Source organism: Marinobacter xiaoshiensis (assembly GCF_031631795.1).
Taxonomy (GTDB): Bacteria; Pseudomonadota; Gammaproteobacteria; order Pseudomonadales; family Oleiphilaceae; genus Marinobacter; species Marinobacter xiaoshiensis.
The window spans coordinates 731,248-788,918 of sequence record NZ_JAVMBO010000007.1 but is presented as its reverse complement, the minus strand read 5'-3'; the positions used below and the strand labels follow the sequence as shown (position 1 = coordinate 788,918).

General features: G+C 52.6%; 51 protein-coding genes, 1 tRNA gene and 1 pseudogene (2 of these 53 only partly in view). 11 read left to right on the top strand and 42 right to left on the bottom strand.

The features are described 5' to 3' along the window. The 15 genes from RKA07_RS07370 to RKA07_RS07300 all read right to left on the bottom strand — a co-directional run. Positions 1-641: the beginning of an oligosaccharide flippase family protein gene (locus tag RKA07_RS07370; RefSeq protein ID WP_310965991.1), read on the bottom strand. The gene continues 790 nt to the left of window position 1, outside the view; 641 of the gene's 1,431 nt are visible here — the first part of the coding sequence; the start codon lies at positions 639-641; its stop codon lies off the left edge, out of view. Positions 642-731: 90 nt separating this feature from the next. Continuing rightward, on the bottom strand, positions 732-2,036 hold the full coding sequence (locus tag RKA07_RS07365; protein WP_310965990.1) for an O-antigen ligase family protein: 1,305 nt from the start codon (positions 2,034-2,036) through the stop codon (positions 732-734). A 59-nt stretch (positions 2,037-2,095) separates the two neighbouring features. Continuing rightward, on the bottom strand, positions 2,096-3,241 hold the full coding sequence (locus RKA07_RS07360; RefSeq protein WP_310965989.1) for a glycosyltransferase: 1,146 nt from the start codon (positions 3,239-3,241) through the stop codon (positions 2,096-2,098). Continuing rightward, the gene (gene asnB / locus RKA07_RS07355; protein WP_310965988.1) at positions 3,238-5,133 is read right to left on the bottom strand and encodes an asparagine synthase (glutamine-hydrolyzing); all 1,896 of its coding nucleotides are present in this window, start codon (positions 5,131-5,133) and stop codon (positions 3,238-3,240) included. The genes RKA07_RS07360 and asnB overlap by 4 nt, the downstream gene beginning before the upstream one ends. Further along, positions 5,133-6,317: a glycosyltransferase family 4 protein gene (locus RKA07_RS07350; RefSeq protein WP_310965987.1), complete on the bottom strand. Its 1,185-nt coding sequence runs from the start codon at positions 6,315-6,317 to the stop codon at positions 5,133-5,135. Before RKA07_RS07350 ends, asnB begins: the two co-directional genes overlap by 1 nt. Then, on the bottom strand, positions 6,314-7,501 hold the full coding sequence (locus RKA07_RS07345; protein WP_310965986.1) for a glycosyltransferase family 2 protein: 1,188 nt from the start codon (positions 7,499-7,501) through the stop codon (positions 6,314-6,316). Before RKA07_RS07345 ends, RKA07_RS07350 begins: the two co-directional genes overlap by 4 nt. Continuing rightward, complete coding sequence (locus RKA07_RS07340) at positions 7,498-8,613, bottom strand: FemAB family XrtA/PEP-CTERM system-associated protein (protein WP_310965985.1); 1,116 nt, start codon at positions 8,611-8,613, stop codon at positions 7,498-7,500. The genes RKA07_RS07345 and RKA07_RS07340 overlap by 4 nt, the downstream gene beginning before the upstream one ends. Next, positions 8,603-9,730 carry a GNAT family N-acetyltransferase gene (locus RKA07_RS07335; RefSeq protein ID WP_310965984.1) on the bottom strand — a complete coding sequence of 376 codons (1,128 nt, stop codon included), beginning with the start codon at positions 9,728-9,730 and terminating at the stop codon, positions 8,603-8,605. The genes RKA07_RS07340 and RKA07_RS07335 overlap by 11 nt, the downstream gene beginning before the upstream one ends. 21 nt (positions 9,731-9,751) lie before the next feature. After that, a complete protein-coding gene (locus RKA07_RS07330; RefSeq protein ID WP_310965983.1) occupies positions 9,752-11,578 on the bottom strand; it encodes a carbamoyltransferase family protein in 1,827 nt (608 codons plus the stop codon). Next, positions 11,575-12,570: a polysaccharide deacetylase family protein gene (locus RKA07_RS07325; protein ID WP_200200845.1), complete on the bottom strand. Its 996-nt coding sequence runs from the start codon at positions 12,568-12,570 to the stop codon at positions 11,575-11,577. The genes RKA07_RS07330 and RKA07_RS07325 overlap by 4 nt, the downstream gene beginning before the upstream one ends. 55 nt (positions 12,571-12,625) lie before the next feature. Beyond that, positions 12,626-13,774: a hypothetical protein gene (locus RKA07_RS07320; RefSeq protein WP_417538534.1), complete on the bottom strand. Its 1,149-nt coding sequence runs from the start codon at positions 13,772-13,774 to the stop codon at positions 12,626-12,628. Between the two features lie 211 nt (positions 13,775-13,985). Further along, positions 13,986-14,864 (bottom strand): P-loop NTPase family protein, encoded by an 879-nt coding sequence (locus tag RKA07_RS07315; protein ID WP_200369455.1) that lies wholly within the window; start codon positions 14,862-14,864, stop codon positions 13,986-13,988. Continuing rightward, positions 14,864-16,441: an XrtA system polysaccharide chain length determinant gene (locus RKA07_RS07310; protein WP_310965981.1), complete on the bottom strand. Its 1,578-nt coding sequence runs from the start codon at positions 16,439-16,441 to the stop codon at positions 14,864-14,866. Before RKA07_RS07310 ends, RKA07_RS07315 begins: the two co-directional genes overlap by 1 nt. Then, on the bottom strand, positions 16,441-17,079 hold the full coding sequence (locus tag RKA07_RS07305) for an XrtA/PEP-CTERM system exopolysaccharide export protein (protein WP_200200849.1): 639 nt from the start codon (positions 17,077-17,079) through the stop codon (positions 16,441-16,443). Before RKA07_RS07305 ends, RKA07_RS07310 begins: the two co-directional genes overlap by 1 nt. Before the next feature lie 49 nt (positions 17,080-17,128). Further along, positions 17,129-18,535 carry a TIGR03013 family XrtA/PEP-CTERM system glycosyltransferase gene (locus RKA07_RS07300; RefSeq protein WP_310965980.1) on the bottom strand — a complete coding sequence of 469 codons (1,407 nt, stop codon included), beginning with the start codon at positions 18,533-18,535 and terminating at the stop codon, positions 17,129-17,131. Positions 18,536-18,837: 302 nt separating this feature from the next. On the opposite strand from RKA07_RS07300, the gene RKA07_RS07295 reads away from it, so the two are divergent. Continuing rightward, on the top strand, positions 18,838-19,746 hold the full coding sequence (locus tag RKA07_RS07295; protein ID WP_310965979.1) for an XrtA system polysaccharide deacetylase: 909 nt from the start codon (positions 18,838-18,840) through the stop codon (positions 19,744-19,746). Between the two features lie 31 nt (positions 19,747-19,777). Continuing rightward, positions 19,778-20,815, top strand: a complete 1,038-nt coding sequence (locus RKA07_RS07290; RefSeq protein ID WP_310965978.1) for an ExeA family protein — start codon at positions 19,778-19,780, stop codon at positions 20,813-20,815. A 16-nt stretch (positions 20,816-20,831) separates the two neighbouring features. Here the strand turns inward: RKA07_RS07290 and prpD are convergent, their stop codons facing one another. The 11 genes from prpD to RKA07_RS07235 form a co-directional block, all read right to left on the bottom strand. Continuing rightward, complete coding sequence (prpD, locus tag RKA07_RS07285; protein ID WP_310965977.1) at positions 20,832-22,316, bottom strand: 2-methylcitrate dehydratase; 1,485 nt, start codon at positions 22,314-22,316, stop codon at positions 20,832-20,834. A 98-nt stretch (positions 22,317-22,414) separates the two neighbouring features. Continuing rightward, positions 22,415-23,593 carry a 2-methylaconitate cis-trans isomerase PrpF gene (prpF, locus tag RKA07_RS07280; RefSeq protein WP_200369452.1) on the bottom strand — a complete coding sequence of 393 codons (1,179 nt, stop codon included), beginning with the start codon at positions 23,591-23,593 and terminating at the stop codon, positions 22,415-22,417. Positions 23,594-23,610: 17 nt separating this feature from the next. After that, positions 23,611-26,223, bottom strand: a complete 2,613-nt coding sequence (acnD, locus tag RKA07_RS07275) for a Fe/S-dependent 2-methylisocitrate dehydratase AcnD (RefSeq protein WP_200369451.1) — start codon at positions 26,221-26,223, stop codon at positions 23,611-23,613. Between the two features lie 24 nt (positions 26,224-26,247). Continuing rightward, positions 26,248-27,378: a bifunctional 2-methylcitrate synthase/citrate synthase gene (gene prpC, locus RKA07_RS07270; protein ID WP_200369450.1), complete on the bottom strand. Its 1,131-nt coding sequence runs from the start codon at positions 27,376-27,378 to the stop codon at positions 26,248-26,250. 17 nt (positions 27,379-27,395) lie between these two features. Further along, a complete protein-coding gene (gene prpB / locus RKA07_RS07265) occupies positions 27,396-28,283 on the bottom strand; it encodes a methylisocitrate lyase (protein WP_309043323.1) in 888 nt (295 codons plus the stop codon). 16 nt (positions 28,284-28,299) lie between these two features. Then, entirely contained in the window at positions 28,300-28,980 is a 681-nt protein-coding gene (locus RKA07_RS07260; protein ID WP_200200857.1) for a GntR family transcriptional regulator, read from the bottom strand. A 122-nt stretch (positions 28,981-29,102) separates the two neighbouring features. After that, positions 29,103-30,689: an OpgD/OpgG family glucan biosynthesis protein gene (locus RKA07_RS07255; protein ID WP_310965976.1), complete on the bottom strand. Its 1,587-nt coding sequence runs from the start codon at positions 30,687-30,689 to the stop codon at positions 29,103-29,105. A 46-nt stretch (positions 30,690-30,735) separates the two neighbouring features. Continuing rightward, positions 30,736-32,841 (bottom strand): glucans biosynthesis glucosyltransferase MdoH, encoded by a 2,106-nt coding sequence (gene mdoH, locus RKA07_RS07250; RefSeq protein WP_310965975.1) that lies wholly within the window; start codon positions 32,839-32,841, stop codon positions 30,736-30,738. Further along, complete coding sequence (locus RKA07_RS07245) at positions 32,834-33,148, bottom strand: hypothetical protein (protein ID WP_310965974.1); 315 nt, start codon at positions 33,146-33,148, stop codon at positions 32,834-32,836. Before RKA07_RS07245 ends, mdoH begins: the two co-directional genes overlap by 8 nt. Before the next feature lie 48 nt (positions 33,149-33,196). Then, a complete protein-coding gene (locus tag RKA07_RS07240) occupies positions 33,197-34,750 on the bottom strand; it encodes a glucan biosynthesis protein G (protein WP_310965973.1) in 1,554 nt (517 codons plus the stop codon). A gap of 82 nt (positions 34,751-34,832) precedes the next feature. Further along, on the bottom strand, positions 34,833-35,987 hold the full coding sequence (locus RKA07_RS07235) for a ShlB/FhaC/HecB family hemolysin secretion/activation protein (protein WP_310965972.1): 1,155 nt from the start codon (positions 35,985-35,987) through the stop codon (positions 34,833-34,835). A gap of 318 nt (positions 35,988-36,305) precedes the next feature. Here RKA07_RS07235 and galU point away from each other — a divergent pair, with 318 nt between their 5' ends. Further along, positions 36,306-37,142, top strand: a complete 837-nt coding sequence (gene galU, locus RKA07_RS07230; protein WP_200200862.1) for a UTP--glucose-1-phosphate uridylyltransferase GalU — start codon at positions 36,306-36,308, stop codon at positions 37,140-37,142. A 33-nt stretch (positions 37,143-37,175) separates the two neighbouring features. On the opposite strand, the gene RKA07_RS07225 is transcribed toward galU, so the two are convergent. Next, entirely contained in the window at positions 37,176-37,592 is a 417-nt protein-coding gene (locus tag RKA07_RS07225) for a helix-turn-helix domain-containing protein (RefSeq protein ID WP_200200863.1), read from the bottom strand. 222 nt (positions 37,593-37,814) lie between these two features. Here RKA07_RS07225 and RKA07_RS07220 point away from each other — a divergent pair, with 222 nt between their 5' ends. The 5 genes and pseudogenes from RKA07_RS07220 (at position 37,815) to RKA07_RS07200 (ending at position 41,718) form a co-directional block, all read left to right on the top strand. Beyond that, positions 37,815-38,891 (top strand): hypothetical protein, encoded by a 1,077-nt coding sequence (locus tag RKA07_RS07220; protein WP_200369445.1) that lies wholly within the window; start codon positions 37,815-37,817, stop codon positions 38,889-38,891. A gap of 106 nt (positions 38,892-38,997) precedes the next feature. Beyond that, positions 38,998-39,774: pseudogene (locus tag RKA07_RS07215) on the top strand (hypothetical protein); the annotation flags it as partial. 117 nt (positions 39,775-39,891) lie between these two features. Continuing rightward, positions 39,892-40,842, top strand: a complete 951-nt coding sequence (locus tag RKA07_RS07210; protein ID WP_310965970.1) for a DMT family transporter — start codon at positions 39,892-39,894, stop codon at positions 40,840-40,842. Positions 40,843-40,896: 54 nt separating this feature from the next. Then, a tRNA-Val gene (locus tag RKA07_RS07205) sits at positions 40,897-40,973 on the top strand. A 277-nt stretch (positions 40,974-41,250) separates the two neighbouring features. Then, positions 41,251-41,718: a c-type cytochrome gene (locus tag RKA07_RS07200; RefSeq protein WP_227714595.1), complete on the top strand. Its 468-nt coding sequence runs from the start codon at positions 41,251-41,253 to the stop codon at positions 41,716-41,718. A gap of 31 nt (positions 41,719-41,749) precedes the next feature. On the opposite strand, the gene RKA07_RS07195 is transcribed toward RKA07_RS07200, so the two are convergent. After that, a complete protein-coding gene (locus RKA07_RS07195) occupies positions 41,750-42,433 on the bottom strand; it encodes a cytochrome b/b6 domain-containing protein (protein ID WP_200200867.1) in 684 nt (227 codons plus the stop codon). A 108-nt stretch (positions 42,434-42,541) separates the two neighbouring features. Between RKA07_RS07195 and RKA07_RS07190 the strand changes: the two genes are divergently transcribed. Continuing rightward, positions 42,542-42,937 carry a glutaredoxin family protein gene (locus tag RKA07_RS07190; RefSeq protein WP_310965969.1) on the top strand — a complete coding sequence of 132 codons (396 nt, stop codon included), beginning with the start codon at positions 42,542-42,544 and terminating at the stop codon, positions 42,935-42,937. 96 nt (positions 42,938-43,033) lie between these two features. Here the strand turns inward: RKA07_RS07190 and RKA07_RS07185 are convergent, their stop codons facing one another. Beyond that, positions 43,034-43,819, bottom strand: coding sequence for a DUF1194 domain-containing protein (locus RKA07_RS07185; protein WP_310965968.1), 786 nt, complete (start codon positions 43,817-43,819; stop codon positions 43,034-43,036). Positions 43,820-44,095: 276 nt separating this feature from the next. Here RKA07_RS07185 and RKA07_RS07180 point away from each other — a divergent pair, with 276 nt between their 5' ends. Continuing rightward, on the top strand, positions 44,096-44,776 hold the full coding sequence (locus tag RKA07_RS07180; protein ID WP_310965967.1) for a Tic22 family protein: 681 nt from the start codon (positions 44,096-44,098) through the stop codon (positions 44,774-44,776). Between the two features lie 17 nt (positions 44,777-44,793). On the opposite strand, the gene RKA07_RS07175 is transcribed toward RKA07_RS07180, so the two are convergent. From RKA07_RS07175 to RKA07_RS07145, 7 genes are all read right to left on the bottom strand, one after another. After that, complete coding sequence (locus tag RKA07_RS07175) at positions 44,794-45,801, bottom strand: NAD-dependent epimerase (RefSeq protein ID WP_310965966.1); 1,008 nt, start codon at positions 45,799-45,801, stop codon at positions 44,794-44,796. A gap of 43 nt (positions 45,802-45,844) precedes the next feature. Beyond that, positions 45,845-46,570: a TIGR04219 family outer membrane beta-barrel protein gene (locus RKA07_RS07170; protein WP_310965965.1), complete on the bottom strand. Its 726-nt coding sequence runs from the start codon at positions 46,568-46,570 to the stop codon at positions 45,845-45,847. A gap of 45 nt (positions 46,571-46,615) precedes the next feature. Continuing rightward, a complete protein-coding gene (gene purC, locus RKA07_RS07165; RefSeq protein ID WP_310965964.1) occupies positions 46,616-47,329 on the bottom strand; it encodes a phosphoribosylaminoimidazolesuccinocarboxamide synthase in 714 nt (237 codons plus the stop codon). Positions 47,330-47,378: 49 nt separating this feature from the next. Further along, positions 47,379-48,506 carry an NlpB/DapX family lipoprotein gene (bamC, locus tag RKA07_RS07160; protein ID WP_310965963.1) on the bottom strand — a complete coding sequence of 376 codons (1,128 nt, stop codon included), beginning with the start codon at positions 48,504-48,506 and terminating at the stop codon, positions 47,379-47,381. Between the two features lie 47 nt (positions 48,507-48,553). After that, entirely contained in the window at positions 48,554-49,432 is an 879-nt protein-coding gene (dapA, locus tag RKA07_RS07155) for a 4-hydroxy-tetrahydrodipicolinate synthase (protein WP_310965962.1), read from the bottom strand. Positions 49,433-49,497: 65 nt separating this feature from the next. Then, entirely contained in the window at positions 49,498-50,577 is a 1,080-nt protein-coding gene (locus RKA07_RS07150) for an AI-2E family transporter (RefSeq protein WP_310965961.1), read from the bottom strand. Positions 50,578-50,593: 16 nt separating this feature from the next. Continuing rightward, positions 50,594-50,821 carry a sulfurtransferase TusA family protein gene (locus RKA07_RS07145; RefSeq protein ID WP_200200875.1) on the bottom strand — a complete coding sequence of 76 codons (228 nt, stop codon included), beginning with the start codon at positions 50,819-50,821 and terminating at the stop codon, positions 50,594-50,596. A 159-nt stretch (positions 50,822-50,980) separates the two neighbouring features. On the opposite strand from RKA07_RS07145, the gene RKA07_RS07140 reads away from it, so the two are divergent. Next, on the top strand, positions 50,981-52,456 hold the full coding sequence (locus tag RKA07_RS07140) for a M48 family metalloprotease (RefSeq protein ID WP_200200876.1): 1,476 nt from the start codon (positions 50,981-50,983) through the stop codon (positions 52,454-52,456). Between the two features lie 2 nt (positions 52,457-52,458). Here RKA07_RS07140 and nadA read toward each other — a convergent pair whose 3' ends face one another. The 6 genes from nadA to RKA07_RS07110 all read right to left on the bottom strand — a co-directional run. Next, positions 52,459-53,520, bottom strand: a complete 1,062-nt coding sequence (gene nadA / locus RKA07_RS07135; RefSeq protein ID WP_310965960.1) for a quinolinate synthase NadA — start codon at positions 53,518-53,520, stop codon at positions 52,459-52,461. A gap of 68 nt (positions 53,521-53,588) precedes the next feature. Then, positions 53,589-54,143 carry a BMC domain-containing protein gene (locus RKA07_RS07130; RefSeq protein WP_200200878.1) on the bottom strand — a complete coding sequence of 185 codons (555 nt, stop codon included), beginning with the start codon at positions 54,141-54,143 and terminating at the stop codon, positions 53,589-53,591. 34 nt (positions 54,144-54,177) lie between these two features. Continuing rightward, complete coding sequence (locus RKA07_RS07125; protein ID WP_310965959.1) at positions 54,178-55,527, bottom strand: 4Fe-4S dicluster domain-containing protein; 1,350 nt, start codon at positions 55,525-55,527, stop codon at positions 54,178-54,180. Further along, positions 55,524-56,180 (bottom strand): ethanolamine utilization microcompartment protein EutL, encoded by a 657-nt coding sequence (gene eutL, locus RKA07_RS07120; RefSeq protein WP_200200880.1) that lies wholly within the window; start codon positions 56,178-56,180, stop codon positions 55,524-55,526. The genes RKA07_RS07125 and eutL overlap by 4 nt, the downstream gene beginning before the upstream one ends. Positions 56,181-56,254: 74 nt before the next feature. Then, a complete protein-coding gene (eutC, locus tag RKA07_RS07115) occupies positions 56,255-57,199 on the bottom strand; it encodes an ethanolamine ammonia-lyase subunit EutC (protein WP_310965958.1) in 945 nt (314 codons plus the stop codon). 10 nt (positions 57,200-57,209) lie between these two features. Beyond that, positions 57,210-57,671: the 3' end of an ethanolamine ammonia-lyase subunit EutB gene (locus RKA07_RS07110; protein ID WP_200200882.1), read on the bottom strand. Its footprint extends 903 nt past the window's final position; the window shows 462 of its 1,365 coding nt (coding positions 904-1,365); its start codon lies off the right edge, out of view; its stop codon occupies positions 57,210-57,212.

Below are 57,671 nucleotides of genomic sequence, written 5' to 3'. Positions count from 1 at the left end.
GTAAGGGAGTTATAAATGCCAAATTTGGCTATTACTTCAACATTTTTAAGTACTGGACGCCAATAGATTGGAAAATCTTTAGTGAATGTAACAACAAGAAACTCAACTAAAATTTTAGCAACATGTCCCCAAGCCAGGGAGTAAAAGCTAAATCCTAAGTAAATTAACGTAACCGTTACGATTAGCGCAGCAAGAGAGCTAAAAATGTTAGCCGCCAGCAAAACCTTAAAATTGAATTGCCTTGCAACCAAGGCCATAGGAATACTTATAAATGGGCTAAGAAAAAAAGTAGTGGCGAGAATCAGAAAAATAACTTTTAGCGGAGCTAGGCCATAGTAGGCTGAAGCCCAAGATCCTAGAGCCATTATAACAAGACCTAAACTCCATGAAATTAATATAGTTAACCCTAAAGCACGCCGTATTTTCTCGTCCGTCAAGTGCTCCTCACGCACCAAATAATCTGCCGCACCAAGTAATTTAAACTCCGCAACAATCATTACAATTGCACTAGCGACGGAGAAGGTTCCGATTTCATCGGGAGTTAAAAGCCTGGCAACTATCATCGTGCTTGCCAAACCAATAAACCGAACAGCATATTGGGACATCGATGAAAATAAAATGGCTGTTCGAACTTTAGACATATATTAAATTTCATTGTTAATTTTAAAAATTAGATCATAAAAATAATGATCTAAAGTTATAATGACACTAAAATTCAGATACTATATTATTTAATATCTTACTGCTCGCCGATATCTAAGGAAATATATATTGGCCGCAACTAATATTAACAATATCAGCCAATAAAGAGTCACCGCCCTACCTCGATCTATAAAACTGGCTGCAACCAAATAGCTATAAAAAGCGCCCTCTAGGCTAAGTAACTTAAAATAGGCATCGAAATTTTGCCGTTCAAGTAAATATATTTTAGCTCTGCTTGACTGCTTCATAGTGGAAATCAACATTGCTATTAAAATGAAAAAACCCACCCAGCCAACCTCTGATAGCACCTGAAACCAAGTTGAATGGACTGCTTTCCCACTGGTTCTACCGTCAAAGTAATGATCAGGAAGGTAGCTTGGACTGAGCTGAACAAACCCATTTATACCCACCCCTAGTGGATTATCTGCCATCATATCAAAAGTTGCCAACCAAAAATCGATCCGATGAGAACCACTAGCATCGCCGTCCTCTACCTCTTTCAGAGTCCCCATACGTTCCCAGAAAGCATCATCAGCCACATAGAGTGCACCACCGATACCGAGCAGAATAATGAGGATTGCAGAACCTCTTTGCCCTTTGCGTTGATACTTCGAAAACAGCATGTAAAAAACGAAAAATAGGCCCCCGCATACTGCACCCAAAAAGGCGCCCCGACTGTTGATCAAAACGACGCCGTTTGCAATCAGTGCCCCGCAAATTACTGCAGCTACTTTTACTTTTTTATTCCCGAGCCAGGCCTTATGAATCAGAAGCACAAGTGCGGGAATCAAAGCTGCAGCGGTCCCATTACTGTCGCCGCCAGTGTCGATCATTCCAATTCCTTCTACGCGGCCTTGCCCATCACGACCAGTGGAGTGGGCAACGTAACCAATATAGGTCGCTCCCAATATGTAGGCCCATAAGCAAGCGTCTAACGCTTTTTCCGTATTGATGAGTTTGTAAGCGACAAAAATAATCACAATGAGCTTCACAAACTCAATAGTAAACTGTTTGTGCAAAGCCGGTACGATAGCGATGTTGATCATCAGAAGATAAGTGATCAACAGGGCCAATATCCACTTAAATACTGGCTGCTCTTTCCAGGGCGCCAGGGCCGATAATTCCTTATAACGAACGCCGAGCACAAACAACATAGTGAGTGAGGCAATCAAAGAATAGCGCAGCCCGGGAATACTGGCGGCCCACCAGCGGCTATCCGGGTTGACCATATACACCATTTTATACACCAGCACCGAGGCCACCGGAGTAACCAAAAAAGCGGCGAGCACGCCTCCTACAAATAAAGTGAAAAACAGCAGTGCAAGCTTACCCATGGAAGCTCCAACCCGCTGATTTCAGCGCATCTCGATATGCATCGTATATAAACCTTGTTTCAGTGCTTGGCATACAACTCCAGGTACTTATTTGTCATAACTTTTGCGCTGAACCGGTCAGCGAACCGGGCCTGTGCCTTGGCCCCCAGCGATTGCCTGAGTTTGGGGCTTTTGGCCAAAGAAATCATAGCTGATGCAAAAGCCTCAGGTTGGTCTGTTTGGGTAAGTAGACCTGTCTGATTCTGTTCGACGATCTCTGGATTGCCGCCAACGTTTGTTACGACCGAGGGTATGCCTAAACTCATCGACTCCAGCAGCGTCATGGATGTACCTTCGGTATGACTCGACAACAAAAAAATATCCATCGCGGCCAAATAATCCACCGGTGTGTTGATAAAACCCGTAAAAATAATGTTGTCGGCTAAGCCGAGGTCTTTTGCCATTTCCATGAGCATGTTTTTGTCCGGGCCATCACCTACCATCAGCAAATGCGCGCTGGGATGTTGATTAAGCAATAGCTTAAAGGCCTTCAGCATCATTGGCTGATTTTTTACTGGATCGATCCGGGAAACAGTTCCAATTACCAAGGCTTCAGCGGGTATCCTAAGCTTTTCACGAACTGCAGCCGCTGCTTTAATGTTTTTAGTCAGTGGTTTAATGCCATTGTAAATGACCTGTATTTTGCTTTCAGGTAGGTACTCGTATTCTACCAGGGCGTTTTTGGTCGCCTCGGAAATTGCGACGATGGCCGGGGTCAACCGCGCCAATATCGGGTTTATCAGCCGCGCCTTTCGCCGGTACTTGTCTGGATGGAAGCGCCCGTGTTCTGTAAATATGACTTTTGCTTTGGTACCTAGCGCGCCGAGCCACCCATAAACCCAAGGTGTGTATTGGTGGCAGTGAATCACATCAAACTGCCTTGCACTCAGGCGCTTGCGGATTATCTGGGCAAGTGCCCAGTCAAACCCCTGCTTGCGTGCAAGTTTATGAACCGGAACACCAGACTGCTGAAGTGCTTCGCCAATAGACCCTATATGTCCATCGATACATAGAATTTCAGACTCGACGTTTTCACTGGCCATTCCTTGAACAAGCTGGCGTATAACCTGCTCTGTACCGCCAATCCCCATGTTGAAGGTAATGTGCAGTACCCGCAGCGGTTTTTTGGCTAATTTTGTTGCTGTCTTGCTCTCTTCGACTGTCATGCACTCACCTGGTACTGCTGCCACCAAAGCTCAAAAGCCAATAAAGACCACAGCTCCTGAGTAAACTGGTCATCCCCCGCCAAGTGCCTTTGCCAGAGATTGCGGATACCCGCAGGCTCAAAGAAATTGGCGACTCCGCTATTCGAGGACAACAAAAGCTGTTCAACCGTAGGCCTCAGTTCATGGCGCAACCAATGGGCTAAGGGCACCGAAAAGCCCATCTTCTTTCTGTACAAAATGTCTTCTGGCAACATTCGCTCAAAGGCTTTCTTCAGAATGTATTTCTTCTCTTTACCGTTGAGTTTGAGCGCCGCGGGTATCTGGGCTGCATATTCCACAACCCGGTAGTCCAGCAGTGGGGCCCTGGTTTCCAGTGAATTTGCCATGCTCATGCGGTCTACTTTCACCAGAATGTCACCGGGTAGGTAGGTTTTTATGTCGGTGTACAGAATGCTGGATAGGTGGTCGTCCGTGTCGGCATTCTTGTAATGGGCCCGGGTGATATCCGCAGGGTCGTAACCCTGGGTTTCCCGCTTCAGTTCACCTGTAACGAGATCATTCCAAACATCTCTACGGAAGAAGCTGTTGGTGATGAAAAATGCTTCGTCCGGATCAAGCGCCAGGGTTCCCAGAAGGGATTTTGCTTTCCGCGTAGGGCCGGAGTTGATCAAGCCTGCCAGGCGGGCGAGCCCGGGGAATAGATTGTGGCGAATCCCGGCAGGAAACAGGCCTCTTAGTCGGTTTTCAACCTGATCTGTGTAATATTTGCTGTAGCCCGCAAAGTTCTCATCGCCGCCATCCCCAGCGAGCGCCACCGTTACTTTTTGTCTGGCCAACTGCGATACAAAATACGTGGGTACAAAAGATGGGTCTGCAAAGGGCTCATCGAAGAACCGCGCAATGCTGGCAAGGCTATCGGCAACATTGTCTTTCACAGTGAATTCGTGATGATCGGTTTTAAATTGATCGGCAACTTTCTTTGCCCAGCGCACTTCATCAAACCGTTTTGAATCAAAGCCGATGGCGCAGGTGGTCACGGGTGTGCTGGTGTGGCCTGCCATCAAGCCAACCACAGCACTTGAATCAATTCCGCCACTGAGGAATGCCCCAAGAGGCACGTCGCTCACCATGCGCAGGCGAACAGCATCGTCAATCAGGTTGTAGAGGCCATCCTGTAATTCATCCAGGCTGGCACTTGAAGGCGAACCGAAAGACACATCCCAATACTGTTGTTGGTGTGTGTGGGTGCCATCTGTTTCCAGCCAATGGCCGGGCGCCAGTTTGTGTACGTTTTTGTAGATGGTTTTGGGGTCTGCCACGTACTGGTAGGCGAAAAAGTCCTTGATTGCATCGTGCCGCAACTCGGTTTTAACGAAGGGGGCGGGTGTTAGAGCTTTTAACTCCGATGCGAATGCAAACTGCCCATTGGCTTCGTAAAAGTACAGTGGCTTCTTGCCAAGGCGATCCCGTGCCAGGAACAATTTTCTTGCTGTGCGATCCCAAATGGCCAGTGCGAACATGCCATTCAGTAGTTGCAGGCATTCCGGGCCGTGAATTTCGTAGAGCGCGAGGAGAACTTCGGTATCCGTGCGCGTTCGGAAGCTATGGCCCTGGCTAATCAGGTCGTCACGCAGTTCCTGAAAGTTATAAATCTCACCGTTATAGGCAATAACGTAGCGCCCGGAATTGGAAACCATTGGCTGGGTGCCGGCATCGCTGAGATCAAGAATGCTCAGCCGGCGATGTACCAGGCCAACTGCGTCGTCGAGCCACGTTGAACCCGCATCTGGGCCCCGGTGAAGGATTGCCTGCCCCATGTTGTCGAGCCAGCCCTGATGGGCTTCTCTACCAGGTGTTGAAGCAGTGCGAAGAAAACCGGCCAATCCACACATTAACCCACCTCTCCCTTTTCTGGGGACTGGGCTTGGGGCTGTGTCGCGGGTACGGGTTTGGCTTTGCCGGTCAGCTCTCGGAATAGGGCTTCATATTCATCGGCCATACGGGCAGCTGAATAGCGCGCGTGCACCATTTCCCTGGCGTTTTGACTAAGAGTGGCCGCCAGCTCGGGATCTTCCAGAACCTGCTTGCAACATGCCGCTAGCGCAGCCTTGTCACCAAAGGGTGCCAACAAGCCTGTTTTACCATGCTCTACCAGCTGATCAACGCCGGGAATATCATAAGCCACCACAGGAATGCCCACAGCCATGGCTTCCATCATGCACCGGGGAATACCCTCCAGTGAGGAGGTCATAACAAACAAGCTGAATTTGGAAAGCAGTTCCAGGCGATCACTGCGAAAGCCCAAAAACTCAATGGCATTAACACTGCTCAGTTGAGCAGCCTGTTGTTCCAGTTCTGACCGTTGATTGCCATCGCCCAGCAGTTGCAAACGAAGGTTTGGCTGCGCTTGGTAGATCTGATCAAAAACCTCTATCAGATCCGGTATTCCTTTGCGGGGAATCATCTGGCCGATAAAGCCAATGACGGGGGAATCTTTATCAGTGGTATTTCCCTGAGGCAGGCTTGCCAAAGCCGCATCGATTTCCTTTAGATCCACGCCGTTGCGGATAAACGATGTTCTGGCTTCGGGCACTTTGAATCGCTTCATGTCGTCCATCAATTCCTCCGACAGCGGGACAACCCGGTCGAAGTAGCGAAGCATGTAGGTGCCGATGCGAATGAATGTGGCTAATTTGAAGCCAACCTTACCGGAGAAACCGTGTGGCGTGCTGACACAAGCAATACCCGCCCGCTTGGCAGCCAGCAGCCCTAATATGTCGGATTTATAACCGTGGGTATGGATCACATCAATCTTGTTAGTGCGGATCACTTCCCTCAGTCTGCTCACTACCCGAAAATCGAAACGGCCGTTCATCTCCAGGTAGTAAACCTGCTGGCCATCCGTGCGCGGGTAGTATTCGGCAACGGAAAGATCCTGATCCGGAGATTCCCGGGTGACTGCAAGGTCGCAGATCACATCATCGTGGTTGATGTTGTTGGCCAGCGCTAGAACCCAACGTTCTGCCCCGTAAAAACCCGCTGGGGTAATGAACTGAAGCACTCGTAGCTTACTCACTGGTCTGACACTCCGGAATTCCTTGTTTCGTTGTTTCTGGCGCTACTCCAGGTTACTTGAGTCTGCCCCTGTAGCGCCTTAACAATGCCGCGAACTGCATAGCCGTTCACCATCACAAAGTAGTAAGGCGTTGCAATCCAGGTTGGCAATTCATTGCGATTTTGCGAAAGGTGCCCCGCAAGCGTGAGCACTAACATAAGCACCGTGCCTGCCGTAATGAGCTTGAACAGGCCAAGCCCTGAAAATGCCAGAACCACACTGCCTGCGACACCCACAAGCAAGAACAAAGGGATCAGCCAGCGCAGCAATTTGTGGGAAATAACCTCAAAGGCAAACACGCCTGATTTCGCGGGGTTCATTACCTGCCCTACCCGCATCAGGCCACGAATACTGCGGTTTACGATGCGCTCTTTGCGGGCCACTTCCCGGTCGAAATCGCCAGCGGTTTCCTCGAAGCACTTTGCATCTGCATCGAACACGCCCCGGTAGCCTTTGGCGATGATTTGCAGGGGGTTCACAAAATCGTTGATGTCCTGCTGCTGCAGCGGCTCCCACAGTTTGGTGCGAATGGCGTAGATGGCGCCATCTCCGCCCACTACGGAATGCAGGCGGGATTCCATGGCTTTGATGGCCAGTTCGTAGCGCCAGTAGAGGTTTTCATTACGCGCGCTGGCGCCCTCATGGCCGTCTGTGTATAGGGCTGCGCCCACCACATAACCCACATCCAGATCTGCAAAGTTGCGCACCAGTTTGTTGATGGCATCGCTGGCGTACATGGCGTTGGCATCGCTGAACACGGTGATGTCGGCTTTCACCTGTTCCATGGCAAGGTTGATGCCCATGGTTTTGCCCAGCCGGCCTTCCTGGCGGATCAACAGGAGTCGATCGTCTTCAAACTCTTTTACGGCCTCATCGGTGCCATCGTCTGAACCGTCTGATACCACTATGACCTGAAGCAGCTCTTGCGGGTAGTCCAGCGCCAGTGCGTTTTGAAGCTTCTCGCGAATGACGTCTTCTTCGTTGTAGCAGGAGATAATTAGCGCCACAGAAGGTTTGTGGTCGCCCCGGCGGTGGGTGATATCCGGCAGGCCCCGGGTGAGCAGCCACAATATGGCCGGGTACCCGAAGTAAACGTACACGGGTACGGCAAGGCAAAGCAGAGTTAACAGCAGTACTAACGTCATAAGGTAATGTATCGTCTCAATTTTGGGCCAAGCCAGTTGGCAAAGGACAGCGGTAGCCGACGCCAGATGTTTTCAATGAGGGGCCGGAGCCTGGAGGCTACGGATGCCCCACTGCTATTTGAATCCGCCTTCGGCAGGTTAAGTTTGCCGGCGGGGTATTCCGACCAGATCAGCTCATAGGGCTGAGCGCCCCACTGTTTCTTGAACCGGTAGGTGCCTTCATCCAGTGTTGATCGGCCGAAGTCGAACCGGGTGTACCCCAGATCGCACACATGGCTTAACAAGGTCCAGTACAGCAGCATGTTGGGCGCAAGCCGGTTGAACTCCTCCAGCGTGGAAGCCCAGGGAATGCAGGCTTCTTTACCCCCGAGCAATACGATGCCCGCGCCCACAGGCTTATCGGCCTGGAAAACAATACCAATCAGCATGTGCTCGCCGTAGGCGGCTTTCAATTCCTGAAACCACCGCAGGCTATGCACTGGTGAACCCAGCCTGCGCATGTTCTGGGCGAATACCTCATAAAACAGATCTACCGCATCTGCTTCTGTTCGCAGTTCGGCCCTCAGCCCATTTTTCTCAGCCTTGCGAATCTGGCTCCGCAGCTTGGGCTTGTAGCTTTTGAACAGGGCTTCGCTGTTTTCCGGTAAGTCGCACAGCATTCTTACTTTGGTGTTTCCAGGCAGCGCACTAGCGCTCTGCTTGTTTTGGTCGCCCGAGGCATCTTTGTCGATGCTAAGCGCCACACCACCCTCACGTATTTCGAGGATTTTGATGCGATTTGTTTTAGTCAGGGTTTTGGCTTCGGATATCAGTCTTTGCCGAATGTCTGTGCTGTCTGCCAGCGCACCGCCAAGGTCGCAGAATGGCAATGTCACCAGGCTGCTGGTGCCGATGGGCGGTTTTACTTCCACCAGGGGCAATAGGCCGCACAGTGTTCCATTATGGTGCGCGCTGATTACCCAGCCTGTGTGGCCATAGGCCTGCTCAGTCGCCTGCAACCAGGCACTGCGGTGATACGGCGTTGCTGCAGAATGCCCTGCAACGTACTGGTTGTATTCGTTTACCGGGAATGCATTAAATCTGGAGGCCCGGAGGTGAAGCTCAGCGTTCATTGTTGGCACTTGCCTCCCCAATCCAGCGGTTTCTTGCGCGCCTGGCGACATCCTCAAGCTTCAGTTTGAAGCGGGGGCGCTGCAAGGCAATCTGAACCAGGTTGCGATGAAAGTGGCCAAGGTTGGATTTGTAACGCTCGTCGCCACCCATAAAGTCGTAATAGTCGAACCCTTGGTTGCGGTAGTCTTCAATGCACAGAGCATGGCCCACCAAGCCAGGTTTGAGGCGGTTATCGGTTTCAACGGCCATGCCACCCAGGTAAAAATACACCACTTTGTTGTGGAGCAGGTTGTAGAGAAAAGCAATTTCTTCATCCCCTGCCATTATAGAGATCAGATCAACGCCGCCTTCTGCCCACTGTTCACGAATCAATTCCCGGTGGAACCGCACGAAATCCGGATTGGCAAACCCGCTCTGGTCCGGCCCATTGCCCCAGCGTTCGAGGTGCCTGGGACCAATAGCATCAAATACAGCCAAGGCCTCCTCTACGGAGCCAGGGCGGACCAGGCTTACCTCGCCCCGCTCGCTATAGAGCCGGTGCGCACGGTTTATCTGGTGGCGGGTGTTCCGAGAAAGAGTGTCGAGATAGGTTCCACCGCTTTGGCGCAAGCTATCAAGATCCACACCAAAGCAAGGCGCTTCCCAGCGCAGATGCTTGTAAAGGCCAGTTATTTTCGCGTAATGGTCTGCCTCGTCAGCATCAATTGCCCCCAGAATAAACTCGTCCCATTCAGGCATGGTGCGGCACAGGTGTTCCAGGGAGGCTTTCGCAACCGCGTCTTCTTTTCCGCGTTCAGCCAGAAACCCGTTGTACTCAATCCAGATTTGATCAAGCAGTTTGTGGCCAGTTTGATGCAGGCGCAGGCAGCGGGATTTCAACAGGCCGTGCCGGCGTTCTTCGCTCTCTACTACCAGCCCCAAGCCAACCAGACGCTCTCCTTCCATTACACGAAGCACCAAGGCATCTGGCTTGTATACTTGCAGCCAATGCCCTAGCCATTGCCAGGATAGAAACACCGTGGGTTGTGCACGGTGTTCCAGATCCAGCCAGTCGCTGCGCAAGGTTGCGCATTTACTGGCTGGTTCTGTTGTCACGGTCAGCAGTCCTGCTGTCATGGTGCTACGTCCGTTGCCTGTTCAGTGCCCGGGGTTCGGATGTTTTACCAGGAATGGACCTATGGCGAGATAGTCCAGAGCACCCTGAATAAAGGCTCTCACCCCATCTTCCGGGGAGTTGACGATGGGCTCTTCGTGCATATTGAAGCTGGTGTTGATCAGGCTTGGAATGCCACTCAGCTTTTCATATTCGCTCAGAATGTCGTAGTAGCCGGGATTGGCTTCACGCTGGATAAGCTGCGGCCTGGCTGTGCCATCCACGTGCACGGCAGCCGGGCAGTTTTCTTTCATGAAGTCGGTGCAGTCGAAGGTCACCGTCATGAATTCAGCTGCGTGCTCTGCGCCCTTGATGTTGTGGTAGCACTTCTCTCGGGCTTCGTAGAGCGTAACCGGGGCGAAGGGCATGAACTCGGTACGGCCAAGACGTTTGTTCAACCACTGGTTAACTTCCGGTTCGCGGGCGTGATAAAGAATAGAGCGGTTCCCCAAGGACCTTGGGCCGTATTCCATACGGCCATCAAACCTTGCGACTACTTGGCCACTGTGAATCAGCGCGGCAACTTCAGCAGCAAGATTTTCAGGCCGACGATACTGAAGGTTTTCCGCCTTCAATGCCTTTTCCATTTCGGCTTCGGAGTAGTCAGGGCCCATATAAGCGTTCGCTATGGAAGGTTTAACTCCGCCCGGCCAGCTGTGATAGAGCGCAGCGCCTGTTCCACAGCCTCCATCGCCCATATTCGGATAAACAAAAATGTGGTTAACACCTTCAATTTCAAAAATACGCTGGTTCAGTTTTACGTTTGCAGTTACACCGCCAGACAGCACGATGGTGTCGATGCCGGTTTTTTCTACCCAGTAGCGAATGTAGTTGGTGGCTACTTTTTCAAGCACATATTGATATGCCGCAGCTACGTCGATCTTAGGGAACTTGGATGCCAGGTAGCGGGAGAAAAATACGTTATTGGATTCGTAAATCCGGAAATCCCCGGGCTTCTGTTCTATGCGAGAGAGAAGGATTTCTCCCAGAATTTCAGGGTCGCCATAGGAGGCCAAACCAACAATCTTACCTTCATGTCGGCTAGGCTTGAAACCAAGGCTAGACGTAACATGCTCGTAAAGTGTTCCTAGTGAATTCGGATAAGGGAGCCCGTGCAGACGGTGTATTTTGCCATCTCGCCCTTCACTTACGGAACCGGCCAACCCAGACCCATAACCATCCAGAGTCACACACAGTGCCCGCTCATAGCCGCTGCACAGAAAACTGTTGGCAGCATGAGACAGGTGGTGGTCCATGCGTTTAACAGGCTTGGTCCAACCCATCTCGCTCAAGCCTTGAACGAGTTCTTTTTCCCACTGCTGGAACGACTCAGTAGCGCCCTCTCCCCACTGTTTGGAGGATTTCAAAGCCGCATTGTTAGACGCCAGCTTCTGCACGCCTGCCATGTTGTAGTAGGAGTTGTGCAAAAAGCCCTTTTCCATAATGGCGTTGGGGTGCTGCAGCCCGTGAATCGGCTGGTTGCGATCTGGCACCCGGCCCAACGCTTCTTTGATTTGTGGCCCTAGATCCTTCGGCTGAAAACCTTTGATAAAGGCTTTCTCATCTTCCAGGTTCTTTGTGAACAATTTCTGTTCATTTTCCCAGGTTAGAAACGGGTAACATACCTGATCGAAGTCACTCATGGAGAGGCCGGTATATGTAAGCGCTTTTTCCAGCGCCAAGCGGGGGAAGCCCGACTGCTGTTTCGTTCTGGTGAAACGTTCTTCACCAGCGGCAAAAAGAATCTTGCCATCTTCAACAATTGAAACCGTTGAGTCTTTGTCTAGCGGGGATATCCCTAGCACCTTCATGCCTTACTCTCCATATACTTGCGAATGCGGGTGGGCGATGACGCCTGGCCGCCTAATTCATTGAAAAAGAAATCGAAAAACTGCCGAAAACTGTCCAGAAACACCTTTAACTGCGCTTCGTTCTGCACATAAGTCGTGTTGCCCGGCACTACGCTGGGGCTGTGAAAACTCCAGGTAAATGTGCGCACGCCCTGATTGTAAAGCGCTCTTGTAAGCTTGATGTGCTCGGCAGATGTGAAGCCTTCCGGAGAAAGCATTAGCCGGTCTACTGCACCTACCCGAGCGAGAATGCCCGGCGCCTTGAACTTACGCAGCCGTTGCGCGGCCTCATACAAAGGAACAGCAACCGGTTGAGCCCAACCGATAAACCCACCAGTACAGGGAATCTCGAGGATAGGTTTGTCCGAACCGCCAAACCAGAACGGGTGCGCGTTGTATCTACGATAGTCCGGCCCGCCATCTGCCCGCGAATCCAGAGGTGGGCAAACAGACAGATCAATATTGAACCCCAATTCCTGAAGAATACCCGTGGTATTCGGCCCGAAACCATACCGCCCGGCTTTGTATGCAACCGGCGCCTTTCCGAAATTTTGCTCTATGGTGTCGCGCAACACACGGAGCTTTTCCCGCTCCAGGCCTTCAGGCAAGTTGCCGGGATACATGTTTGAGCGGGACAGAATTTCTTCCTGGGGCGGGTTCACCCAAGGGTGGAGGTGGGCACCAATTTCACACTGATCTTTCTCGGCAAACTGCTTGAGCAACCCATAGCCCTGAGGCTGGCTGGCTACCGGGTAATCAATTACGTAACAAGGGCGAATGCCGTACTCATTAAAGATCTTTTGGGCACGATCAATATGTGCCATGGCTGACACCCGATTTGCCTTGGCGTCTGGCTCGGCGCTCCAATCAAACTCTTCTTCAGTATCAATCACCACGATCAATTGTGGTGGTGTCTCCGAAGGGAGCCGTATTTCCTTTTTTTGCTCAAACATGATTCCATTCCTGACTGTTATGTCGCCGCGCTATTACCCTTAGCTTTACTAGCTATCAACGCTGCCTGCTCATTGCAAAACCGTGAGTCAGCACAAAACGCAGTTCAAATTGCTCCTCATCACTCCGGGCCAGGCGCGAGCGCAAATACGATTGGTCGAGCTGAACTCCAAAGGTGGTGTTTTCGGCCAACTGTCGGCTCCAGCTCGTGGTAAAGCGGTGAAGCTGCTCAACTATAATATTGGCATCTTCATCTGCATCTGCCTCCCAGCTGTATCCGAACGTGAGCCTTTGCAGTGCGGTAAGCTGAACCCCAAGGGTGGTGCCGGCACGGTATTCGTGGGTGGTGGCGCCGGAAACCTGCGATTCCAGGATTGAGCCTTCGGCATAGATCCCAAGATCACATACATCGCAAATCCGTTGGTTGTTGTGCGTAAAGAGTAGTGAGTCGGTAACAACCAGCTCTCGCAACCGAACAGTATCTGGCAGGAATGAAAACTCCGGGGGCAAACCTGTTGAAAGATCCGTGGCGCTATCAGACATACTTCGATCGTACGCTATGGCTGTTCGCCAATCGGAAGTCACCCAGGAGCGCTCCAAAAAGCCGGTTATCGCCTCGTTTTCACTGACTGTACCGTCCGGGTATTCTGAATTTGCCTTGCTACCACCGCCTCCGATGCTGAAGAAGCCGCCTTCTGCTTCATAGCTGTAAACGAGTTGTACTGTGTCTATGGTTATATCTGTGCGCCGCTCTTCAGACCAGCTGCGGCTGGCGTTAAGGCTGCCCGTGGAGCGTTCGGTCAGCCTTCGTGACAATTGGCTGCTGGCCGTGACCGACTTCTGATCGTTTAACGTGTCCTCGCCAAACGAGCGACCCGCCTGGCCTGAAAAACGCAGTGTTGTGAGCTCGCCAGGGTAAAACCTTAGCCCGGCTCCCCCGCTCAAATTGTTCTGCACGTCATAACTCGAAGGGTTAACCACAAATCCTGTGTCGTTGCGTACGGAGTTGACTGTGTGGCCCAGATTAAAATCTAACCGACTGCCGGGGTCCTGGTGGGTGTAAAGAGCGGCCCCGGTAATGGTGCTGTTATCTGACTGATCTGAGTCGGCAGACTCCCAACTGGTATCAACCGTGCCGCCATACTGCAGTGTCAACGCATTAGCGCCTCGCTCCAGAGTGCCACCTACAACCCCGGACAAACCCACTCCTGGCTCTGTGTTTGTATCTGTGTATGTGCCTTGGTCTGTGCGTGTGTGTGTAACAGCCGTGAATACTGAAGCAGAGCCAGAGAGAACCGAAATGTCGTCACTGAGGCTCTGCGCCGGAGCTGCGAAAGACCAGATGGCACAGCATGATCCCGCCAGCAGACTGGTGAGACGGTAATTGCTTGCTATCCCTGCTCGTTGCTCCACCGTGCTACTCCTGAAAAATCAGGCCGGAGAATTTATCAGATCCAAGCGCATCCACGGAATCTTCAATGACTTCAGCGGTGACTTCTCCGAATGGAACGCCAAATACTATCTGATCTGCAAAACGCTCAAGAATCCGTGCTTCGGTATTTTCCCGGAAAGGGGGTGCATTCAGGACAATGCAGCGATCCGGATAACGAGCTTTCAGTTCGGTCATCAATTCTCGCATACGCACGGCAGAGAACAGCTCAACTGCGGAAGATGCCTGGGTGCCTGCAGGGATCACTGTTAGCCGCTCGACACCACTGGAATAGAGGATGGATTTGATAGCCATCGACCGATCGGCAACAAAATCCGTAACGCCCGCTTCCATAGGGCTGGAAACCAATCCTGCCAATTCGTTACTGTAAGGGTCGCAGTCGACAAGCAAAGCGGAGGTCTGTGAATCCAACGCAAACGCGGTCGCCAGGTTGTATGCTGTCAGCAGGCCACCCGGGCCGCTACCTAAACTACTGAACATGACTGTGAAGCTTTTGCCTTCACCTGCCCGATTTCGCAGCTGTATACGCAGCTCCCGGTAGGCATCCATGACTTCTTTATCAGCCATGCCGGAATAAATTATTTTCCGCTCGCGTAACTGCTCACGACTCCAGGGCCTGGGGTTACCAATCAGTGCCAGAGACACAGATGAGTCATACACCGTAGGTGGATGTTCGTTGGCGTTAGTGTCAACTCGGGTCCAGTTGGGTTTGTCCCTGTCGGAACCTGCATAGGGGCGCTCTTTTCGAAAGTTGTCCTCCGACTTGGCCTCACCACGGTCATGCTTAAGTTGGCGCTGCTGCTCCTGGCTTTTAAGAAGCGCATTGTAGAGCTTGTTATCATCCATCAGTTGACGCCTCCCCCTGACCCGGTCAGCTCACTGAGTTTGTTAATCAGCTGTTCGGGGGTTATGCCCATCACACTGAAAACAAGAACGGCCAGATACGCTGTCATAAACACCGCCAGCATCAACAGAATCGATAACACATCTTTGCGTAGCAAGCGATCTTTCCAGGTGCTCCTATAATGGGGAATGCTGGTCAGCACGGGAATGGATTCCGGCAAGGCCAATTGCAGCGCACGGGGCGAGCGAACACGTTGATCAAACATCACGAGCATTACCAACAACCCCAACACCATGGCACTACCCAGGAACGGTCCCGCAAGGCCGACCTGATACAATTGCAGGCCATCCCAATGCGTAGGATATGTAGCGGGCTCCTGAATTTTGTAGCTTACACCCTCACCCTGAACGTCCAGCGTCATAGACAACCGAGCTTTTTCCCGGCGCTGCAGCATGTCTTCGTACACACCTCGGGTAACGTCGTAATCCCGGGTTAGCTCTGAAAGCTGTGCCTGGTTCTCTGCGACTCGTTGCGAGCGGACAAACGACTCATCAAGAAGTCTTTCCAGTGAGGCCAGGCGGTTTTTCTGAACGGCCAAACGGGTGGTGCTATCAGAAAGCTGAATTTTAAGGTTCTCGTAAACAGGGTTTTCCAATACCTCGGTAACACCGCCATCCCTGTCATCGTCTGTTTGCGTGGAAACGCGGCTTTCCAGATCTGCAATCTGATCCTGAATGCTCACTACATCGGGATGACGTTCGTGGTAGCGCAAGAGTAATGAGTCCAATTCCTGCCGCATAGCAACCAGCCGTCGCTCAGCAGACGACTTGCCGGGGTCTACTGTGATGCGGCGCACCGGCTGCTCGTTATCCAGTTGGCGACGGGTAAGCGTGACTTCGGATTCAGTTTGCTGGATTTCCAGCTTGAGGTTTTCAATATCCCGGCGGAGATTTTCGATTCTTGCGAGCACGCTACTCTCAGTGCCGTCCTGATTACCAGACTTGAATTCCTTCAGCCGCTGCTCAGCCTCTTCAAGCTGGCGCTGATAGGACTTAACCTGAGAATCTATAAACTCAAATGCACCCTGACTCTCGGAACGCTTTTTGCGCACAGTACGTTCGATAAAGCGGTTCAGCACCGCGCTGAGAACCTGAAACGATTCGTCCGGGCTACCGCTTGTGTAACTTAGCTCGAGGAAGTTCCGGTTGGATACCCGAATACCAACCTGCTTGCGCAAGTCGCTGATTTTTCCATTACGAATAGCATCGGTTTCGCCGCCCCGGATAAGCCCGGTATCCAGAGCGATCTGCTCAAGGAATGTTCGGCTCTGCATCATTTCCCGAGCTTCATTGATGCGATCAAGCTGGGTAACCTCAGCCTGGCCCCGCAGCAATGGCTGCAGGATATTGGATTGGTCTGCGTACAGAACAGCCTGGGAGGTATAGCTTTTCGGTGTTACATAGCCCAGCGTCAACACCCCTGCGGTCACGGTCATAAAGATGATTACCGCAGCCAGCCTGTGCCGGTAAAGCTCAAGCTTTACCGCGCGGAGGGTGTCGAGAATGAACTGTAGATCCATCAGAGCTCGCCTCGGAACAACTGCTTGCGTGGCACGCTTATAACGTCCCCTGGCTGCAAACTATGATTCGTGCGCATATCGCCATCGGTGAGGATGGCTTCGAGGTCCAAACCAAAGCTCTTATACTCGCCGTTGATCTCGCGATGCAAAATGGCGCGATTATCCGCTGCAAAATCCGTAACGCCACCCGCCATCAGTACAACATCGAGAACAGTCATGCCGGGCTGAAAAGCTACTGACTGGGGCGCTCCCACTTGGCCGGTTACGCGAATCCGGTTACGGAACTCTTTACTGAGTGGGTTGGTAACCATCACTGTGACTTCTGGTGTGCGGATAAACTCGCCAAGGTTGTCACTGATTTCCGCAGCCAACTGCTCAGGCTTTTTACCTTCGGCTTTCACATCACCCATCAGAGGCATGGAGATATAACCATCCGGGCGAACCACAATCGATTGCCCCAATTCCGGGTTGCGCCAAACGTGGATAGAGATGGTATCCCCAACGCCTATCTCATAAGGCTCTGCCTCCAGCTCGGATGCCGGAGGCATTTCGGCGGAAGACGGCAGCCCTGCGCAGGCAGTGACAAGCAGACCCAGAATTGCAACCAAGCCCATCCGCATAAACGTGAAACTAGTCATAAACGCCCTCCAATCCTTTGTTGTTCTATAGTTCAGTATGACAGAACCGTTACCGTACGCCTTTACCCAGGAGGATCACTTCCACTGTTTGGATCATGATCAGAAAATCCATCAAAAGGCTGTGATTTTTGGAGTAGTAAAGATCGTACTCCAGCTTGCCCCGGGCGTCTTCAACGGATGCACCATAGGGATATTTAAGTTGTGCCCAACCCATCAGGCCAGGTTTTACATAATGCCGGGTATCGTAAAACGGAATCTTCTCTTTCAGTTCAGAGACAAACTCTGGCCTTTCCGGGCGCGGCCCGACGATGCTCATTTCGCCTTTGATCACATTATAGATTTGCGGTAGTTCATCCAGACGGGTGTTGCGTATGAATGCACCTACCCGGGTAATCCGATTGTCATTCGCTGAGGCCCATTGAGCTTTGCCGTCCTTCTCTGCATCCTGGCGCATACTGCGAAACTTGTAGATGCGAAATTCTTTACCCAGCATGCCCACGCGAGTCTGGCTATAGAGTATGGGCCGCCCGGTTTCCAGAAACACCGCAATCGCTGTGAGAATAATAAAAGGTATCATCACAGCAAGGAGCGTGAGACTGATCAACAAATCCAGAGATCGCTTGGCGAAAGCCCGGGATTTTGATGCTTTAAAACCTTCCGAAAATACAATCCAGGAGGGATGCACCATATCGAGCTTCGCTTTTTTCAGCTCTCGCTCGTAGAAATCTACGCCGTTGGTGATGGCAATACCACGAAGTTTACACTCCATCAGATCCGGCACCGGCAGCCATCCTCCCTCATTTCGGCGCCGCTCCTGCTGGGCAATGACAATTTCAGAAACCTTGTTTTGCCGACAAAACTGGTAGAAATCGTAAGGCGTAGGCAATAGTTTATCGGCACCAACAGCCCCGTTAGGGTTGTCGGAGATGCAACCAATAATACGTACCCCAAGCGCGCGCATGTTGCGCTCGTACTCATCGAGAAGATTGGCTGCAAAATCTCCGGCACCAAAGATCACTACACGACGAACGAGTTTCTCCGAATCGACAACTCGCAGGAATATAAGCCTTAACAGGATAACAATCAGTGATGCGCAAATTACGGCCCAAAACAGATTGGTACTGCCCGGGTTTGCGGTTGGCACAACCAGGTAAAGAAGTTTCAAGCCGATTCCACCTACAAAGCAGTAGGCAACCAGTGTGCGAAAAAACAAGGCAGAAAGACTCTCGTGGACCATGGCGAGATAACCGCCCATAGCCAGAGTTCCACAACTCAAAACAAGCGCGAACAAGCTTGCAGAAAGGACATTTGTATCAACCGAAGGGTAACCAACACCTGCAATGGAAAGCAGCAACCCCAGAGAAGCGAAAATCGCATATAGAGCGACAAATTCCAGCGCAGCGAGCACCAGATAGGGGATATGAAGATAGTGTTTTCTGAACCGTATATACGTCACGCGGAACTTCCTTGTCGTCTGCACAACAACCTGCGCCAGACCAACATCAAATTCTCCGGCAGACCGCGCTCAGTTTAGCTTTGAGCGACACCCTTTCCACCGGTTCCTTTTTTTACGTGGCCCATTTTGCGCCGGCCAACATCGAATCTCAACTCATTGTATCTTTTGGTTACACAGTTTTACATTGTTTTTCGTCGCAAGCAGACTTTACTTGCATCAAGAATTGTATTTGCGCGGGCAGTAAGTGAAAATTAACGCCTAGGTACTGTTTTTTTTATTGGTACCACTGGAAAGGAGTACCCATGCCAAGTCAGGAAAGACCTCAACCATTGCACGCTATGAGCATAGACGTAGAAGATTACTTCCACGTTGCCGCTCTATCGGGTGTGATTCGCCCAGCGCAATGGGACTCACTACCCTCCCGTGTGGAGCAAAACACTGAGCGACTGCTGGCGCTGTTTGACAAGCATCAGGTGAAGGCAACGTTTTTTGTGCTCGGCTGGGTTGCTGAGAGATTTCCTGCCCTGATTCGGAAATTATCCGATCATGGCCATGAAATAGCGTCCCATGGATACAGCCACCAGCTCATTTACAACCAGACTCAGGAAGTTTTTCGAGAAGAAACCATTCGCTCGAAGGCGCTCCTCGAAGACATCACTGGCAAATCTGTCAATGGCTATCGTGCCGCCAGCTACTCTATTACCCGTGACTCTCTGTGGGCGCTGGATATATTGAGTGAAGCGGGGTTTACCTGGGATTCGAGCATTTTCCCGATTCGGCATGATAACTACGGCATTCCTGATTCCCCGTCCGCCCCCTACTCTATCCAGACCGCCAGCGGTGCAATTATCCGTGAGTTCCCATTAACCACAGCACACATCATGGGGCTTTCAATACCAGCGGCGGGTGGAGGCTATTTTCGCCAGTTCCCTTACCCGGTATTCCGATACTTGTTTCGCAATGCTTCTGGTTTTGGCGCGCGGCCGCAAATGTTTTATCTGCACCCTTGGGAAATCGATCCCGAGCAACCACGTTACGATAACGCAAGCTGGTTCTCCCGCTTCCGGCATTATACTAACCTGGACCAGTGTTACGGTCGTCTTGAGCGTTTGCTTGGAGACTTCCGGTTTGGAACCGTTAGTGAAAGCTATAATGCCTACGAACCAGACAAAACCCTGTTGCGCAGCGATCAAATGATTCGCCTCGCCTGATTCAGGGCAATGAGCTGAACAGGAATTATCTATGTATCTGGAATTTTTCGGTCTCCATAGACATCCCTTCCGCATTACACCGGAAGACGATTTCATTTACATGAGCCAACAACATTCGCGAGCTTATGTATACATGTCTTCGGCGATCTGGAGCTCAGAGGGCTTCGTGGTTATCAGCGGAGAGATTGGTTCGGGCAAGACAACATTGCTTAAAAAGACCATTCGCAATCTTGAGGGCAACCTGAAGCTACTCAACATTTCCTACACAAACCTTGAGTCCAAGGATCTGTTTGGTCTGATCCTTCGCAAGGCCGGTATGAAGGTAGAAGACGAGAGCAAGGTAGCCATGCTTTTCCAGATCTCTGACTACCTGGAGCAAATGGCAAAAGCTGGCACCCCTGTGGTGCTCACGATTGATGAAGCGCAAAACCTTACCCGGGAAAACCTTGAAGATATCCGCATGCTGGCCGGCATGGAAAGCATGGGTGGGCCCTCCATGAGGGTTATCCTGCTTGGGCAACCAGAACTTAAGCAGGCTGTTCTGGATATCCCTCAGCTGGCTCAGCGGGTAAAGCTGTTCTTCCATCTGGAAGGTCTCTCGCCAAAAGAAACGGCTGAATATATCGATTACCGGCTTCTGGTTTCCGGTCACGGTGGCAACAAACTATTTGATGTGGACACGGTTCGTGAGATTCACAAGCTGAGCAAGGGTATCCCACGGCTGATTAACAAACTGTGTGACGGCATGATGATGTGTGCCTACTCAGAGGACCGGCCATTTATTGACCCCCATGATCTCAAATCCATACGCAAGGATTTGCTGGGCGATGATCTGCCCGCGAACACCCCGAAGTTGACCGACGTGAAGAAACGGGAGCACCCGGCGCCAGAGCATGCCGGGACTTCTGGCGATTTGGCTGGTGTAGGCCAGACGCTGATTCGCATGGCGGAAGCACTGGAGCGTATTGACAGCAGGCTGGCCACGATTTTCCCCGACGAGCAAACTGCACACAGGGAAAACCTTGGTGTGCCGGATAATGTTAAGCCGCTATCTCCGGGCAGAAAATAAACACTCTTCGGCCAGATCAGATAACGAACATCCCCACAAACTCCTGAACCGGGGTATTCTCCAGGCTCTTCTGGTTCTTGCAGACTTCGAAGATCTGCTCGCACCGTTGCGCCGGGAAACGGGTCGCCAGATTAGCTCGGAACTTGTCTGATAGCAGTGGAATACTTTCCTCCCTTCGCCTGCGGTGACCTATCGGGTATTCCACAGCTACCTTCTCTGTACTGGAGCCGTCCTTGAAGACCACCTGGATAGCATTCGCGATTGAACGCTTGTCTGCTTCGAGATACTCGCGGGTGTAACGCTCATCCTCGACAATTTCCATCTTGTCTCGGAGCTCGTCAATGAGAGGGTTGGCCTCGTGAAAGCTGTCTTCGTAATGCTCGGCCACCAGATCACCAAAAATTAATGGCACAGCCACCATGTATTGAAGGCAGTGATCCCTATCTGCCGCGTTTGCCAATTTACCGACCTTGGAAATGATACGTATGGCTGACTCGTGGGTAGTTACTACAATTCGGTCGATTTGATCGAGCCGGTCTTTAACTTGTGGATGAAGCGTTACAGCCGCTTCGGCCGCTGTCTGGGCGTGGAATTCTGCCGGGAAAGATACTTTGAAGAGTATGTTTTCCATCACGTAGGAACCAAACTTCTGTGGCAGGGAAAACCGGCGTTTGTCTTCCGGTTTCAGGGCTTGGTCTTTATTGGTTTTGCTAAAAAGGACATCGTAGAAACCCCACTGGGGTGCTGTGAGCGCGCTGGGAACCCCCATCTCACCCCGCATGGCAATATCCGCAAGGCGAACGGCACGGGAGGTGGCATCACCCGCTGCCCAGGATTTCCGGGACCCGGCATTCGGGGCGTGGCGGTATGTTCGTAGCGCCTGGCCATCAATCCAGGCATGAGAAAGCGCCGCCAGCATTTGCTCACGAGTGGCACCCATGAGCTTCGCGGTGACGGCTGTTGAAGCCACTTTCACCAGGATAACGTGATCCAACCCCACGCGATTGAAGGAGTTTTCAAGGGCGAACACGCCCTGGATTTCGTGGGCCATAACCATGGCTTCGAGAACTTCACGCATGGTAAGCGGTGCTTTTCCCTCTGCAACACGCTTTTGCGACAGATGGTCCGCCACTGCCAGTATGCCGCCAAGGTTATCTGAGGGGTGCCCCCATTCCGCTGCCAACCAAGTGTCGTTATAGTCTAGCCAGCGCACGATACAGCCAATGTCCCAGGCTGCTTTCACAGGATCGAGCCTGAATGAGGTACCTGGAACGCGGGCACCATGGGGAACAATCGTGCCTTCCACGATCGGCCCCAGGTGTTTGGTGCAATCCGGAAAGCGTAAAGCCAGCAGGCCGCAGCCGAGCGTATCCATCAGGCAAAGGCGCGCCGTGTTCCAGGCTTCTTTGTTTTCTACTTTATAGGTAAGGACGTAATCGGCGATTTTCTGGAGGGCTTCATCGTAATCGGGGCGTTCGTTGAGATCGAATGTGGCTGACATAATACCGACTCCTTCGATTTGAGTGTCTGCTTACTACAGCCTAGCAAACTTAGCGCTCAATGATCGAAAGGAGCCGGTTACCCGTTTTTCACTTACTGCTAGAAGCTATCTCCAGGCACCCTAACCCAGCCTTCCATCAGTATGCGCGCACTGCGGCTCATGATGGCTTTGGTAGCCGTCCATTGGCCGTTTATTTCTTTGGCTTCTGCCCCGACTTGCAGGGTGCCTGACGGATGACCAAAGGTGACTGAGGTGCGATCACCGCCGCCTGCTGCCAGGTTCACCAGTGTTCCGGGAATGGCTGCTGCGGTTGCGATGGCGACTGCGGCTGTGCCCATCATAGCGTGGTGTAGCTTGCCCATGGAGAGCGCGCGCACCAGTACATCGATGTCACCTGCAGCAATCTTCTTTCCGCTCGATGAAGTGTACTCCGCCGGCGGTGCCACGAAAGCCACTTTTGGCGTGTGCTGTCGGGCGGCGGCTTCTTCGATGTTCTGGATCAGCCCCATCTTCACAGCGCCATGGGCGCGAATGCTTTCAAACATCGCCAGGGCTTTAGGATCGCTGTTGATGTCGTCCTGCAGTTCTGTGCCTTTGTAGCCGACGGCCTCCGCATTGATAAACACCGTAGGGATACCGGCATTGATCATGGTGGCTTGCAAGGTGCCAACGCCTGGAACCTCCAGTTCATCCACCAGATTGCCGGTGGGGAACATTGAGCCTTCGCCATCGGCTGGATCCATGAATTCCACTTGCACTTCAGCTGCGGGAAACGTGACTCCGTCCAGCTCAAAGTCACCGGTTTCCTGCACCTCACCATTGGTGATAGGCACATTGGCAATGATGGTCTTGCGGATGTTGGCCTGCCAGATGCGCACCACCGCCGTGCCGTTTTCCGGAATGCGGTCGTTTGCGACGAAGCCACTGTTAATCGCAAAGGCACCGACGGCTGCCGTGAGGTTGCCGCAGTTGCCGCTCCAGTCCACAAAGGGCTTATCGATGCTCACTTGCCCGAACAGATAGTCCACATCGTGATCTGGCTGAGTGCTTTTGCTCAGGATTACGGTTTTGCTGGTGCTGGATGTGGCACCTCCCATACCATCGGTTTGCTTCTGGTAGGGGTCTGGGCTGCCAATCACACGCAGCAACAGGTTATCCCTCGCCGGGCCCGGTGTACGGGCCCTCTCAGGGAGGTCATCCAAACGGAAAAATACACCTTTGCTGGTGCCGCCACGGATGTAAGTGGCGGGGACTTTGATTTGCGGTGCGTGACTCATTTCATTGCCCTCATTATTCAAACCGCACCTTCGGACTGAAGAAAGTCCTCAGCAAAGCGCTGCAATACGCCACCCGCTGAATAAATGTGCAACTCCTCTGCAGTATCCAGTCTGCAAATAACGGGCACCTTCTCAGAACTTCCGTCTTTGCGGGTGATGATGAGAGTCAGCTTGGCGCCGGGCGCAGGCTTTCCTTCAACATCGAAAATTTCCGTGCCATCAATACTCAGGGTTTTGCGCGTTGTGCCTTCTTCGAACTGCAGTGGCATAACACCCATACCTACCAGGTTGGTGCGGTGGATGCGCTCAAAGCCTTCGGCAACGATGGCCTCAACACCGGCCAATGCCACGCCTTTGGCTGCCCAATCCCGGGAGGAACCCTGACCATAATCAGCGCCGGCGATAATAATCAGCGGCTGCTTGCGCTCCATGTAGGTTTCGATGGCTTCCCACATGCGAGTAACCTTGCCTTCCGGCTCGATACGCGCCAGAGAGCCCTGCTTCACTTTACCGTTTTCATCCAACACCATTTCGTTGAACAGTTTCGGGTTGGCAAAGGTTGCGCGCTGGGCGGTCAGGTGGTCGCCGCGGTGGGTTGCGTAGGAGTTAAAGTCCACTTCCGGCACACCCATTTTGTGCAGGTATTCACCGGCTGCGCTGTCCATCATGATGGCGTTGGACGGCGACAGGTGGTCTGTGGTGATGTTGTCTGGCAGCACCGCCAGCGGGCGCATGCCTTTAAGCTGCTTCTCGCCAACCATGCCGCCTTCCCAGTACGGCGGGCGACGGATGTAGGTGCTCATTGGGCGCCAATCGTATAACGGGCTGATGTTGGCGTGGGCTTCCTGGGTTACGTCGAACATTGGAATGTAGGTGCTGCGGAACTGTTCCGGCTTCACCGACTTTTTCACAATGGCGTCGATTTCTGCATCATCCGGCCAGATATCTTTCAGGGTGACCGGATTACCTTCTTTATCGTACCCCAGCGTATCTTTTTCGATATCGAAGCGGATGGTTCCAGCAATGGCGTATGCCACCACCAAAGGCGGTGAAGCAAGGAATGCCTGCTTGGCGTAGGGGTGAATCCGGCCGTCGAAGTTACGGTTACCGGAGAGCACTGCCGTTGCGTACAAATCACGATCAACCACTTCTTTCTGGATAACCGGATCCAGTGCGCCGCTCATACCGTTACAGGTAGTGCAGGCGAACCCCACCACACCGAAGCCTAGATCTTCCAACTCGGGCAACAACCCGGCATCGTTGAGGTACATTTCAACGGTTTTAGAACCCGGTGCCAGAGAGGATTTCACCCAGGGCTTGCGGGTGAGGCCCAATTTGTTGGCGTTGCGGGCAATCAAACCGGCAGCAACCATATTTCGGGGGTTACTGGTGTTGGTGCAGCTGGTGATGGCAGCGATGATGACAGCCCCATCCGGCATTTTGCCTTCTTCCTGCTCCCACTCACTGGCGATGCCACGTGCAGCAAGCTCGGAGGTTGGCAAGTGCGCATGTGGATTGGAAGGACCAGCCAGTGTGCGCACAACGGTAGACAGATCGAACTTCAGAACACGCTCATACTCAGCCGTCTTCAGGGCGTCTGCCCACAGGCCTGTGTGCTTGGCGAACTTTTCTACCAAAGCTACCTGCTCGTCTTCACGGCCGGTCAGCTTCAGATAGTCGATGGTTTGGCCATCGATGTAGAACATGGCCGCCGTTGCGCCGTATTCCGGTGTCATGTTGGAGATAGTGGCACGATCGCCAATGGTCAGGCTGTCTGCGCCTTCGCCATAGAATTCCAGATAAGCCCCTACTACACGCTCTCTGCGCAGGAATTCAGTCAAAGCTAATACCATATCGGTACTTGTGATGCCTGGCTGCAGCTTTCCTGTCAGCTCTACACCTACGATATCCGGCAGGCGCATCATGGAGGCACGGCCCAGCATGACGCTCTCGGCTTCAAGGCCGCCAACGCCTACGGAGATTACACCCAGGGCGTCAACCATTGGCGTGTGGCTGTCTGTGCCTACACAAGTATCCGGGAACGCGACCTTCTTGCCTTCACCATCCGGGCGCGCCTGCACCACCGGAGACATTTTCTCCAGGTTGATCTGGTGCATGATGCCGTTACCTGGCGGGATAACATCCACGTTCTTGAACGCTTTTTTGGTCCAGTTGATAAAATGGAAACGATCGTCGTTACGGCGGTCTTCGATTTCCCGGTTCTTTTCGAACGCATCTTTCTCAAAGCCAGCGTGTTCAACAGCTAGAGAGTGATCCACGATTAGCTGGGTTGGAACAACCGGGTTCACTTTAGCGGGATCACCGCCCTTCTCTGCAATGGCGTCGCGCAGGCCTGCGAGATCCACCAGAGCTGTCTGGCCCAGAATGTCGTGGCAAACCACGCGTGCCGGGTACCAGGGGAAGTCGAGATCACGTTTGCGCTCGATGAACTGTTTGAGGGAATCCGTCAGCGCATCGGGATCGCAACGACGAACAAGCTGTTCTGCCAGAATTCTGGAGGTGTACGGTAGCTTGTCGTAGGCGCCGGCTTGAATGTCTTCAACGGCCTGGCGGGTATCGAAATAGTCCAGGTCGGTGCCTGGTAGAGGTTTACGGTAGTTGGTGTTCATTAAGAGTACTCTTGTGTCCAGTGTTTAAGCCCGCTTCTCAATCGGCACCCACTCAGCATGGTCCGGCCCGGTGTAATCCGCACTTGGGCGGATAATCCGGTTATTTTCGCGCTGCTCTTTTACGTGCGCTGTCCAACCGGAAACACGGGACATAACAAAAATCGGCGTGAACAGTTCAGTGGGAATGCCCATGAAGTGATAGGTCGAGGCATGGAAGAAGTCGGCGTTACAGAACAATTTCTTCTCGCGCCACATTACTTCTTCACAGCGCACGGATACCGGATATAGAACCGTATCGCCCACTTCCTTAGCCAGCTTTTCTGACCACTTTTTGATGATCACGTTGCGCGGATCGGATTCGCTGTATATCGCGTGGCCGAAGCCCATGATCTTTTCCTTGCGAGCCAGCATGCCCATCAGGCCTTCTTCCGCTTCCTCTGGTGTCTGGAATCTCTGAATCAGTTCCATCGCCGCTTCGTTCGCGCCGCCGTGCAGTGGGCCACGCAGGGTACCGATGGCGCCGGTTACACAGCTGTGAATGTCAGACAACGTAGACGCACACACGCGAGCCGTGAAGGTGGAGGCGTTGAATTCGTGCTCGGCGTACAGAATCAGGGAGACGTTCATCACGCGCTCGTGTAGCTCGCTGGGCTTCTTGCCGTGGAGCAGTTCGAGGAAGTGACCGCCAATGGAATCCACATCACTGTCGGTCTCAATGCGCACGCCTTCATGGGCGAAGCGGTACCAGTAGGTGATGATGCCCGGGAACAGAGCCAGCATGCGGTCGATTTTGTCGTCCTGCTCGCTGAAGTCCTTCTCGGTTTCCAGGTTGCCCAGCATGGAGGCGCCGGTGCGCATAACGTCCATGGGGTGAGCATCTTTGGGGATCTGCTCAAGAACGGTCTTGAGTGCTGCAGGCAGTCCACGCAGGCTCTGGAGCTTCTTCTTGTAAGCGTCCAGTTCCTGCTGGTTCGGTAGCTTGCCGCGCAGCAGCAGATAGGCTACCTCTTCAAACTGGGCATTGTCTGCCAGATCGCTTACGTCGTAACCACGATAGGTCAGGCCGGTTCCGGTTTTACCAACGGTGCACAGTGCAGTTTCACCAGCTACCTGTCCGCGAAGGCCTGCGCCACCGAGTTTCTTTGCTTCTGCCATGGATATCTCTCCTCTAATTATTTTGACTGCTGGAACAGCTGGTCCAGCTTCTGTTCAAAGTCGTGATAGTTCAGGTAATCGTAGAGTTCCATACGGGTCTGCATCAGATCAACTACGTCTTTCTGATCGCCCTTCTCAAGAATGTTCTGGTACACGGTAACGGCCGCTTTGTTCATGGCGCGGAAGGCGCTCAACGGGTACAGAACCATGCTGGCACCGGCCTCACCCAGCTCTTTGCGATTATAAAGAGGGGTGGCGCCAAACTCGGTAATGTTGGCCAGCAAAGGTACGTCGCCCAGTGCTTCGGAAAACGCTTTGTAGTGTTCCAGCTCAGTAACCGCTTCTGCAAAAATACCATCAGCACCGGCTTCAATGCAGGCCTTGGCGCGATCGATGGCTGCTTCCAGGCCTTCTTTCTGGAAGGCATCGGTGCGGGCCATGATGAAGAAGTCTTTGTCTACACGGGCATCGGCGGCGGCTTTGATGCGATCAACCATTTCTTCTTTGGAAACTATTTCCTTGTTCGGGCGGTGTCCGCAACGCTTCTGGGCTACCTGATCTTCAATATGTACGGCGGCGGCGCCTGCGCGTTCCATCTGCTGGATAGTGCGGGCAATGTTGAATGCCCCACCCCAACCCGTATCAATATCCACCAGCAACGGCAGTTCGGTTGCTGCGGTGATGCGGCGTACATCTTCTACCACATCGTTCAGGCTGGTCATGCCCAGATCTGGCAAGCCATAAGAGGCGTTCGCCACGCCGCCACCAGACAAGTAGATAGCCTGGTGCCCTACGCGTTCGGCCATCATGGCAGCGTAGGCGTTAATTGTGCCTACAATCTGGAGGGGTTTGTTATCGTTCAAGGCTTTGCGAAAACGCGCGCCTGGGGAGAGCTTATTGGACATGGTTATTCCTCTTTTATCAGATGGTTAAAACGCCTTCCTGAATTTTTTTCTCGATGTTTTCTCGAGCGGCGTTGATGTGTCTTTTCATCAGAAATTCTGCGAGCTCACCATCACGCTGGGCAATGGCTTCAACTATACGGCGGTGTTCACCGAGGGCTCGGTGGGGGCGACCAGCGGAGGTGCTTAACCGGTAACGGTACATTCGCACCATGTAATAGAGATCGCCCAGTAGCATCTGAGCCAGTTTGGTGTTCCGGCTGCCCGTGGCGATGCGGTGGTGAAAATCGTAATCCCCTTCAGCCTGATAATAGGCCTGCCCGTGGGCTTCGTCGATCATGGTTTCGTGGGCATCGAGGGTGGCTTGGAGGTCGGCAATCTCCTGGTCAGTCATGCGCTCTGCAGCCTGGCGTGCGGCAAGGCCTTCCATGATTTCCCGTATGCGATACAACTCAACCAACTCGGTGGTGCTTAACGAGACCACCCGCACACCCGCATGGGGGCGTCGCACTAGCAGCCCGCGGGACTCCAGCCGGCCAAGGGCCTCCCGGAGCGGGCCACGGGTCAGATCGAAGCGGGAGCAGAGATCCAGTTCGCCGATTTTGTCGCCCGGCGCAAGATCCCCCTTTACGATTGCCGTTTGCAGACAATCAAAGGCTTCATCAGCGCGAGTGTAGGTTTGAGGTGCAGTATCCAGCATGGTTTGTCGACAATGTGGCCTTGATAGAGTCGAAATTTACGCTGGACTCGCGGGATTGTCAACAATCCGGGCTTTCTATTGTAAACAATCCATAGCAAAGTGGAATTATAGACTCTGATCTCTCAGTACAACTTTCGCTCTGAAAGCGGTGGCGGCGTGTATTGGTAGACCCAGGTTTCCGTGAGCGGCTCATCGCCCAGGCGTAGATACATCCGTATATTAATGGGCTCTTCCGACTCGCCCGGGACCAGATCGAACATTGCCCGATACCCGTCGATTGCAGACAATGGCCGCGCCGAGGTAATTTCCACATCACCCCGGCTTACGGTTATAACGGGCTCTACCTCCGCGCTTTCCCCCAGCATGCTCAGCACACCTCCGGCGAAATCCACGGCAAAACGCCAGGAAAAATACTCACGTTTCTGACCGATAACGCCGCCCAATCCCGTGCGGGTTGCTTCGACAATTGCCAACTCGCTCGGATTAACCGGCGCATGCTCACCCCAGTGTAAGCGATAGGCGAACAGGTACTCCTGTTTCGGTTTTAATGGCTCCTTCGGATGCCAGAAGGCCACAATGTTGTCGAAGGTTTCATCGACGGTTGGTATTTCCACCAGATCAATACTGCCCTTGCCCCACTGGCCTTTCGGCTGCACCCATACACTGGGGCGGCGCTCGTAGAACACGCCGTCGTCCTGATAGTGATCAAAGTTCCGATCCCGCTGCAACAAGCCAAAGCCCTGGGGGTTGTTATCGCTGAAGCTGTTAAAGCGCAGATGGGCCGGGTTTTCGAGGGGTCGCCAGAGCCATTCGCCACTACCAGAAAGCATAGCCAGGCCATCGGAATCGTGAATCTCGGGGCGCCAGTCGTAATCCATGCGCCGGCTGTTTTCACCCACCTGATACATGCTGGTCAGCGGTGCAATGCCGGCTCTTTTCATTTCAGTTCGGGGGTAAAGCGCCACATCTACATCCATCACCATGTTACGCCCGGGGTCGAGTACAAAGGCGTAGGCCCCTGTGGTGCTGGGCGAATCGAGCAAACCCCATACCCGCATCACGTGACTGCCTGGCTTTGGTCTTTCCAGCCAGTAGGCGCTGAACCGGGGAAACTCCTCTTCGCCGTCTATTGCGGTATCAATGGCCAACCCACGGGCCGACATGCCGTACTGCATTTCGGAACCAACTGCACGGAAGTAACTGGCACCAAGGAACGCAGCCAGATCGCGGGAGAAGTCGGTTTGATAGTGCAGGCGGAAGCCGGCATAGCCCAGGTTGGCTGGAAGGTCGCCGAGTGGCTGCTTACCCTCGTAGGCAAAATAATCCGGGTTATACCTGAGAACGGTGGCCTTTCCGTCAATCACCTCATGAAGCGTGACGGGCGATTGAAAATACAGCCCCAAATGGAAGAGTTGCGCTTGAAAGGCCGAGTCGCTGTCGGCCCAAAGGGCATGATCTTTGCGAAACCGGATGGCCTGGTAGTCGTCCCAGCTGATCTGTTTGAGACTTTCGGGCAACTCGCCTTCGTGGGAGATGTAAGGGTGCTCTGCCAACTCACGGGCATAGCCTTTCAGCCACGCATAGCTGAATGGCTTTTCGCTGTTAGCACTATCAACCTCTGCCTCCCGCGCAAATACCAGAGGCGCAAGCGGCAGTGCACTGGCACCAAGCCCCGCTATCAGGGTCTTCATGAGGGTGCGTCGATCCATAGTTTTTCTCCTTTCGTAACTCGTCGCGGCCGTGGAGCAGTGAATACTAAGCGTCTTTCGCTCGGGCACTCAGTCGAGCGATAGAACGCCCCCAGAAGCTGCTCGGAACTGAGCGCCAGGCACCCTCGTGCAATGCCTTTAAAGACTCACGGTCCCTGACAATCTGGCTCATTTCAGAACGCGTTAATGCATCGGGCCCCAACTCAAGGCACCGTGCCACGCAGAGTTCCAGCTCAGCCTTGCGGGAACCACGCCGGTGATCCCACGCCAAAGCCTGGTGCAAGCGGTTGTGGTCGAGCCTCAGTACAGCTTGTTCAAGAGGGGTAAGGGTCGAATCTGCAGGTTCCTGTGCGCGATATGTCACCGCATCTTCCAGCAACGCCATGGCGGTATTTTCTTCCGGTATTAGCAGGAGACGGCGCTTCTTCAAAGCCTGACCTAACGAATTTCGGCTGAGGTACACGGCGGTGGGTGAGGCCAGAATCAAGGGTAAGGCCACGGGCAACGACCACAGGAAGAACATGGTGTCGAGGCTCCAGGCAAAGGCGGACCAACCAGCGCCCAGCACCATTCCCGGCAATTGGGTGATCAGTGCTTCTTTCCAGCTGGTTTCCTCGGTGCGATTCTGCCCGGCCCATTGCAACGACACATTTAATAAGGCTGACACCACGTAACGACTGTGCGCCCACATGCGCACCGGCGCTAACAGTACGGAAATAATAATTTCCAGCATCACGCTGCAGAACAACCGAATCAGCCCGCCGAAGTCTTTGGTATACCGGTGAATTACAGCGTCGATGACAGCCAAAAACTTGGGAAAAAACAGCAGTGCCAGAGTACTGAGCGCCAACCCCAATGCCCACTCTGGTCGCCATTCCGGCCACAGCGGAAACAGTCCCTGATGGCCATCGGGAAAGTATTCAATGGGTGACAAGGTCATGTTGGCGGCAGCAATCGTGGTAAGAATCAGGAAACCCAGCCACAAAGGTGAAGCCACATACGCCATGATCCCGTTCAGAAATGCCATGCGGTGGGCGAAACGTAAACCCGGTTCCCTCAGCATTACCCATAGGTGCTGCAGATTGCCTTTGGCCCATCGGCTATCGCGAGCCAACTCGTCGGCCAGGGTTGGCGGAGATTCTTCGTAACTGCCACTCAAACCTGGCTCCAGCCAGACTTCATAACCCGCACGGCCCATATAAGCGGCTTCCACAAAATCATGGCTCATGATGGGGCCGCCAAAGATCCCGATACCTGGCAATTTGCGCAGGCCGCAATGCTTCATGAAGGGTTCAATACGTAGGATGGCGTTGTGACCCCAGAATGCGGCATCGCCCATCTGGATAGCCGCCAGACCGGCGGCAAACAAGGTTGAGTAAAAGCGGTTGGCAAATTGCTGAATGCGGGCAAACAGGGACTGGCCGTTGATGATATTCGGATTGGTTTGCAGGATTCCCACACCTGGCTCTCTTTGCATAAGCTGAACCATGCGAACGATGGTGCTGCCGGTCATCAGGCTGTCTGCATCCAATACCACCATGTACTTGCAACGCTTTCCCCAGCGCCGAAGAAAGTCTGCAACGTTGCCGCTTTTGTAGTTGAGGTTCACGGGCCGGCGACGATAGAAAATTCGGCCTTCACCTCCCAACTCCTTTGCGACTCTATTCCATGTCACCTGCTCTTCAAGCCACACATCTGGATCACGGCTGTCTGAAAGTATGTAAAACTCGAAATGTTCGATCTGGCCTGTGCGCTCAATATCCCGATATACCGCTTTCAGGCCACTCAGAGTCCAGTGCACTGGCTCGTGGTATATGGGTAACAGAACAGCGGTTTTCGCCATGGGCGTCTGCTGAAGTTCTGCATCTGGGTGGCGTTTGAGTATGGAGTGTCGGTCTCCACCCATCAGCCTGACCACAAACCCGAATACAGCTGTCCAGAAGCCCACAGCGATCCAGGCATAAAGAATGGCAAACAATGCCAGCATACCGATTTCCAGTGCAGTGCCTCCATGGTAAGGCAGCACCCAAAGCAGGTAGTAGCTGGCAACACCGGTTTGGCCGAACACGAACAGCATTAATACTGCCCGGCGCATATTGGCTACCAGACGCCACCGGTGTTTTCCGGGGCCTTGTGTCTTGGATTTATCCACGACAGCGATACCCGATGCTGCCTCTGCACAGGTCAGGTGCCGGCGTGGGGATCTTGACTTCAGGGAGGGTGAAGTATTCAGGCAGCCTGTCCATAGCACTCCGCAACAGGCGGTGGCCGCCGAGGGTTGGGGAGCCGTGGAAGGTTTCAGCTGAAGCCTTTTGGTTAGCGCTTTCGCCAACCTCGGCGACGGCGTCGTCAATTAGCTGAAGCAACTGTCGACAGCGTTCACTGGTCATCTCAATTCCAGCTTCACACAGATAGCTATATACACGGCTGAATACATGCTGGAAGGAAATATCCTCCATGTTTGTCTCCTTGCCCGTTAGTGACTGTCTGTTCTGGCTACCCGTGACCTATGATGAGACGCCCCGCAGATCTGTTTTTGGTCCGAGCAAATATGTCCAGGTTTCGGTAATGGCTTTGCCGTCTTTATTAAGGGTGCCCCTGAGCGTAAGCGGCTTTTCTGTGGGTGGCTTTGCAAGAATCGACAGGCGCCAAACGTCAGTGGTTTCGATGTACTCAACAAAATGCTCCATCACCTCCACACCTTCGCCACCCGTCACATGACTTACAACGGCGGCATCCGGGGGCAGCTCTGAAAGTTCACCGCCTTCGAAATCCACAATCAGACGCAAGGCTTCACCAGAGTTACCCCCAGCATTGTCAGTGCCGACAAAAGTACGTAGCGCACGCGCATTGGGTTGTTCAGTGATACCTGGCTCGCCAAAGCTTACTGAATATTGCAGACGGCGGCTTTGGTTACCCATCACCTTATCCGCTGGTTTGAAGAAGGCAACAATGTTGTCGTTTGATTCCGCACCGGAGGGAATTTCAACGAGCACTACCTCGCCCTTTCCCCAACCTTCCCTGTTTTTGCCGCCAGCCTCTACCCACATGCTTGGCCGGCGATCATAACGAGCTTCGTTATCCTGAAAATCATCAAATTGACGGTCACGCTGGATCAAACCAAAGCCTTTGACGTCTTCTACATGGTGATAGCTCAACTGCAGATCTGCCGGGTTGACCAGCGGGCGCCAGAGCCACTCGCCGGTTTTGCCATCATTGATCAACAAACCATCCGAGTCATGCACCTGAGGTCGCCACTCTCCCCTTGGCCTCAAGGTGTTATCACCATAGAAAAACATGGACGTGAGCGGTGCCTGGCCAAGTTGCTCAATATCACTCCGGAAGAACAGTTGTGCGGTCACGTCCATTCGGGTGCTTTTCCCTGGATGGATTTCAAACCGGTATGCGCCGGTGAGGCTGGCGCCATCAAGCAGGCCATACACCACCATTACATCGCTGTCTGCGTTGGGCCGCTCCATCCAGAATTCGGTGAACGAGGGGAATTGCTCGCCGGATGGCAGGCCTGTATCGACGGCTATGCCCCGCCCTGAAAGTCCGAAGTTCTGATTTGCACCAACACCACGGAAGTAGCTCGCGCCACCAAACACCAGAAACTGGTTTTGTGTGCCTTTATCTGACAAAGGGTAGGTTAACTTGAACCCGGCATAGCCCAGATCAGCCGGAATACGTTTGGCCATTTCAGGATTGGGATAATCAAACCGGGTTTTATCAAACCCGACGGGATGCACGCCTTCACTATCGATGATGTTCAATTTGACAGCGTGGGAATAGAAGCTGCCTTGGGGGATCATCATCACTTGAAAGCGCGACTTGCCTGAGCGCCAAAGGCTTTGCTCAGGCTTGAACCGGATAGATTGGTAATCTGAATAACCAAGGTTAGCGAGGAAGTCTGGTGCTTGCGCTGGCTGCTCGTATTTTTCATGGGCCAGGGTTTGGGCTTTGTCTGAGACATCTTTGAATCCGAACGCCAGAGTGTTGCCGGAGAGCACCATTAAAATCGCAAGGGAAGATAGAAACCCGGTTCGCCGTGATCCAGTCATGCCAGAACTCCTTGTAAGCCAGCTTATCAATGTAGCACCAGCTACACGGCAGGCTTCAAGTGACATCTTGGTAAGGGGGTAGTCAGATACCGACTGAAATGGAAAAAGAGAGATCCGGGCTTGTAGGCATGAGGAGTGCAGTATTGGAGGCATTAAGCATTTGCCCGACGCTCAAGTCTGCACGGAAATCTCTGGAATAGAGCTGGAAAGAGATTTCGCCAGAACTGGTGCTGCCAAACCGGTCAGACTGCGCCTCCGAATAGGGTGCCCAGCCTTGTAACAGGGAAAGTGTGATGGATGAATTAAGCTCGGATCCAAAAGGCCAGTGATAGCCGGGACTACGAGCATTCATCTGAAGCAAGCCGCCCTCGACAACCCGCAGGGTCTGGCCGTTAAACCCGCGCATCAGGCTTGGCCCTGCAACGACCATATACTCGGAGGATGGCAAGTCTTCGGGCGCGAATTGATATCGACCGTTAAGGCCAAGGTTCCAGCTCAAAACCTCCCGACTGAGAGAAGCTTCCACCGCCAATTTATGGAAGCCCTCAGAATCACTATTGTAGCCCTCCGCACGTATTGTTTCTTCTGAATCCACCCCGCCAATGGCGGTCAGTGATGTTGTGGCATAAAAGCCGCCCATCAACTCTTGTGAGGCGCTTCCTTGCAGCCCAAAGCTGGAAAGCTGGTGCGAGGCATCCTCAAGCCATATCTCGTCTTCGAAGGCACTACTTCTGCTACTGGTGTAGGAAAACAGACTGCCAACCTCGATCCCTTGCCATGTCCAAAGCGCCCGTTTACCGGTTACTTTTAGGTTGCGCCGCTCACCGTAAGTATCGTAACGCTGGCCGGAACCGTTCACCGCGCCAGCATAGTCCCGATTCTCAAGATCAACCTGGAAGTGACTGCCCGCCAATGGAAACGAATAACGTAGCGCCAGTGTCGTCGATTCTGCACTTCCCTCTCTTGCCACTGAGTCACTAAAATCAAGACCAAGAACGTGCTGAGACCAGATCAGGCTGTTGCTGGTCAGGTTAAGCCGGCCATCCGCTCTATCGTTGTTCTGGGTGGAGTCACCGGAAAGCTCAACATGCGAAGCTACATATTGGGTCACAGACTGCAGAAGGTCGGCCGGATACAGATCCCACAACGGCGACTCGGCCCGAGACTTGGCACTGGTAGCTGATGCCTGGCCGGCAAAAAGGCCAAATATCAGGGTTGTCAGCAGGATGGGTCTCACGCTGTGCCTCATTGAAGTGAAAAGTCAGAATGACGATCCTTACAGATTCGCCCTGTTACTCTAAAAAACCGAGATCGGATAATCCAGTGCCGATTTCCAAAACTTACAATTTTAATAATCATTAAAACAGTAGGTTATAGCGACATTTAGAAGTAATTAATTAAACACCAGCGCCAGGTCTCTATAAAGTGCCCTACCTGTACAGGCGATTACAGAATGTAATGATTCCTCTTTGCTCTCTCCATTCCGGCAAATAACTTGGTAAACTCTCCAAAATCATGGAAACGCTACAAATCCCGACCAAAGGAAAAATCCCAAATGATCAAAAAATGCCTCTTCCCGGTTGCCGGTTACGGTACCCGCTTCCTGCCTGCCACCAAGGCGATGCCCAAAGAAATTCTGCCGATAGTGAACAAACCTCTGGTGCAGTACGGTGTTGAGGAGGCCTCTGAAGCCGGCATTCATGAATTCGGTTTTGTGACCGGTCGCGGCAAGCGGGCAATCGAAGATCATTTCGACATAAGCTACGAGCTTGAGCACCAGATTGCCGGCTCAGGAAAAGAAGGCTTGTTGTCATCCATTCGGGAACTGATTGACAACAACACCTTCGCTTTTACTCGCCAAATTGAGATGAAGGGGCTGGGCCATGCCATTCTTAGTGGCCGTAACCTTGTGGGCGACAATCCGTTTGCAGTAGTACTTGCAGATGACTTTTGCGTTGGCCCGGGTGAAGGCGAAGACGGCGTATTGGCACAAATGGTTAAACTTTATAACCAGTTCCGCTGCTCCATTGTCGCCATTGAAGAAGTTCCTGAGGACGAAACCCACAAGTACGGTGTTATTGCGGGCGAGTCCATGAAAGATGGTCTGTATCGCGTTACAGACATGGTTGAAAAACCTGCTCCGGAAGATGCCCCAAGCAATCTGGCGATCATCGGTCGTTATATTCTCACACCGGATATTTTCGATATTCTGGAGCGTACCCCTGCAGGTAAAAACGGTGAGATCCAGATAACCGATGCGCTGCTTGAGCAAGCGAAAAACGGGTGCGTTCTGGCCTACAAATTTAAAGGCCAGCGCTTTGATTGCGGCAGTATCGACGGGTTTGTAGAAGCGACCAACTACGTTTACGAGAACATTTACAAAAAGCAGTAATGGGGTTAAAACCCACGTGCTATTTCTGGGCGCTCAGGCGCCCAGAATCTGCAGAATCATGCGCCGGTTCTCCGCAGTCGTCTTGCGGAATCGGCGCAGCAGTTCACCCTCCTCATCCGACAACTGAATCCTGTCTATTTCCTGCTCAAGCTCTTTCAGTGCCGTTGACAGGTCATCACTGTTGCTGAAAGCGAGTCCTGGCAATTCAAGCTGGCCGCCGCCCCCTGGCTCGGTAAGATCCAGCATGTCTTCCAAAGGCGTTTCGGTCTTTATGCAGAAATCCAATAGTGCGGATACATCCGGATAGGTACGCTGTCTCGCATCCGACGCTTCCCAACTTACAACCTTGGCTTCTTCAACGCCGCAGATCTCTGCTACGTCCTTGCTCGATAGACGCCCTGCCTCACGTATTTGCCGCAACCGACTATTGAATGTCTGCAGGTAACGCATGGTATTCGCCTCTGCACGATTGTTCGAAAAATAAGTTAATCACGAAATGTAACGCACATATAACTTTATAGGAAATTAATGGTTCCGGGTGCTTTTGGTGTTTTTGTGCGGCGCGTTACACTAATTTGGGACGGGGCGCCTCATTTTGACTATATTTTGGCCGGTATGGACTAAACGACACCGCACTTGACGGACAACCCAATAACTGAAAAGGTCAGATGAATGCTCCCGAAAGCGCTCGCAATCAGTCTATTAGTTGCTGCCTGCACAGTGATTGGCACTGGCTACCTGCTGTCGGAAGAAAACCGCTTCGCTTTTAGCTGGGAGTCGATGGCTCCAGGGAACAAAGGCCAAAACAAAACTCCCGGCTCTGCCCCCGCTACATTAGCCTCCGCAACACCGGCCGCCTCCCGGACACAACCACCCTCAGACAATCCTGTCGGGTTCATGTTGGCAAAAGTAGCGAATGAGTATGCTCAGTCTGTGCGTTATCCCTCTTGGTCCGTGCCGTTAACTGAAGCCCAGGCTAAGGGATACCGCGGGAACCATTACGAGCCAGTGGTGCTGCCGCTTGAAAACAGCGGCCAGTTTACTGTCACCCTCGAAAAATTCCGTTTTACCCGGGGTGAAGACATACTTGTTGTCGCCTCATTGCAGGGTCCACAGGTGATGGGGCCCTTGCTTCAGGCAAGCTTGGAGCGCCCAGAATCCAGAGACTCGGCCACAAGCACAAATCTGGAACAGGATACCCAAACAGGGTATTACCAAGGCAGCCTGAACTCCGACCAACAGCCCGGAGACTACCGGCTTGTTGTTGAGGCAACAGTGGATGGCAAGCCTGTCAGACACGTTTCCAGCCTTACTATCGAGCCTTACCTGGGAGACTTTGAAGGGCTTGACGACACCTACGTGAGTAACAACAACCTTGTCATTCCAGTAACATTCTCGCCACAAGATTCTGGTTTCTTTGCGTTGTCTGCACAGCTCTACAACGGCCAACAACCAATCGCACAGCTTCAAGCCGAGAAACGCCTCGACCGCACATCAGACACTATCCTGCTGAGAGCTCACGGCACTGTACTTGCCAACAAATCATTCGATGCAAAACTCCAACTGCGAAATTTGCAGATACGGCAACTGCCGGCGAAACCCGGTGACCGCACCCATTATGCCTACGGTCCGAGTGAAGGATTCGACTTTGAGCCGCCAGATCTTGATGACCTTCAGGACACCCCAGCGGCAAACCCCGAATCAGAACAGCGCGCAGCGTTGCTAAAACAGCTGGCTGACAAGTTCTGAGTTAGCAAAAAAAATAATAACCAAGCAAACGGAGCAATCATGAAAACAAAAATGACCCGAAATGCCTGTAAAATTACGCTAGCTGCGGCTCTCACCAGCAGTATGATTGTGCAGTAATTTTTGCATAATCGTTTCGCACTCAACCGGCGATTTGGTGACACGCTACCTGCTTGAGAATCAGGCACGCTGGTTGCAGAACGAAGGTTTGCCCCCGCTGAAAATTCTTGCCTCCATAGATTACTCTGGTGCAGGTGGTGGTACCGAGTTGGCTAACTTGGCTGTAAACCTCGCGTATAACCCCACTTGGTATAACTGGCCTTTACGCGCTGCGGTACAGGCGTTCACAGGAATAGAGCCAGAGCCCGGAAAACTGGGGGTAGTCAATGATCTGCAAACCAATACCGCCAGAAACCTGGCTCTAAGCCCAAATTCTATCCCAAGGCTGAGGTTCGTCGCAGGTGGCTCATCCTACGGCGGTATTACCAAACCATTCATCGCCGGCACTGACGATGGCGTTGTCCCAACCCATTCAGCCTGCGGCGCCACCTCTGCGCAGGGTATCGATTCCTGCTCTGGCAATCTCAGCCTTGCAGGTAAAGTCGGCAACCAGAATGGCCCTGCCGGCCTTTTCTACAACCACTACCCGGTGCTTATGAATGAGGGAGTGAGCCATAGTGGTGTGCTGGGTTCTGAAACCGGAAACATCTCGGTTCCAGTCGTGAATAACACAACTCTAAATGGCCTACAGGTGGATTTTGCCAGCAGAACCTACGGTAAACGCCCATGGTGGAAACTGTGGGGGTCCAAAGACCAGTACATAGAGGTGCCAGGCTCGGATCAAACGGATATGTCTGCACTTGTTTACACTACGCTTAACAACTAACAGCCATTGGCTTTAGCGGTTTCACCGAGCTCAGGGACGAGCCCACTTTCTTTTTTACTTCGCAAACTATACATTGCCAGGCAATAACACTTTCTAACTCTGGTGCCTCCCTACACCATGTCTGACTCGTACAAATCGGATTTGCTCCTCGTCGCCGTTACCCTCCTTGCCGCCGTAAGCTGGATTTTTTCCAAAGAAGCCATTCTACTCATGCCACCGCTGCTATTTATGGCGCTGCGTTTTCTGGTTGCAGGTGGCTTTCTGGCTCTCTTCGCATGGCCCAGCCTGGTACGTCTCAGCAGTGACCAGTTCAAACGCGGAATTGGTGTTGGCCTGGTATTTGGCGTTGCAATGAGCTTCTGGGTCATGGGCCTCTTTCACGGCACCAGCATGGGTGAAGGAGCGTTTTTAACAAGCCTTGGCGTGGTAATCGTACCGATTATTGCACGGCTGGTTTTCAAAGAGGCCCAACCTGCGAGCACCTGGCTGGCCATTCCTGTTGCCATAGCAGGGCTGGCTTTGCTGTCCCTTAAAAACGGATTTAAGCCAGAAGCCGGACAGATATTTTTTGTTGTGGCAGCAACCATTTTTGCCCTGTATTTCACGCTCAACACCCGCGCGGCAAATCAACGCACAACAATTAACCGTAAGGGCGAATCCGTTGAGAGGCGTCGTATCCCTGCCCTACCTTTGACAGCCATCGCACTGCTTACCGTTGGTTTGCTAACCCTGATTGAATCCTTACTGATGGAGCCTTGGCAGCCAACCTTCAGCAACCCGCCTCCGCTTCTGATCTGGTGGGTACTCGCGAGTGCGATTGTTGGAACCGCCGGGCGCTTCCTTGTGCAAACCTATGCCCAAAGCCTGTCTACCCATAGCCACGGAGCCGTTATTCTGGTCTTGGAGCCTGTATGGGTGTCACTGTTTGCGGCAGGCTGGTTTGGTGAAACCATGGCGCCCATGCAATTGGCCGGTTGTGGATTAATCTTCGCAGCATTGATCGTTAACCGCTGGAGTGCTTTGAGTAGAGCTCTTAGGGCCTCGCTGAGAAAAAGTGAAACAGGATAAAAGAGGTTGACCAAAATCTCTGGAGTCAGTATATTTCGCCCCGTTGCAGAATACAGGACCATAGCTCAGTTGGTTAGAGCGCTACCTTGACATGGTAGAGGTCCCCAGTTCGAATCTGGGTGGTCCTACCAATTTTGCAAAAAAGTCACTCAGGCGCGAGCCAAGTGGCTTTTTTTGTTTCAGGGTTACACGATTACGATCCCACCAGCTATACCTCTGGCACCCGCTTGACCGGCAATGATAATGCCACCATCTTTCCGTTCCCTTCCCTGTGAGCAGATTCCATAGATGCCGGCAGGCAGAATTCGGGGCTTCAGAGGTTGCGGAATTGAGGTATAAATTTGGCCGTATCTATGGAATCATTACATCGACCAAGCCACAGCACCTTACACAATAAGAGAACCAACCATGCGTATATCACGATTTTTTGTAGCCTTGGCAATGAGTGCTGCCGTATCAGCACCCGCTAGTGCTCAGCTCGATGTTGAAGACCAGATTGAAACACGCCAGAGCGCATTTACGTTTGCGGCGTGGAATATGGGAAAAATCAAGGCTCAGGTAATTGACGGAAGTGTAGCCTATAACGAGCAGCAAATTCTTGCAGCGGCGAATGCGATTGCTTCGGTGGCCAACTCTGGTTTGGGTGCGCTCTTTGGCCCAGGCACCGCCAATGACAAAAATGACAACACAAGGTTAAAGCCTGTGTTCTTTGACAAGCCCGAAAAAGCTCGTGAGGTTGCTATTGGCTTTGCCCAGGCAGCGACCAAGCTGCAGGAAGTTGCAGCGAATGGTGGCGGTAAGGGCGCTCTCGCTGCTCAGTTCAGCGAGGTAGGAAAGTCTTGCAAGGCTTGCCACGACGAGTTCCGTGCTGACTAAGCCCTGCCTGTAAAGCCTCCTTCACTGTCGCCTACCAACCCAGATCGGGTGCTGGCGGTGGAGGGGGCGACAAAAGCCCGCCTGTTGCTACCCATACAGCAAATACAGCCACCGCTAACGCGATCACGAATGCTATCAGGCCACCGCCTGTCCTCTTGTAAACGCACTCCTCGCTTACTTTTTTACGCCCGGTAACCATCGGAGTAATCAGGTTATCTTTTTTAATCAGGGTATAAAAAAGAACGCTAGCAATATGCAGACCTATCAGGCCGTAAATAAACCACTCCGAGAACTTGTGCCAAGAGGTAATTGTGTCATTCCAGTCAGCTGATACCGCGCGGTAAAGAGGCCCGTTAAACGCAATGGCATCTGTCGAAAACAGCCCTGTAACTGCCTGAAAGCCGACTAGCCCTAGCATGGCCAGAACCGAGAGTGCTCCCAACGGATTGTGCCCCAGTCCTCGCCACTCACCTTTCAGATATGCCTCAATTGCCGAAGGCCCCGGAATAAACTGCAAAAAACGCGCGTAAGTGGAGCCTAGAACCCCCCACATCAAACGAAAGCTGATCAGGCCCACAATGGTAATGCCAAAGCGTTCATGCCAGAGCATCCAGGTACCACCAAGTTTGACTGTTACCAATGAACCGGTAACCGCAGCCACCAGAAGCCAGTGGAAGAGTCGCGTGGGCAAGTCCCACAAGGAGATCGACTTCATTTTCAGTTCCTTATTAAACTGACGTATACAGGCTGTTTACCCGAAACCATACCTGTTTTGCTTTATACTGCCCACTGAATTTCATATACCAATTTAGGGATTTATTTAATGCGACTGGTTATCCGTTATTTTTTTCGGACCTTACGTCTTATTCTGACGCCATTTGTGCTGCTGAGTGAAAAGCTCGGCGGAGGGAAGCCTATAGAACGCAGCCCCGAAGAACAAAACAAAGTGGATGCGGCGTGTGAAAAATTGGCACTATATCAGTTCAAGACCTGCCCTTTCTGCGTCAAGGTTCGCAAGCAGATAGCACAACTGAATCTGAATATTGAAAAGCGGGATGCACAGCACAACGAAACCCACCGAGCCGATCTGGAACAAGGTGGTGGTAGTGTAAAAGTACCTTGCTTGCGAATTGAAAATGAGGATGGAAGCGAACGATGGATGTACGAGTCCTCAGACATTAATGCCTGGCTGGAAGAGCGTTTCGGACAACCTGCCTGATATTCTGGTTGCCGATAAAAAAGGTGCCAAGAGAAAATTGACAAAACCGCTGGAACTTAACGTTCGCAGCGGTTTTTTATAGCAGATCCTTAATCCTTAAGCGGCCATTCTCCGGCGGCGCAGGAACAGACCCATCATACCCAAGCCGAGCAGACCAAGAGTAGCGGGCTCAGGAACTGGAGTGGTTCCTGAGATCTCGTAGAACAGCTTTTTCTTGATGCCAGCGGTGAAGGATTCCTCAAAGTTCGTTGCCAGCAGCGCAAAGGCTCCAGTTCCACCAATCACATTGTTTTCATAGTACTGACGGAGTGATTCACTACCAATAGCAATACCGTTGATAGCATCCACACCCGCAGCCAGTGCATTATTTCTGGCTGTCACGGGATTAGTGCCTGTATTTGCTGTGCCATCACCGGACACATCGATTACCTGACGAGCGCCCGCAAATGCCGCGTTAGTTGGATCATTAAAGCTGAACAGTCCGGTTGAATAATCAACTGCAGAACCGATTCCTGTTGAGCCGCTTCCTGAACGTGTGGCAGCAGCGATTGCATCAGCGAAGTTCACAGCTTCCGTTGCATTGCTAATCAGCGTCCAACCAATCTGAGTTTCCTGACCGTGATCCCACTCAACATAGGTCACCGCAATTTTACCTATACGGTTGCCGCCGTCAGTGTCAAACATTGCACCTTGCACTGCAGCATCTTTGAAAGCAGCAACATAACCATTTCTTTGACCGTTATATTCTCCAGTACTGACACTACCAGATACATCCACAGCCAAGACCAACTCCAGATCTACGGCTACTGGAGCAGCAATTGCTTGAGTTGCTGCAAAGAGTGCAGAAATCACAACACCTTTTAATAACTTTGTGGTTTTCATCTCATTCCCCTCGATAAATCCCTGTTTTATTTTTAGCACCGATCCGTGATCAGCCCTGCAATTAACAAGCAATTGGCGGGCCAAACCCTGCATTATCGTTTATTAACCGAGCGTTACGCCATGTTACATAAAGCAACTTTAGGCGCTGTGTTAACAAGTTGTAAAAAATATCGTCACAATTCAATACTTCAATCCCTGCCAGCTTTCAGCAGAGGAAATTCGCTGCTATAAAACATGTAGAATATATTCCGCCATAAACCAGTCGAGGATAATGGGATGTCACTAAATGGGCCAAAGGACTTTTATACCACCACGATGCGCCGGAGCCTCCTGGCTTGCCTATGCATACTGTTGCCTATGACCACACAGGCGCAAACCTCCGACCAGTCGGCCGTTATCAAGGCACTCAATGCGGTGCCTGTCTATTTCGTGGCTACGGCTTCAGGTTCGGCACCTTCAATCGGTGCCCAACAGCAGGCAGACTTTTCTCCGGTTTTTCTGTACTCACAAGAGGCCAAAATAGCCAAAACGGAGCTTGAACATGAAGGCGCAACAGGCTTGAATGTTGAACGAGCAGAACTGGGGGTTTTGTACAGCGGGGAGCTAAGCAAAAAAACCAAAGGTCTGAAATATGGCTTGATTGCCAACCCGACACAACTGGCAGCGGCCAAGCGCCTGAGTGCCAACCAAAACTTTTCAGAGGTGCCGGTTTTTATTGCCAAGCACAAAAACTCTGGCGAAGTATTGACCTTGAAGCAATCTGATGGAACCCTCGCTGCCCCGTTATTCTTGGAGATTCATAGAATAGAAGCAGCGCTCGACGAACTTGCAAAACAGGCGCCAAATACCGCGGGGAATTTTACGGTAGAGGCCTACCCCCTCAGCGCAATAGTGAATGACATGCAAAGAGGGGCACTGAACCCGGAGAATGTGGTGATGATTCCTCCGGTGAACTGATAGCAACCAGTTTACAGCTAAACCTTGTAGAACTCGCGATACCAGTCAACAAACTTGGCTATACCTTCTTCTACATCCGTAGATGGCTTGTAGCCTACGTCACTGATCAGGTCATCCACATTGGCGTAGGTGGCAGGCACATCACCCGGCTGCATGGGCAGAAGGTTTTTTATTGCCTTCTTGCCGGTCCTCTCTTCGATAATTTCTATGAAGCGGGACAGTTCGACCGGGTTATTACTGCCGATATTGTAGATGCGATACGGGGCCTTGCTGGAGCTTGGATCGGGCGCTGCCCCACTCCACTGATCATTGGGCTGTGCCACCTGATCAAGAGTGCGGATAACACCCTCTACAATATCGTCTATATATGTGAAGTCACGCTTGTGATGGCCATGGTTGAACACATCGATAGGCTCTCCCGCAAGAATCTTCTTGGTGAAGATAAACAACGCCATATCCGGTCGGCCCCAAGGGCCATAGACGGTGAAGAATCGAAGACCAGTGGCTGGTAACTTATAAAGGTGGCTGTAGGTGTGAGCCATCAACTCATTGGCTTTTTTCGATGCAGCATACAGGCTCAGAGGATGATCAACGTTATCGTGAACCGAGAAAGGCATGGCTTCGTTAGCGCCATACACTGAGCTGCTGGACGCGTATACCAGGTGTTTCACCTGATTATGGCGACAGCCTTCCAGGATATTCATAAAGCCAACCAGGTTGGCATCCACATAGGCATTAGGGTTTTCGATTGAGTAGCGCACACCTGCTTGGGCAGCCAGGTGAACCACTCGTTCAGGGCGATGCTTTGCGAAGATATCCGCCATCACAGCGCGATCTGCCACATCCTGGCGCACTTCTGTGAAGCCAGGGTGTCCGGTCAGGCGTGCAAGCCGGGCTTCCTTGAGGTTTACATCGTAATAGTCGTTAACGCTGTCAACGCCGATCACCTCGTCTCCGCGCTCAAGTAGCCGGTGCGCCAACTGCGCTCCGATAAATCCCGCGGTGCCCGTTACCAGAATCTTCAAGTCTTTCGCTCCTTTTAAACCGGCTAACCGGCGTTTAACACGCTCAGAAAGTAACGCCTGCGCTGAAGAAGGGGCCATCGATTTTCACATCGAATACGTCGCTTCGATCTTCATAATCAACTGCAATCTGGCGATAGCCTGCGCGCAGTTGCAGCAGAGAAATGCTGTACTGACCATAAACGTTGAAATCGCGAATTGAATCACCGTCAAAAGCGATGAAATTACCTTCAGCGCCAACGGCTACGCCGGTCAAAGGCAAATCAAAGCGGGCAGCGATATAGCCTAAGGGCAATACAGCATCGGCTTTGGTTTGCTGTGGCGAGCTGCCAGTTTGAGTAACTAAAAGTTCTCCTGAGAAGTCGCGCACGGTTAGTCCTAGATCAAGATTCACCCAGTTATCGAGAATTTCGTAATACAGAGTGAGATCGAGTTGCTCAAGGTCTAGTTCGGAGTAGACATTGCCAATGGCAACACTGCCATAGTCGCTGGTAAGTGTGCCATTACCACTTTGCTGGATCAGCGTATAGGCCAGACGAACGTTCGGCAGCAGGGGTACCGGATGCTCAAAATAGATGCTGGCATCGGTGTTTCCGTCGTCCTTCAGTCGCAGCTGGTCATGTACATCAACCGAATCGCTGCCTGTGGAAACCTTTCCTGACACGTCGGTATCCCAGTAACCCACACTAGCACCAAGACCCAACATGTCAGCTTGAGCCAGAGGGGTGGCCAGGATTAAAGAACTGCCTAATGCAAGTGTGAGTTTACGCATGGTGCACCTGTGTCATTATTATCTGTTTGAATATCTGGTTAAAAATCAGTCGAAGTTAATACCGATGCGACGACCAACTTCTTCGTAGGTTTCAATCACGTTGCCCAGCCCCTGCCGGAAGCGATCCTTGTCCATCTTTTTGCGGGTTTCCTTATCCCAGATCCTGCAGCCATCCGGGCTGAACTCGTCACCCAGCACAATTTCACCGCCACTGCGGCCGAATTCCAGCTTGTAGTCCACCAGCAGCATTCCGGCTTCATCAAACAGGTTTTTCAGCACGCCGTTTACCTTGTAGGTTAACTCTTTCATGCGTGCGAGTTCGGCCTCGGTCGCCCAATTAAAACTGACAGCCAGCGACTCGTTTACCATGGGATCGTGCAGAGCGTCATTTTTCAGAAACAGCTCATAGGTTGGCGGGTTAAGCTCCAGCCCTTCTTCTACCCCCAAACGGCGGCAAAGGCTGCCTGCAGATACGTTTCGCACAACGCATTCTACGGGAATCATATCGAGCTTTTTAACCAGCGATTCCGTCGCAGACAACAAGCCCTCGTGGTGTGTTGGCACGCCTGCCGCTTCCAGTTTGTCCATGATGAACGCGTTAAAACGGTTGTTCACCATGCCTTTGCGGTTTAGCTGCTCTTTCTTTTCACCGTCAAATGCCGAGGTATCGTCACGGAAGACAAGAACAAAGCGCTCTGGATCATCAGTGCGGAATACAGATTTGGCTTTGCCTGCGTAGAGTTCTTCGCGTTTTTCCATCGTAAGTCTCCGAAACGGAGGCCTGCGCTCTGCAGGCACCCCTTCTAGATCAGTATAGGTATTCGAACAGCTGTGTCAGTAAATCCTCTGGCTTATGATCACCGCTGTACCCCTCAGTAACTTCAGCAGTAACCCTGACTTCGGCATCCCGCTCCACCAGATTCACCGTATGGGTATGGCGAGGGGTTTCTTTGTCGCTGAACCAGCCAAACCACCCACCTTTGAGCTCATCTGCACTGCGAAAATCGACGAAAAGCCAGCCTTCACTTCGGTTGAGGTCAAGCACAGCAATGCCCGATTCAGTTAGAGCCCGGTTCACCTCAGCCCAAGCACGGCCGTAGTCGAGATCCATGCCAATGGCCTGCGCCTTTTCATTTTCAGATATCAGTTTTACCAGTGGCTTGGCAACCAGGCCGGACGCTGCGCGCGAGAAGGATTTATTTTCTTCACGGGCCTGCAGGAACTCACCCATATTGGCAAGAAGGCGCTTCTGCAATGCCATCTGATTTTCAGAGGGCTCGGCAATTCCACTCCAGGGGATCAACTCTCCTGGCCAGGATGCTCCTTCCTCCAAGCCTTCCCCGGAAACGAGCTTGCGCACCTGGATTTCCGTGGTTTTACGCCTGACGCCCGGAGCTATACGAACTTGCAGAATTGCTTTGGGCTCGGCCGTGGCCTCATCGACAGCAACACCGGGAAGCTCAAGCAACTCACGGGCACGCACGTTGTAATTAGCCAATTCGCTCTGCAACAAGCCCAGTTGCGGACTGTCGTGGGCAACACCAAGACCTTGTTCGTTCATATAACTGGTTACAGCCGGCCAGATTCGCCCAGGCACATCGTTTACCAGCAACCATGTACGACCATCAAGCTCCTCAACCACATAGTTCTCTTCGAGAATTTCAGAGGTCATGTCCGGAGGACGAGGGATATCAGACGGATAAAGTTTGCTGCCATCTGCCGGGTCAATTTTCCGGACGGGCATTACCTGGGAAAATCGGGAAGGATCCGCGGTTTCCGGCAGAGCCAGCGGCTCTCCCTCTTTCTCATGTACGTAGCGTTCAGAGCGATCTTCCAAAATGCCGCACCCGGCTGTTGCCATAGTAAGCAAAAGCCCGGATACAACTGCCAAGTGTCGGGATGAAACAAACTTACGGGTTCTTGAAAGAACCTGCATCGGCCTTCTCTCTGTGTAGGACTGTTTCAGATGTGGTATCGGCAAACTCAGAGAACACCCGAAGCTTTCATTGCTTCTTCCAGCTCTCCGTGGAATTTCTCGCTGAACTGAGTCAGCGGAAGCCGAATCCCCTCACCGATCATGCCCATACGCTGAAGCGCCCATTTCACGGGAATGGGATTGGCTTCCAGGAAGAGTTTGCGATTCAAAGGCATCAAGAGTTCGTTCAGGCGCTCCGTTTCTTCCCGGTTGCCCGCAATAGCCGCGGCGCAGAGATCGGCCATGGCTTTTGGGGCTACGTTTGCGGTAACAGAAACGTTACCCTTCGCGCCGGCGAGAATAAGTTCAGCTGCAGTAGCGTCGTCGCCGGAATACACGGCCAGGCGTCCATTGAGGGCTTCAATCAGCTCCGCACCCCTGGGAATATTGCCTGTGGCATCTTTAATCGCAACAATGTTCGGGATGTCAGCCAAGCGCAGAACTGTTTCATTCAACATGTCACAGGCTGTGCGCCCAGGTACGTTGTAGAGCATCTGGCTCATGCCGGGAACAGCTTCAGCAATGGCTTTAAAGTGCTGGTAAAGACCTTCCTGAGTTGGCTTGTTGTAGTAAGGCACAACCAGAAGACAGGCATCCGCACCCAGTTTATGGGCCTCGGTTGTCAGGTAGATGGCTTCGCGCGTACTGTTGCCACCCGTGCCGGCGATAACAGGAATCCGCCCATTAACGCGCTTGATGATGTAACCAATTACCCGGCAGTGCTCTTGCTGATCGAGCGTTGCGGATTCGCCGGTGGTTCCTACAGCAACGATACCGTCGGTACCATTGTCCAGATGAAAGTCGACCAACTGGTCCAGATGCTCCCAGTGAATGTCACCGTTTGGATGCATGGGCGTGACCAGTGCGACAAGGCTACCCGTAATCATAAAAGCTCCATCCGAATAAAACGAATATGGTAATGTTGGGCACGAACTGACACAAGGAAATTAAATTACACTTCGTCCGAACTGGTTGAGAAAGCGGGTTTCTTTACCGGCCAGGCAAAGAATACAGCTTTCAACATGGTGGCCAATGGAATGGCAAAGAAAACACCCCACAACCCCCAAATACCGCCAAAGAACAATACCGAAATAATGATAACAACCGGGTGCAGACTGTTCACTTCCGAGAACAGCACAGGAACCAGTACGTTACCGTCCAAAGCCTGAATAACGCCGTAAATCACCATTACCCAGATAAAATGACTGCCCCACCCGAAAGCGAACAGTGCAATTACGGCTACCGGAATGGTCACTACAGCCGCACCAATGTATGGAATTACAACACTCAACCCCACCAGAAGCGACAGCAATGCAGCATAGGGTACGCCAAGGAGTTTGAACGCAACATAAGTTGCACCGCCAACGATCAGGATTTCAACCGCTTTACCGCGCACATAATTTGCGCACTGCAGGTTCACCTCATGCCAGATTTGAACCATCATCGGGCGCTGTGGCGGAAGCAGCCTGGAAATAGCCCCGAGCAGTACTTCCCGGTCTTTGAGGAAGAAAAAAACAAGTATCGGCACCAGCACCATATAGATGAGCAGCGCGACCAGATCGGGGATGCTGGACAGCGAGAAAGACACTAACCACTGAGTCATGTGCCCCACTTCGGTATTCACTTGCTGGTAAAGACTTCGGACCGCCTCAGCCGAGATCATGTGGGGGTATTCTTCGGGCAACAGTTCAAGGTACGACTGCAGCTCCCCAATAATACGGGGCGCCTCGCCCGCAAGCGTGCTGACCTGGGTCCATATCAGCGGTAAAAGGCCGAAAATAAAACCTACCAGTACGCTGAGGAACACCAGAAACACCGCCAGTATTGCAAAACCTTCCGGAACGCCATAAGCGTTCAGCCGGGTAACCAGCCCCTGCAGAATAAACGCCACGATAAGCGAGGCGATAGCCGGTGCCAACATGGCACCAAACCATATAATGAAAAATGTACCCGCGACCAAAATCAGAAAAAGAATGACCGCTTCTTCATCTGAAAAGTATTTGTGCGCAAGACCGCGTAAAATTCTGAACATCAAGGACTCCGGAAAATTAACCGCCGCACTCTACCACAAAGCGGAAATGGCCATCAGTTTGCGAGGAACTCACCAAACGGTGGCGGGACAACTCCAGAAAAGCCGGAATATCGCGAGCGGAGCCCGCATCGGTGGCAATGACCTCAAGCGTTTCGCCCGGGGACATGCCGTTGAGCTCCAACTTTGTTTTCAGCAGGGGCATAGGGCAGCGAAGCCCGGACGTATCCAGTGTACGATCAGCCATAAAGAAGGTGCACCATCACAAGACATGAAATTCACAAGCCGGCATTATGCCTCCAGTGATACTGTATTGCATCACAATACCTGTTAATCATCAGATCCGGATTTTTTGACAGAACATGCTGTCACAGTAGCAGTTCGAAACAGGAGCACACTGCATTACATGAACGACGTTCTAATAGAATTTCGCAGGTACCGCACGGTTGCAATCGTGATCATTCTGGCTTTTTTTCTGACATCAAGCCCGGTGTCAGAAGCTCAGGACACTGGCCTCCCTAACATTGGAGGAACCGGCGGTGGCCTTATTTCCGGACACCAGGAGAGCGACATTGGCCAGCAGGTGATGGTGTCGATCCGCCGATCTGCGCCGCGCATTACCGATCCACTGATTTACGACTATCTCAGCGCCATTATTTACCGACTGGTACCCTCAGCCCCTTTGGAAAACCGGGAGATCACACTCGCGCTAATCGACAGCCCAGCCCTCAACGCTTTCGCAGTCCCCGGTGGGATCGTTGGCGTGAATGGCGGATTGTTTCTCAATGCAGCGACAGAGCAGCAGTTTGCGTCGGTGCTTGCTCATGAGCTTGCACACCTTAGCCAAAGGCACTTCGCCCGCCGACTGGAACAGCAGGAAACCAGCGCACCCTTAACACTTGCAGGCATGATTGCCGGCATCGTGCTGTCTGCAGTCACTCAATCTGATATAGGCATTGCCGCCATTGCCGGCACACAGGCACTGGCGATACAAAACATGCTGGCTTACAGCCGCTCACACGAACAGGAAGCGGACCGAGTGGGGCTGGACATTCTCGCGACTGCCGGGATGGACCCAAGGGGCATGCCTGAAATGTTCGAAATCATGATGCGTCAGAACCGGCTGCAGGGAAACAACATGCCGGAGTATCTCTCGACTCACCCCCTCACCCAAAGCCGGGTGGCCGACACCCGCAACCGGGCAGAACAATACCCTGAGAAGACCATTCGGGATGGACAGGAATATCACTTGGTGCGTAGCCGCTTGCAGGTTCACTATGCAGCCTCTCCCGAGATAGCCGTCGACACCTTCGAAAACTATCTGAAAAAGCCAAACGCCGAGTCTAATGAAGTCGTTCGTTATGGGCTGGCAGTGGCCTACTTGAGCAACAACCAGCCTGAAGAGGCCGAAAAGGTCATCAAAGAACTACTGACCTCTAATCCAGGCCGGATAACGTTGCAGGTAACCCTGGCAGAAATATACATTCAGGAAAACAAACTGGATGACGCGCGATCTCTGCTTAAAGAAGCCTTGAACAGGAACCCTGGCAACTACCCGATTACTTCTACGCTTGCAGATGCGGAAATAGCAGCAGGTAACGGCACTCAGGCGGCAGAGCACCTGAAGCAGCTGACACGCAGAATGCCCCAGCAGGAATATCTGTGGTTGCGTCTGGCGGAAGCCGAAGGGATGGCGAGGAACATCGTGGGAGTTCACCGCGCAAGGGCAGAATATGATGTTCTTATGGGGGACCTGGAGTCTGCCCAGAGACAGCTAAGGCAAGCTCAAGAGAAACTGCCTGCCGGTTCGGCTCAAAGACAGGTGGTGGGTGAGCGGCTAGCAGAGATCACTAACCGCCTCCAAACGCGCAGAAACAACTAAAATCAGGTGTTACCCGCCGCCTTCAGGTTCATCCCCGCAGTAAAATCGAGCATGCGCCGCAGAGGCTTGAGGGCGGCCTCTCGGATTTCCGCATCCACCAGCACTTCCTGATCACCTTTCTCAATCACACTCAGAAGGTTTTCCAGGCCGTTCATGGCCATCCACGGGCACTGTGCACAACTACGACAGGTAGCACCGTTGCCTGCTGTCGGTGCTTCAATCAGAGTTTTATTGGGCGCCAGTTGCTGCATTTTATAGAAAATGCCGTTGTCGGTAGCAACGATAAATTCCTGATTGGGTAGTGTTTGCACGGCGTGAATCAACTGGGAGGTTGAGCCAATAACATCCGCCATTTCCACAACCGCATCGGGAGATTCAGGATGAACCAGAACGGCAGCGTTCGGGTACAGAGCCTTGAGGTCTTCCAGGCCGCGGTGTTTGAACTCTTCGTGCACTATGCAGGAGCCATCCCACAGCAACATGTCGGCCCCGGTGGTTTTCTGCACGTAATGTCCAAGATGCTTGTCAGGAGCCCAAAGTATTTTCTCTCCCCTCGAATCAAGATCTTCAACAATAGCTTGAGCACAACTTGACGTGACAACCCAATCTGCGCGGGCCTTTACAGCCGCTGAAGTGTTGGCGTATACCACAACGGTGCGGTCACTGTGCTCATCGCAGAAGGCCTGAAATTCATCTGCTGGACATCCGATATCGAGTGAGCAGGTCGCCTCCAGAGTGGGCATCAGGACTCGTTTTTCAGGGTTCAGAATTTTAGCGGTTTCACCCATAAAACGAACACCGGCCACAACCACCGTTGAGGCGGGGTGTTGATTCCCGAAACGGGCCATTTCTAGCGAGTCTGCAACGCAACCGCCAGTTTCTTCAGCGAGGCGCTGGATGTCGGGGTCGGTGTAATAGTGCGCCACAAGCACGGCGTCCTTTTCCTTGAGGACTGCCTTGATGCGGGATTCAAGCCGCGCCTTCTCATCAGCGCTGAGCGGCTTGGGCTCCGCTGCATGGGCCAGGTGTTCCTGAACAAGGATTCGGTCTTCAACTTTAGTCATGTACAGCTTCTCTCAGTTACTTTCTGCGGCTGAGTATATCATTTCAGACAGCAGTAGCACTGTAAGCACTATAACTTGTCCTGCAAGATCTCTTTGCGCGGCTGAGGAATCACAACTTTATCTACCAGCATCCCCTTGCTCTTGATGAAATCTGTTCCCGCATCTACTGCTGCGGTTACCGCAGCGACATCACCTGTCAGGGTCAGGAAGCCTTTGCCGCCGATCGCCATCGCCAGATGAATGTCGATCAACTCAACGTTGGCTGCTTTTACCGCAGCGTCTGCCGCCTGAATAATGGTGGCAACAGAGAAGGTCTCTATAATACCCAGGGCAGCCGTTTCCTCGATCACCCGGGTGCCGCTGATAGCGGCGAAAACGGACGGGTGAACATTGGGTATAATCAGTTCGTCGACGATGGTTTCGCTGCCCAAATCCAGGCCCGCAGACATGGCAGACTCAACAGCAGCCACATCGCCCGCCACCATGACCATGAACTTGCCCGGGCAGATGGTCCGGTTAAACACGATTTCCACGTTTGCCGCCTTCAACATGGCGTCGCCTACCGCGTAGCCTTTTGCGATTGAATTCATTTCAATCATTCCGATCGCACTTTTATTGCTCATGATTACTTCCCATCCGGAACCCTGTAAAACTCCGTCACATGACGGCGTTAATAACGATACTGTCACCCGTCAGGGTCACTTTGCCGCTTATGCTGGCGTGCAATGGTATGCCCATGCCCTCCTTGGGCGGCGCTGCAATAATATCCCCCTCGCTCACCATATCCCCACTTCGGACTACAGGTTCTGGCTGCTGCCCCATGCGCTGATGCAAGGAAATAACCACCCTCGACGGATTTACCTGGACGTCTTTCCAATGCGCAGTTTTACCGTCGTATTTTGCCAGCCCCAGCTTTCGGGTCAGCCGTTGCGATGGTACGCCTCGATACTCACGCATACTATGCACCTCACGGGTCTGGCCCTGCAGCTGCTCGGGTGTCAGCCACAGATCGTTGGCCTTGAGGTCACGTTTGGTTGATACACAGATATCCCGGGGGTTCAGTTGCTCCGGGCAGGCCCACAAAGTACAAATATTGCACTCGCAACAGGCTTGGGCATGGACTGACAAGGTTTCGCTGACCACACCTGTCGTCAGCAGAGAGCGCATTACCAGATGCGGCTGTATCGGATAACCGAGCAGGTACCTGGGGCACATTTCGGTGCACAGTGTGCACTGATCACAGCCGGATTTTCCGATGCGCTTGTATTGCTGCTCGGTTTCCGAACGCCGCCTCACGAGATAGCTATCCCGTGGCAGCACCAGCAGCCCACTGCTCACCGCTGCAATCGACGCGTCCATGTCGTCAACTACCGTCCCCATCATTGCACCGCCATCAATCACCACCGGATCATCACAGGTAATGGCGCCAGCAAGACTGATAACATCCGCAAAGCGCATGCCTATGGGCAACCAGGCCGTGAAGGGGTGCTCCACCTCTCCGTGCACGGTTATCATGGTTCTGGTAACCGGTTTACCTTCTGCAGCCCTTGCAATGTTCACCAACGTCTCAACGTTCTGAACCGCAACGCCGACATCTTTTGGCAGACCACCCGCAGGGATACGATCCCCTGTTATCTCGTAAACCAGTTCGTATTCATCGCCTGCCGGGTACATGTTTGTCATTCGTTTCAGTTCAATGTTGCCCGGCAAGAGCCCTTCGATATGCGATATCGAATCCTGGTGCTTCTCCTTGATGGCTATAACGCCCCGGCTTGCACCCGTTTGCTCCATTACTAACGCCATACCTTTAAGGAGTTCGGCTGCAAACTGTTGAATGATTGTTTGATCCTTATACAGCAGGGGCTCGCATTCCGCGCCGTTGGCAATCAGGATGTCCGCCCGCGCCTGCATTTTGACGTAAGACGGAAAGCCTCCACCACCAGCGCCGACAACGCCTGCGCTTCTGACCTTTTCAACAAGAGAGTTCATGTCAATCGAGCCGCTCATATATCAATAGGGTTTCTGGCAACCGCCAGAACTGCCTCCTCGAAGGCCTCGCAAGCTGCTCTGCAAGCTGCCTGGCTACCGGTCAGGAATCCCCCACCGTAGTTCGTTTCAGAAGGCGGTGAAAAGAAGGTAGCCACTTGAACGCTGGCTGCTTTCAGTGCCGCATCCATACCGAACATTGCTTCCAGTGGTGGCGCAATCAGATACGCCATCGAATCGCCTCGTTTCATCCCGCCCTCTTTCGACAGGTAGCCACCTGTGGCGGATACCAGATGGGCAAAATACGCGATACTGCCCTCTTCGTTAGCGGAGTAAAAGCAGGCTTCGTTCTCGATAACTTCCTGCGCGCGCTGGAGCCCGGCGATAACATCTGCAGGCCCCGGCCCGGCGATGATGCCGATCACCTCACCTGACAACAAGCCAGATGAGTGGGCGGCACCGGCGTAGAATGACCGTGCGTACACCACATCAACCTGTGCGGCTTTCGTGGCTTCATCCAGCGCCACATAAGTAACGTCATCACTGTCGGCTGTGATCATTCCGATGCAGCGCTGTTCTTTTTTAAGGTTGAACTGTTTCATCATTGCGTCATCGACTGACGCGATAACACGGGTAGCCAATACCGTTGCTCTGATTTCGTCCCGAATTGCCATGATGGTGCTCCTTTCGTATCTTGCCGGGAGTCTTTTTGTAAAGAACTCCGAACCATGTGTCTGAGCCCTTGGCTTCAGCGTTTCATTTTCAGCCCGCTCGCTTTCTGTTCCAGCATTTTGCGTGTCAGATCGACAATAACAGCTGCCGCTTCTATGGGTGGTGTACCGCCTGTATGGATATTGGAAATCACCATACGATCCGACTCCACCGTCTTCTCGGTGGGCTTGTAGACGCAATAACAGCTCAAACTTTCAGACTGCCCAAGCCCTGGTCGCTCCCCAATCAACAGCAAGTTAGCCTCGGCCTGTAGCAGGTTGCCAATTTCATCCTGAGCTTTCACACGACCGTAGCGCAAGAAGAAAGGTGTACCCACGGTAAACCCAGCGCTCTCCAGACCTTTCATCAGAGGCGGTATGATTTCTTCGAGGTTATTGGTGACGGCATCTGTACTTAGCCCGTCAGAAATAACCACCTGAACCTGAGGTGATTTTTTGCAACGTTCTCCGATCGTTTTCTTTGCCTCGTCGGAAAGCTTGCGACCGAGATCCGGGCGCCTGAGGTACTCACTCTTATCGGTGACACAGGTCTGCACTTCCCAGAGATTTTGCTGCTCAAGCCACTCTGGAGCTACTTCCTTGACTACCGTATCTTTGGAACGTGAGTGGTCCGCAAGAAAACGCAGCAGCGAACGGGTGCGAGGCCTTGGGCCAGCGCGGCCCTGGCAAACTCGCGCGGCCGTTTGCTTGACCATGTCGCTGTTTACCGAATCGTTGTGGCCATTCTCGATACCATTCCAGTGCACAAACTTGTCCAGGCTGAGATCTTCCAGCCCCTGGCTCTGATCTTTTACCTCGGCCTTACTGCCAGCGGCTTCAGAGGGTTTGTAAGCCGGTGGGTTGTTTTGCTGTGAACCGTTGCTCTGGGGCTGAACACGGGTTACCTGTCCAGCCGGGAGCGAATGCTCACCCAACTCACGCAACACCGAATTGACGATACTCTGAATTGTTTGCTCGTCCATGGTCGTCACCTCAATCAAAGAAGATGGATGGGTCGCCCGCGCGGGCAGTGAGCTTGCCGTTCTCCATCAGGCCCATGGTCTCCATCCAGGCCTCAAACTCGGGAGCGGGCCGATAACCCAGAAGCTGCCGGGCCGTAGCAATGTCGTGGAAACCGGTAGTCTGGTAGTTCAGCATGATGTCGTCGCCAAGGGGCAAAGACATGGTGAAGTTGCAGCCCGCTGCGGCCAACAGAACGATCAGGTTCTCGTTGGAGTTCTGGTCGGTTTCCGCATGGTTGGTGTAGCAGGCGTCGCAGCCCATGGATATGCCGGTCAGCTTGCCCATGAAGTGGTCTTCAAGTGCCGCCCGGGTAATTTGCTGGTGGTTGAACAGGTATTCTGGCCCGATAAAGCCGACCACCGTATTCACCATGTGCGGCTTATAGCGTCGTGCCAAACCATAGTTGCGCGCTTCCACAGTCACCTGGTCTGC

Coding starts and splice junctions, on each gene's coding strand:
- RKA07_RS07365 (WP_310965990.1), bottom strand. CDS start 2,036: ATGGGTAAGCTTGCACTGCTGTTTTTCACTTTATTTGTAGGAGGCGTG.
- RKA07_RS07360 (WP_310965989.1), bottom strand. CDS start 3,241: ATGACAGTCGAAGAGAGCAAGACAGCAACAAAATTAGCCAAAAAACCG.
- asnB (WP_310965988.1), bottom strand. CDS start 5,133: ATGTGTGGATTGGCCGGTTTTCTTCGCACTGCTTCAACACCTGGTAGA.
- RKA07_RS07345 (WP_310965986.1), bottom strand. CDS start 7,501: ATGACGTTAGTACTGCTGTTAACTCTGCTTTGCCTTGCCGTACCCGTG.
- RKA07_RS07340 (WP_310965985.1), bottom strand. CDS start 8,613: ATGAACGCTGAGCTTCACCTCCGGGCCTCCAGATTTAATGCATTCCCG.
- RKA07_RS07335 (WP_310965984.1), bottom strand. CDS start 9,730: ATGACAGCAGGACTGCTGACCGTGACAACAGAACCAGCCAGTAAATGC.
- RKA07_RS07330 (WP_310965983.1), bottom strand. CDS start 11,578: ATGAAGGTGCTAGGGATATCCCCGCTAGACAAAGACTCAACGGTTTCA.
- RKA07_RS07325 (WP_200200845.1), bottom strand. CDS start 12,570: ATGTTTGAGCAAAAAAAGGAAATACGGCTCCCTTCGGAGACACCACCA.
- RKA07_RS07315 (WP_200369455.1), bottom strand. CDS start 14,864: ATGGATGATAACAAGCTCTACAATGCGCTTCTTAAAAGCCAGGAGCAG.
- RKA07_RS07310 (WP_310965981.1), bottom strand. CDS start 16,441: ATGGATCTACAGTTCATTCTCGACACCCTCCGCGCGGTAAAGCTTGAG.
- RKA07_RS07305 (WP_200200849.1), bottom strand. CDS start 17,079: ATGACTAGTTTCACGTTTATGCGGATGGGCTTGGTTGCAATTCTGGGT.
- RKA07_RS07295 (WP_310965979.1), top strand. CDS start 18,838: ATGCCAAGTCAGGAAAGACCTCAACCATTGCACGCTATGAGCATAGAC.
- RKA07_RS07290 (WP_310965978.1), top strand. CDS start 19,778: ATGTATCTGGAATTTTTCGGTCTCCATAGACATCCCTTCCGCATTACA.
- prpD (WP_310965977.1), bottom strand. CDS start 22,316: ATGTCAGCCACATTCGATCTCAACGAACGCCCCGATTACGATGAAGCC.
- prpF (WP_200369452.1), bottom strand. CDS start 23,593: ATGAGTCACGCACCGCAAATCAAAGTCCCCGCCACTTACATCCGTGGC.
- acnD (WP_200369451.1), bottom strand. CDS start 26,223: ATGAACACCAACTACCGTAAACCTCTACCAGGCACCGACCTGGACTAT.
- prpC (WP_200369450.1), bottom strand. CDS start 27,378: ATGGCAGAAGCAAAGAAACTCGGTGGCGCAGGCCTTCGCGGACAGGTA.
- prpB (WP_309043323.1), bottom strand. CDS start 28,283: ATGTCCAATAAGCTCTCCCCAGGCGCGCGTTTTCGCAAAGCCTTGAAC.
- RKA07_RS07260 (WP_200200857.1), bottom strand. CDS start 28,980: ATGCTGGATACTGCACCTCAAACCTACACTCGCGCTGATGAAGCCTTT.
- RKA07_RS07255 (WP_310965976.1), bottom strand. CDS start 30,689: ATGGATCGACGCACCCTCATGAAGACCCTGATAGCGGGGCTTGGTGCC.
- RKA07_RS07245 (WP_310965974.1), bottom strand. CDS start 33,148: ATGGAGGATATTTCCTTCCAGCATGTATTCAGCCGTGTATATAGCTAT.
- RKA07_RS07240 (WP_310965973.1), bottom strand. CDS start 34,750: ATGACTGGATCACGGCGAACCGGGTTTCTATCTTCCCTTGCGATTTTA.
- galU (WP_200200862.1), top strand. CDS start 36,306: ATGATCAAAAAATGCCTCTTCCCGGTTGCCGGTTACGGTACCCGCTTC.
- RKA07_RS07225 (WP_200200863.1), bottom strand. CDS start 37,592: ATGCGTTACCTGCAGACATTCAATAGTCGGTTGCGGCAAATACGTGAG.
- RKA07_RS07220 (WP_200369445.1), top strand. CDS start 37,815: ATGCTCCCGAAAGCGCTCGCAATCAGTCTATTAGTTGCTGCCTGCACA.
- RKA07_RS07210 (WP_310965970.1), top strand. CDS start 39,892: ATGTCTGACTCGTACAAATCGGATTTGCTCCTCGTCGCCGTTACCCTC.
- RKA07_RS07200 (WP_227714595.1), top strand. CDS start 41,251: ATGCGTATATCACGATTTTTTGTAGCCTTGGCAATGAGTGCTGCCGTA.
- RKA07_RS07195 (WP_200200867.1), bottom strand. CDS start 42,433: ATGAAGTCGATCTCCTTGTGGGACTTGCCCACGCGACTCTTCCACTGG.
- RKA07_RS07190 (WP_310965969.1), top strand. CDS start 42,542: ATGCGACTGGTTATCCGTTATTTTTTTCGGACCTTACGTCTTATTCTG.
- RKA07_RS07185 (WP_310965968.1), bottom strand. CDS start 43,819: ATGAAAACCACAAAGTTATTAAAAGGTGTTGTGATTTCTGCACTCTTT.
- RKA07_RS07180 (WP_310965967.1), top strand. CDS start 44,096: ATGTCACTAAATGGGCCAAAGGACTTTTATACCACCACGATGCGCCGG.
- RKA07_RS07170 (WP_310965965.1), bottom strand. CDS start 46,570: ATGCGTAAACTCACACTTGCATTAGGCAGTTCTTTAATCCTGGCCACC.
- purC (WP_310965964.1), bottom strand. CDS start 47,329: ATGGAAAAACGCGAAGAACTCTACGCAGGCAAAGCCAAATCTGTATTC.
- bamC (WP_310965963.1), bottom strand. CDS start 48,506: ATGCAGGTTCTTTCAAGAACCCGTAAGTTTGTTTCATCCCGACACTTG.
- dapA (WP_310965962.1), bottom strand. CDS start 49,432: ATGATTACGGGTAGCCTTGTCGCACTGGTCACGCCCATGCATCCAAAC.
- RKA07_RS07150 (WP_310965961.1), bottom strand. CDS start 50,577: ATGTTCAGAATTTTACGCGGTCTTGCGCACAAATACTTTTCAGATGAA.
- RKA07_RS07145 (WP_200200875.1), bottom strand. CDS start 50,821: ATGGCTGATCGTACACTGGATACGTCCGGGCTTCGCTGCCCTATGCCC.
- RKA07_RS07140 (WP_200200876.1), top strand. CDS start 50,981: ATGAACGACGTTCTAATAGAATTTCGCAGGTACCGCACGGTTGCAATC.
- nadA (WP_310965960.1), bottom strand. CDS start 53,520: ATGACTAAAGTTGAAGACCGAATCCTTGTTCAGGAACACCTGGCCCAT.
- RKA07_RS07130 (WP_200200878.1), bottom strand. CDS start 54,143: ATGAGCAATAAAAGTGCGATCGGAATGATTGAAATGAATTCAATCGCA.
- RKA07_RS07125 (WP_310965959.1), bottom strand. CDS start 55,527: ATGAGCGGCTCGATTGACATGAACTCTCTTGTTGAAAAGGTCAGAAGC.
- eutL (WP_200200880.1), bottom strand. CDS start 56,180: ATGGCAATTCGGGACGAAATCAGAGCAACGGTATTGGCTACCCGTGTT.
- eutC (WP_310965958.1), bottom strand. CDS start 57,199: ATGGACGAGCAAACAATTCAGAGTATCGTCAATTCGGTGTTGCGTGAG.